Below are 40,583 nucleotides of genomic sequence, written 5' to 3' on the forward strand. Positions count from 1 at the left end.
CGCCGCACGCCGGGCCCGCACCGCACGCGGGGCGCCCGCCGGGCCGGAGCGCGGCCCGGTCCGGCGGGCGCGCGCCGCTCAGCCCGCGTCGGCGTGCAGGCTCATCGGCGCCGCGTACACCTCGGCACCGTCCTCGAACAGCCGGACCTGGTCCACGCCCCCGTCGAGCAGGTCCTTCCACACCTCGCCGATCCAGGACTCCGCGTCCCCCTGGGTCGTGAAGTCCTCCGGCTGCACCGCGGGCTCCATCTCCGTACCGTCGGCCTTCTCGAACCGCCACATCCACGCCATGTCCGCCTCCTGAGGTCCCACCGAGTGCCTGCTGGTCCGCGTACCGCGGCGCGCCGCGGTGCCGCCCTGCTGTCCCCCGTACGAGCGCCGTACGACCGGCGTATTCCCCGCCACGGCGCGGCGTACGTCCCGCGAGCGCGGGGCATACGTCCGGCGGTACGTCCTGCGTACGTGCTGTTCCGCAGCCTAACGGCCGTGTCGAGACGGGCCCCCGCGCGCCCGGTCGGCGCGGGCGGGAGAAAATCGGCGGGTGGAACTGACTCTCCTCGGCACCGGAGCCCCCCGCGGGCTGCCGCGTCCCGGCTGCCCCTGCGCCGCCTGTGCCTGCGCCGTCGGCGACGAGGCGCGGGCGGCCACCGCGCTGCTCGTCGACGGGGCGCTGCTCCTGGACCTGACGCCGGGTCCGGCCTTCGCGGCCGCCCGCGCCGGACACTCGCTCACCGCCGTGCGGCAGGTGCTGCTCTCGCACCCGCACGACGGGCCGGCCATGGAGGTGCCCGCCGGGCTGCCGCAGCCGGGGCGGGTCGCGGACGGCCGGGAGCTGGCGCTGCTGGACGGGCACCGGGTGCGGGCCGTCGCGGTGGACGTGCCGGGCACCGGTTACGAGGTCGGCGGCGCCGAGGGCGAGCGGCTGCTGTACCTGCCGCCGGGTGCCGCGCCGGCCGGGCCGGCCGAGAGCGAGGGGCACGGCCGCGGTGTCCGCCCGTACGACATGGTCCTGCTGGACGTGCTGGGGCGGCCGGACGCGCTGGCGCGGCTGCGCGCGAGCGGCGCCGTGGACGCGGCGACCGACGTGCTGGGCGTCCACCTGGACCACACCGTGCCGCCCGGCCCCGAGCTGCACCGCCGGCTGGCGGCGGCGGGCGCGCGTACCGTGCCGGACGGCACGTCGCTGCTGGTCGGCGAGTACCACGCGGTGCCCGACCTGCCGCGCCGCACGCTGGTGCTGGGCGGCGCGCGCAGCGGCAAGTCGGCGGAGGCCGAGCGGCGGCTGGCCGCCTTCCCCGACGTGCTGTACGTCGCGACCGGCGGCACCCGGGACGGGGACACCGAGTGGGCCGCGCGGGTCTCGGCCCACCGCGAGCGCCGCCCGGCGTCCTGGCGTACGGCGGAGACCTGCGACCTGCTGCCGCTCCTCGAAGGCGGCGCCCGGCCCGAGGAGCGGCCGGACGGCCCCGCCGTGGTCGCCGCGGCCGCCCCGGACGACTCGCCGCTGCTGATCGACTGCCTCGCCCTGTGGCTGACACACGCCATGGACGAGGTCGGCGCGTGGGACGACGAGAAGTGGGCGGCGGGCGGTGAGCGGGAGCTGCGCGCGCGGGTGGACGAGCTGGTCGCGGCGGTGCGCGGCACCCGGCGGCCGGTGGTGGCGGTGAGCAACGAGGTCGGTTCGGGGGTGGTGCCGGCGACCGCGTCCGGCCGCCGGTTCCGCGACGAACTGGGCCGGCTGAACGCGATGTTCGGTGCCGAGTGCGAACACGTCCTGCTGGTCGTCGCCGGGCAGGCGCTTGCGCTGCGCGGATGACACGGGGCGGGGCGCGCCCGTGTCCGCTTGCCCGGGCCCGCGGCGCCGGGTGGTCTTGAGTCCGTGACCGATACGGATGGCCCGGCGGCCGGCGCGGACGTGCCACCAGCCGCCCTGCCCGCCTTTCCCGCCCGTTCCTTCCGCTTCTCCCCCTCCCCCCGCTCCGACGCCGCCGCCCGCTCCGACGCCGCCGCCCGCTTCGACGCCGCCGCCCGCGCGTACGTACGGCAGCACCCGTACGCCACCGTCGTCGCGCTCGGCGAGGCGCTGGACAGCGCCGCCTTCCGGCGCCTGGACAACGGGCGGCTGCACTGGCTGACCGTGCAGCCGCCGGAGGCCGCCGCGGTCCGCCGGATGCTGCTGCCGGACGGGCCCCGGCGGCGCACGGTCGCCTGCCCGGTGACCGGCCCCGGCTGGCTGGACGCGGTGCGGGCGCCGGAGCGCGGGGTGGTGGTGACCGCGCGCGGGCTGCTGATGTTCCTCCGGCCGCCCGAGGTGCGGGCGCTCCTCGCGGCGTGCGCGGAGCGCTTCCCCGGCGGCGCGCTGGTCTTCGACGCGGTGCCCCGCTGGTGTACGGGCCGGGACGGGCCGCGTACGGACGTGCGTACCCCCCTGCGCTGGGGCGTGAACGCCGCCGACCGGCCGAGGATCGCGAGCGCGCACCCGAACATCGTCACCGTCCGCGAGGTGCCGCCGCCCGGCCGCGGGCCGCTCGCCGGGCGCCTGGCGCGCTGGCGCGCGTCCGTACCACTGCTGCACACCCCCGCCCGCACGGTCACCGAGATCCGCTTCGGCTCCCGCCCGGGCATCCCGGACCCCGGCTCCGGCTCCCGCCCGGCCCCTGCGCCCGCTCCGGCCACCGGCCGCGGCGGCGCCCCGGCCGACCCGGAGCGGGCCGCCGGGCACCGTTCCCGGTAATCTGCGCCGAATGAGCGCCCTGAACCTCGATGACTTCGCCCACCTGATCGAGCGCCCGGACGGCGGTGCGCGCCGCGATGCCGAGGAGCGCCGGCAGCGGCTGGCGGTGCCGCCCGGGGCCCTGGGCCGGCTGGACGAGCTGGGCGAGTGGCTGGCCGCCGCGCAGCAGCAGGTGCCGGTACGGCCGGTCGAGCGGCCGCGCGTGGTGCTGTTCGCGGGTGATCACGGGGTGGCGTCGCTGGACGTCTCGGGCCGTCCGGCCGGTACGACGCGCAAGCTCGTCCAGGACGTGCTGGACGGGTCCAGTCCGGCGGCGGTCCTGGCGCGCCGGGCCGGGGTGCCGGTGCGGGTCGTCGACATAGCGGTGGACTGCGATCCCGCGGAGCTGCCGGAGGACGTCACCCGGCACCGGGTACGGCGCGGTTCGGGCCGGATCGACATCGAGGACGCGCTGACGGCCGAGGAGGCCGAGCGGGCCTTTCGGGCGGGTATGGCGGTCGCCGACGAGGAGGCGGACGCCGGTACGGACCTCATCGCGCTCGGCGACCTGAGTGTGGGCGGCACCACCGCCGCGAGCGCCCTGACCGCCGCGCTGTGCGGCACCGACGCGTCGGTGGTCACCGGGCGCGGCGGCGCGGGCATCGACGACCTGGCCTGGATGCGCAAGTGCGCGGCGATCCGCGACGCGCTGCGCCGGGCCCGGCCGGTCCTCGGCGACCAGCTGGAGCTGCTGGCCACGGCCGGCGGCGCCGACCTGGCCGCGATCACCGGGTTCCTGCTGCAGAGCGCGGTCCGGCGCACCCCGGTGATCCTGGACGGGGTGGTCTCGGCGGCCTGCGCGCTGGTGGCGCAGCGGGTGGCGTTCCGGGCGCCGGACTGGTGGCTGGCCGGGCAGGTCAGCGGCGAGCCGGCGCAGTCCAAGGCACTGGACCGGATCGCGCTCAACCCTTTGCTCGATCACGGCGTCACTGCTGGTGAGGGGACGGGATCGCTGCTCGCCATGCCACTGGTGCAGGCGGCCGCGGCCCTGGCGGCAGACCTGCCCGTACGCGACTGAGCGGCGCCGGCCGGCGACGGCCCGCGCCGCTGTGAAGTGGCCGGATTCCAGCGGATCCGGGCATCGACGACGCCCCCATATGATCAAGTTTCATGGGAGAAGTCCGTTTGAGCCCGGATGAGGACCGCACCCGCGGTCGGTGGTCACGACGCGGCGCCGCGTACGCCGTCTGGTATCTGCGCGCCGTCACCTTCATCAATGTCCTCAGCGCCGTGTGGGTGTCGTTCGGCCAGGACATCCGCCGGCACAACGTCGACGAGTTCTTCACCCCGTACCTGCTCACCGCGGGGTTCGCGTCCGGCGTCTTCTCGCTGTTCTTCGCCGTCACCATGCGCCACCGCAAACGCGCCGCCTGGATACTGAACCTGGTGCTGTCCGGGCTCTTCCTGGCGCTGTTCGCGCTCGCGATGGTGGTGGCGCCGGAGTTCCGGCAGCACGGGCAGAACTGGTTCTCCTTCGCCGTGACACTGCTGTTCGTCGTCTCGCTGCTCGTCGGCCGCACCGAGTTCTACGCCAAGGGCGACCGCTCCAACCCCAAGCTGGCCGCGGCCGTCGCGCTCGGCGGCCTGCTGGTGACCTCGCTGCTCGCGGCGTTGCTGGTCACCCTCGCCAACACCGCGCACGACAGCCACCACGCCTCCTTCCTGGACCGCTGGCGCTACGGCGTCATGCGGCTGGTCTCCATCGCCGCCGACGAGGACCGCTTCCCCGGCATCGCCACGCCGAACTGGGTCAACGTCGTCATCAACGTCATGAGCACGGTCCTGCTGCTGCTCGTGCTGTGGGCCGCCTTCCGCTCCGTACGCAGCACCGACCCGATCACCGCCGAGGACGAGGAGCGGCTGCGCGGGCTGCTGGCCCGCCAGGGCGACCGGGACTCGCTGGGCTACTTCGCGCTGCGCCGCGACAAGAGCGTCATCTGGTCCCCCACCGGCAAGGCCGCCGTCACCTACCGCGTGGTCGGCGGGGTCTCGCTCGCCTCCGCCGACCCGATCGGCGACCCGGAGGCCTGGCCCGGCGCCATCGACCGGTGGCTCGCCGAGGCCCGCTCGCACGGCTGGACGCCCGCCGTGATGGGCGCGAGCGAGGAGGGCGGCACGATCTACGCCCGGCACGGCCTGGACGCGCTGGAGCTGGGTGACGAGGCGATCGTGGACACGGAGGAGTTCACGCTGGAGGGGCGCGCGATGCGCACCGTCCGCCAGGCGTACAACCGCGTCAAGCGCGCCGGTTACACCGTCCGCATCCGCCGCCACGAGGACATCCCCGAGGCCGAGATGGACCGGCTGCTGAAGCTGGCCGACGACTGGCGCGACGGCGAGACCGAGCGCGGCTTCTCGATGGCGCTGGGCCGCCTCGGCGACCCCGGCGACGGGCGCTGCGTGATGCTCGAATGCACCGACGCGGACGGGGAGCTGCGCGCGCTGCTCAGCTTCGTACCGTGGGGCCGGAAGGGCCTGTCCCTCGACCTGATGCGCCGCGACCGCGACTCCGACAACGGACTGGTGGAGTTCATGGTGCTGGAGATGGTCCAGCGCGCGAAAGAGGTGGAGATCACCCAGGTCTCGCTGAACTTCGCGATGTTCCGCTCCGTCTTCGAACGCGGCGCGCGGCTCGGCGCGGGCCCGGTGCTGCGCCTGTGGCGTTCGCTGCTCAGCTTCTTCTCCCGGTGGTGGCAGATCGAATCGCTCTATCGCGCCAACGCGAAATACCGGCCCGTCTGGGAGCCCCGGTACATGCTCTTCGAGAAGAGCACCGACCTGCTGCGCATCGGCATCGCGAGCGCCCGCGCCGAGGGGTTCCTGGAGGCGCCCGGCCTGCCGAAGTGGCTCAACCGCAGACACCTGGAGACCAAGCGATGAGCGAGCCGGTCCTGCGCCGCGCCGTGCGTGCCGAGTGGGGCCTGCTGTTCCGGACCGTACGGTCCGGGCTCCGCACGAAAAAGCTGTCGGCGGTCCCCCTGACGATCGCCGCCGTCGCGCTCACCTCCCTCTTCCAGTTCGTCCAGAACCAGTCCTGGGGCTACCAGTTCGTCCAGAACATCGGCTCCGTGCAGGCCGACGAGCACCTGTGGCTCGCGCTGCTGCGGACACCGCTGTCGCTGTTCGTGCCCGCGCTGGACCTGCCGGTGTGGGGCGCGCTGGCGCAGCTCCTGCTCGTCTTCGGCATCTGCGAGATCTGTCTGGGCCGGGCCCGGACCCTGGCCATCGCGTACGCGGCCACGCTCGCCGGGACGATGTACGCGCGGATCGGTATCTGGCTCGGCCCCGACCATCCCGTCGGCCTCCCGCCGACCGACGCGTTCGTGCACGACACCGGCCCCTCGGCGGCCGTGGTCGGCCTGGGGATCTTCGTGTGCTGGGTCTACCGGGCGTGGTTCACCTGTGCGCTGGTGGTGCTGGCGATGGTCTACGAGGTGGTGTTCATCAAGAACAACCTGGCGGGCCGGGAGCACATCGCCGCGGTCGTCGCGGTCCTGGCACTGTGCGGGGTGTGGGAGGTGCTGCACCGGCGCCGCAAGCCGCGGGGCGAACAGCGGGCCAGAGCCGCTGCGTAGCTGTCGGCCGGTCGCCGGCCACTGGTCGCCGGTCACCGGAATGGCGGCCGTCAGGAGGGCAGCCGGGCCTCCGCGGTGCGTTGATGGGCGAGGGGACTGCCGTCCCCTGCGTCACGTACTCGGGGAACCTCCCGAAAGGAACCGCGATGCCCAAGCGTCTCGCTGCCGCCCTCAGCTGTCTCACCCTCGCCCTCGGCGGCGCCGTGGCCATGGCCCCGGCCGCCCAGGCCACGCCACAGGCTTGCTACTACTACGTGCTGGAGCAGCATCCCGGCGCGGACGAAGAGGTGACCGAACGGGCCTGCCGCATCGGAGGCAAGGGCGGCACGGAGAACTTCCACGCCTGCTACGCCGAACTGCGGCGGGACTACGTCCCCGCGGTGGTGGCCGGCGAGGCCTGCCGGCGCGCGCCCCGGCGGTAGCGGTACCCGGCGGGCCCGCCGGCCCGGGCCCGCCGGCCCGCTCAATGGGTCGGCGTCCCGCCGATCACATGGTTCACCCGGCGGCGCAGCCCGCTCCAGCGCCGGTCGTGCCGGAAGGCGCGGACCTTCGCCTTGGCGCGGGCCTTGGGGCGCCGCCGGTAGAACCGTTTCGCCCACGGCGAGTTGGGCCGGGCCAGCCGGACCGCCCCGAACAGCGCGACGAACGGCACGAACACCCCGATCACCGCCATCCGGCCCTTGCCCTTGAAGAGCGCCACCAGCGCGAACAGGAAGTTGATCCCCACGGTCCGCACCACCCGGAAGCGGTTGTGGAACTCTTCGGGCCCCAGCTCGTTCACCCCGAACGGCAGCGCGCCGCCCAGGATCAGCGCCACCAGCGCGGCCGTGACGATCACGATCTCCACGCTCTTGGTGCCCTGCTCGCTCCAGTACACGTCGTCCAGGTGCAGGATCAGCGCGAACTCGTCCAGCACCAGCCCGACACCCATCCCGAACAGCACCGCCGCTATTCCCGACCCGTACCCGTGCCGCCCACCGGCCAGCGCGGTGAACCCGCCGACCACCATCAGCACCACACCCGGCACGACGTGGTGGATGTGCAGGCCGCCCGGCGAGATGTTGCGGAAGGGCCCCTTCCCGGCGCGGATCAGCCGGGTGATCACCCGGGTCACGACGAAGGTCAGCACGAAGGAGACCAGCGCGAGGAGCAGCGGGAACTTTCCCGGCTCGATGATGTTGCGGAACCACCAGTGACCCATGCCACGTACTCCCCATTTGTCGGGTATAGGGGCAATTTAGCGCCGTACGGACCGGGACAGCCGGGTTAGCCTGCCGCGATGAACGACGCCGCCGCCCCGTCCGGCCCCTCGCCTTCCCCCACCCTCGGGGACGCCATGCGCTTCGCCTTCGGCACACTGACCGTGCTGCCCGTACGGCTCCGCCGCTGGGACCGGCCGGCAGCGCGCGGCGGGATGCTGTGCGCACCGGTCGCCGGGCTCGTGATCGGCCTGGCCTCGGCCGCCCTGGGCACCGCTCTCCTCCTCCTCGACAGCGGCCCCCTCCTCGCCGCCGTCGCCACCACCGCCGTCCCCGCCGCCCTCACCCGCGGCCTCCACCTGGACGGCCTCGCCGACACCGCCGACGGCCTGGGCAGCGGCAAGCCCGCCGAGGACGCGCTGCGCATCATGAAGCAGTCCGACATCGGCCCGTTCGGCGTGATCACCCTGCTCTTCACCCTGCTCGCCCAGGTGGCAGCCTTCGCCCACCTCTACGAACGCGGCTGGGCCCACGGCGCGGCAGCCGCCGTCGTCGCAGCCGTCACCGCCCGCTGCGCCCTCACCCTCACCGCCCGCCCCGGCATCCCCCCGGCCCGCCCCGACGGCCTGGGCGCCGCCGTGGCCGGCACCGTCCCCCTCCCCGCGGCAGCCGCCACGGCCGCCGCCGTCATCGCCCTCGCCACCGCCCTCGGCACCCACACCGGCCTGCCGGGCGCCCTCCACAGCGCCTTGGCCGCCCTCCTTGCCCTCGCCACCGGCGAAGCGACCCTACGCCGCTGCCGCTACCGCTTCGGCGGCATCACCGGCGACGTCTTCGGCGCCGTCGCGGAGACGACGGGGCTGGTGGCGGTGGTGGTGCTGGCGGTGGGGTGAGCGGGGCAGAGCAGAGCCCCCGTCGCCACCCATCAGGCTCCGGGGGCCGGCGTCAGGCAGCCGCCCTCAGCAGGACTTCCGCCAAGCGTCCAGGTGGAGTCGCTTCTGGAGGGAGCTGAGGTGGAGTTGCTGTGTCGTGGGGCAGAACTTGTCGGCCTGGAGTTCGTATTCGACGTGGAAGACGGGCTTGTCCGCCTTGATGAAGGGGGTCATCTTGGTGCACTCGTCGTACTGGGCGCACTGTTCGTTGACGGCGAAGTCGAAGTCGTCGACGAGCTGGGGGATCTGGTCGAGGTCGTTCTTGAGGCCGACGGACAGGCCTCGGTCGTGGGCCAGCTTGGCGATCATGCGGTTGAAGGCGAGCTGGTCCCCGGCGGTCAGGTCGAAGCCGGTGTCGTTCTTGTAGCCGTCGACGTTGTCCGGCTCGACCGCGTCGAAGCCCTTGTCACGGCACATGTCGAAGCGCTCGGCCATCAGGGGCCGCAGTACGTCCAGGCGGCGGATGTCGAGCCACTTCTCGCCTTCCCAGCCGTTCTCCTCGCCGATGACGTCCTTGGGGAACCGGCGTGCGTCCGGGCGGAAGTCCTCGTAGGCGCCGACGCTGATGTAGCAGATGACCTTGCGGCCGCGCTGGTGGAGGTCGGCGACCGTGGACGCCTTTTCGCGGAAGCCGTCGATGTCGTAGACGGGGGCGTCCACGGAGAGGTCGAGCTTTCCGGTGAGCTGCCACTGCCAGTCGACGCCCGGCTTCGGGTGCCAGATGGGGCGCGGCTTGCCGCTGGGGGTGCCGGGGCTGCTGGGGCTGCCGGTGCCGGGGCTCGCGCTGGGGCTCGGCTTGTCGTGCGGGCCGGACGGCTTCTGTGAGCAGGCGGTGGTGACGAGCAGGAGCGCGCCGAGGAGGAGCAGGAGTCTCTTGCGGTGGTGCGGGGGGTGCGGGGCGTTCATCGGGGGGTCTCCAAGTAGGGCGGAAGTGCGTCCCAGGGGTGCGGCGCGGTGCCGGGGACGGCGCAGTGCACGGCGGCCCCACGCCGGCGGACCAGCTCGGCGGCAGCCTGCGCGCACGTCTCGGGGAGGCCGTGGATGAGGTGGCAGAACCGTTCGGGCGGGTGGTGGGCGGTCCACGGCGGGATCTCGGCGGTCTCGTACGCGGCCCAGCTGTTCTCGAAGGTGACCAGAAGGTCCGCGAAGTCGAGGTAGCGGGGGTGCGGGTGGACGCCGTGGTTGAGGACGACGGTGGCGGCCCCGGCGGCGCGCGCGGCGACCGTCAGGCGGCTGTAGTGCATGAGGAGTTCGGGTTCGGACGCGGCCTGGTCGAAGAAGGCGCCGTCGGTCCCGTACCAGTCGCGGTGCCGCAACAGGTCCTGCACGACGGCCGCGTGCGGGCGACGGCCGTAAGCGGTGTCGGCGTACCCCAGGAGCCGTACGCCCGCGGCCCGCAGCCGGCCGGCGACCTCGGCGAAGTGCGGATCGGGGGCGGTGCCCGGGCCGTTGGCCGGGTTGAGCACCACGCCGTACAGGTCAGGTGCCGCCGCGACCAACCGCCGCCAGGCGTCGGGGCGTTCGGCCGGGTGCTCGTAGAGCGGTACCAGCAACTGGCGGGAGGGCGGACGGGGCTGCCCCGAGGACGGCCGGGTCATGGTTCGGGGGCTCCTGTCGGAAATGGGACGAGATGCTGAGGATACGAGGGTGGGTGACGGTACGCGGACCCGGCGTCGGATACCGGCCAATACCGGCCAAGGGGAGGGAGGGAGAGGCCTCGGCCCCGAAGCCGCCACCGGCCTCAGCGGTGCGCCGTGACTCGCCCCAGCAGCACCGACCCCACGGCGGCCAGGACGAGTGCGGCGGCGCCGCAGACCGTCAGCTGGGCGACGGCCGGGGACAGCGGACCGCTCGCCAGCATCGCGGTCTGGACGGCCGCGGCCAGGCCGCACACCGCCGCCGCGACCGGCACCGCCCCGAACGCCTGGAGGAGCAGCGCGGTCCACAGCACGACGCCCAGGCACAGCAGCCCCAGGCCGTGCGCCCAGTCCATCGGCGGCCCCTGCCGCCACAGCAGGCTGCCGACGCCGCCGAGCAGGGCGAGTACGGCGAGGTAGCAGGCCAGGCACCGGGCCAGCGCGCCCGAGGTGGCGCGCCGGAACCCAGCGGGGGTGGTGCTGGTGCGCAGCCCGGCGAGGGCCCGGCTGCGGTAGCGGTACAGCAGCCATTCGGCCGGGCCCATGCTGAGTGTGAGGGCCACCGCGGCGGGTGCCGCGACCTCGGCGTGGGCCCCGTACCGCAGGACGTCGCCGAGCGCCGTGAGCAGCACCAGCACGCCGATGGCCAGGCCGAAGATCCCGTACGGCACGGAGGCCACGGCGCGCGGCGCGGGCCCGTCCTGCCGGGGCTCGCGGCGGCAGTGCAGGACGGTGACGGCGGCCAGCGCGACGGCCGCGGCGAGCGACAGGACGAGCAGGGCGGCCCGTACGGCGTCCGGCGGTACGTACACCGCCATCAGTACGGCGCCGAGCGCGACCGGGGCCAGCGCGCACAGCAGCCACCGTTCCCGCCCGAAGACGAGGAGGGTGGTGGCCGCGCCCAGGTAGGCCGCCTGGCCCGCGGCGAAGGCCACCGCACCGGGCGCGTCCGCGTCGGCCACGCCCACGGTCCAGGCGACCGCCGCGCCGGCCAGCGCGCCGAGCGGCGCGCCGACGGCGAGGGCCCGGGCGGCGGCCCGCCGTTCGCCGAGGCCGAGCCAGGAGTAGGCGCGGTGGGCCAGGGCCTGGTTCCAGACCCAGCCGGCCAGGGCGCCGGCGAGCAGCGGCATCGTGCCCGCGGGCAGTCCGCGGGCGTCCGGCGGGCCGGACAGCAGGTGCGAGCCGACGACGTAGGCGAGTCCGGGCAGGGCGAAGACCAGGGCGCGCAGCAGGCAGCCGAGCAGGCTGACCCGCCAGGGGTCGGTGAGCGCGCGGTCCGGTTCGGGGTAGCGGCGCGGCACCCGCTCGTACAGCTCCTCGGCGAGGGCGAAGGAGTTCTCGCGCCCGTAGGTGAGCTTGATCTGGTCGTCGCTCATGCCGTCGGACTCGATGATGGCGGCGATCTCGTCGGGGTGGACGGCGGCGGCGATCAGGTCGCCCATGCGCGCGGCGAGTTCGTCGACCGGGTCGGGTGCGGCCCAGTGCGGGCGCCGGGGCCGCGGTACGTCCGGCAGGTCGTCCGTGCGCTCCGTGCCCCCTTCCCCCGGTACCAGCCACAGGGATCCGCTCACCAGCCGGCCCCGTCGGCGGCGAGCGGGGTGTTCCACGGCCCGCGCAGCTGGAGGGTCCACTCGTCCTGCGGCTGCTCGGCGGTCTGCGGGCCGGCGCCGTCGAGTTCGCGGTAGATGGTGCGGAAGCCGTCGACCGAGCGGCGCAGGGTGAACTGGTCGATGACCCGCTGCCGGGCCCGGCTGCCGAGTTCGGCGCGCTTCTCCCAGCCGCCCTTGAGCAGTTCGAGGGTGGCCTCGGCCATCGCTTCCGGTTCGCGGGGCGGGACGACGAGCCCGGTGTCACCGACCGCCTCGCGCACCCCGCCGACGTCGGTCGAGACGGTCGAACGGCCGCACGACATGGCCTCTATGAGGCTGAACGGGAAGCCTTCGGAGATGCTGGAGAGCATCACGATGCTGCCGGCGGCGTAGGCGCGGGCCACGTCGTCGATGCGTCCCTCCCAGCTGAGCCCGTCGGTCACGCCGAGCGAGGCGGCCAGCTTCTCGCAGCGGGTCCGGTACGCCTCGCCGCCGGCCGGTACGCCGCCGAACAGCCGCAGCCGCAGGTCGGGGACCTCGGCGCGGCACAGCGCGTAGGCCCGGATGAGGGTCTCCAGGTCCTTGATCGGGTCGATCCGCCCGGCCCAGCTCAGCGTCGGCTCGTCCGGCTCCTGTTCGGCGTGCGGGAAGAGCTGGACGTCGACGCCGTTGTAGACGGTGCGGATCTTCTCGGGCGGGGTGCCGCCGCGCTCCTCCCAGCGCTTGTTGTACTTGTTGCACGGTGTGACGAGGTCGGCGGCCCGGTAGCTCTCGACCGTGAGCTGCCGGTAGAAGCCGAGCATCAGCGCCTTGACGGGCCAGCGCTGGGCGTCGCGGCGGTAGCCGAGGTAGCGCTCGCGCAGGTAGATGCCGTGCTCGGTGAGCAGGAACGGTACGCCGTCGAACTTCTTGGCGGCGAGCGCGGGCAGGCAGGCCAGCCCGTTGCTGACCGCGTGCGCGACGCTGTCCTCCGGGATGCGTACGGACAGCGGGCGCAGTGCGTGTTCCAGCAGGTCGGTGGCGGTCAGCGCGTCGTGCACGGTGGGCTCGGCAGCGCGCGTGGCGACGTGCGGCAGGGTCCAGATCCACATCAGGGAGCGCAGCGCGGACTCGGTGCGCAGCGCGGCGCTCAGCCGTCCCTCGCGGGCGAGCGCGGCCAGCGCGTACAGCTCGGTGCCGAAGTCGGTGCAGGACTGCGGGTCCAGCATGGACAGCAGGAAGCGCTCGTAGGTGTCGACGAAGCGGCGCCGTTCGCGTCCCCGCAGGAGCCCGGCGGTGCGGCGGCCCGGCGGCGGGCCCCACATGGGCACCGAGGAGCGCGCGTAGACGTTGTCGGGCAGGTCCCAGGTCACCGGCTCACGGCCGCTGCCGGTGAGCGCGACGACGTTGAAGCGGACCTCGGGCATCCCGCGTACGAGCTGGTCGCACCAGGTGGAGACACCGCCGTGGACGTGCGGGTAGGTGCCCTCGGTGAGCATGGTGACGTGCCGGCCGGGCTGCGGCCCGCCGGCGGGCCGCGGACTTCGGCTGCCGACCTCGTACAGGGTTGCGTTCATGGCGAATCCCCCCGGGATGAGTGCTGGGTGATGCGGTACGGAAGGCGCGGGCGCGGGTGCTGCGGGCACCGTGCGGGCGCGTCGCGCGGGCGCGGCCGGCGGCCGTGCCGGCCTGGTGCGGCGTGCGCGGACGGAACTGCGGGGACGTGCGGGGACGGGTGGTGCTGCGGGGACGTGCGCGGGGGCGGGGTGCGGTGCGCCGGCGCCGGTGCGGGCACAGCCGCGGGACACCGGTGCGGACGCGTCCGTACCTGCGCGTCCGTCCGGGTGTCCGGGTGCGGGTGCGCCGTGGCGCACCGGTGCGTCGGTGCGGGCGCGGTGGTTCCGTACGGGTACATCGGTGCGGGATCTGTGGTGCGAGGAGCGGGCGTGCGACGGGCTGTGCGGCGGTGCACAGCTGCGGCGGGACGGGCGGGGCCGCCGCGCGCCGTCGGGTGCGGTGGCGGGCAGGGGTCGGTGCGGTACAGCGGCTGCGGTGGCGGCGGGACGGGGCGGACGCCGGCCGCCCGGTCCCGGCGCGCCCGGCCGGGTGCGCGGGCCGGGCGGTGCCGGGAACGCGTCAGGCCGTCGTCGGGAGCTTGAGCGTGATGGCCGCTCCGGGCGACTGCGCTGTGGCCCACTCCGATACCCGTCCGGCATACCTCTCGCCGAATTCCACGGTCCCGTCGGCACGTTGCGTTCTGGTTCCGTCGGGCATCGTAGCCGCAGCGGCCACCCCGGCCGGCGACGTGACGGTGACAGTGTCGCCAATTCTGTACGCCGTCACCGAGCCCGCGTCCAGGGCCCGCTGCCAGGCCGCACGCTGCTGCATCTCGCGTCCGATGTCGCGGTGGCGCTGGTTGACGACCGGGGTGCTGTCCTCGAAGAAGCCGCGATAGTCGGCCAGAACTTTGTCCAGAACCGGGTAGGCGATCCGGTCCTCGGCGAGGTTGGACTGGTGGAGGTAGTGCGGCCGCGGATCGTTGGCCAGAGCATGCCCGAGGGCGGTCCGCGCCTCCTGCGGGACGATGTACGAGGCGTAGCCCGTGGAGGTGGGCAGCGGCGCGGGCAGACAGGTCGAGTGGGGGTCGGTCTCGCAGATCCCGCTGCCGCCGTCGGCCTTGCTGGTGTAGATCCAGTTGTACTCGTCGACCTCTTCGGCCGCCTTGCCCACGTTGTAGTACACGTTCATCGGGTAGCGCGGCACGGTCAGCGCCGTACCGACCGGGCGCTGCGCGGACTCCCGTGAGTTGTCGCTCGCCAGCCACGTGACGCCGGTGGCGGCCAGCGCGGGCGCCAGGTCGGGGTTGTCCTGCGGCTGCTGCGGCAGCGTCTTGAGGCCGGAGTGCTCGCCGGTGACCAGCTCCGCGGGGTCCACGTCCAGGCCCTTGGCCACGCCCCAGGCGTGGTTCTTCCCGATCTCCGCGGTGATCTCGCTGCCGCTGGTCCACCGGGTGCGGCCGAACAGGTCCTTGGCGCAGCGCCAGGGCACGACCGAGGTGTCCTGGACGCAGCCGAGGAACGGGTGGGTCCAGGTGTGGTTGACCCAGCGGTACTCGGCCTTGTCGGCGAGCAGCCGGTCGGCCATGGCGTCCACCCCGCCGTGCTCCGCCTTCCACTCCTCGCCGGAACCCGCGTTGTAGACCATGTCGAGCCGGTAGCCGCTGGCGCGCTGCCACTGGGCGGCGTACGCGGCGTCCGCCGCGGTCATCCGGATCTGCTGCGTCTCCGGCACGCCCGGCGGGCAGTCGAAGTCCCCGGGGGTGCAGTTGTTCCCGACGTCCCAGCGGGCGTCCGGGGCGAAGATGTCGTCGACCTGGACGGAGAAGTAGTTGCGGCTCCGACCCAGGTGGACGCCTTGCGTCAGCCAGTCCACGATGCCGCGCGCGAGCAGCCGGAACTGCTGCTGGAAACGGTTCTGCGCGAAGGTGACGACCAGTTCGCGGCGGCCGTCGCGGGCGTACTCGCCGATCAGCGAGCCGCGCGCGGAGCCGCCCGGCACCGCCGCGTCCAGGTACGAGGTGAACGTGGCACCGGCGGGCGGGTCGGCCAGCGGCTGCGCGATGTAGCCGTAGCTCTCGGAGGCCTGCGGGTCGGCGTCCTCGAAGGGAACCGCGCCCTTGAGGTAGCCGAAGGGGCCCGCCTTGCCCGCGGCGGTGGTACGGGTGGCGAAGCCGTCCAGGACCCCGGCGTAGCCGCCGTCGTCGGGGGTGCGCAGGCCGACGTCGGGCCGCGCGTAGGTGTACGCGTCCACCTGGGGGATCTTGTACGTGGTCTCGTACGCCTTCAGAGCCGCCAGCTCGGCGGAGGCGGCGCTGCCGAAGGGGTTGTCGTTCGGCAGGACGACGCCCTGGAACCTGGCACGCGGCCGGCCGTCCACGGTGTCGCCGAGGAACGCCGCGTCGATCACCGGGCGGCCGGGGCTCGTCAGGTCGACGGTGGTGTACGGGACGCCCTGGCTGCGCAGTTCGGCGGTGATCGCGTCGGTGGACTCGCCCCCGTCGCTCACGACCAGGACCCGCAGGTCGATACGCGGCGCGAGGTCCGCCGCCGGAGGCGGCGCGGCCTGCGCGGCGGGGGCACTCACCACCAGCGGCAGCGCCGTGACGCATGCGGCGGCGAGTGCGGTCACCACCCTGGCCGGCCTGACCGGCGTGCCCTTGCTCCCCATGGACGCAGTCCCTTCCCCCCGGAAGTCCCCCTGCTTCCGGAAGCGGTACCGGGCAGGCTCGTGCACATCATGCGAAGGTTCGCGGCCGTCCATCCCCCAGTCGTCACTACTGTGACGCACGTCTCATTCGGCGCAGACGTATGGACACAGGCCCCCGGCGTACGGGTCGACCCACCCCCACCCGGAACCGGTAACTCCCCCGAGCCCAGGCGCCGTTGGGGCCCGTGAGGCAGGTGGTGAAGATGTGACAGGGCAGGCCGATCCGGCAGCAACCGGTCACGAGCGGCGCACCCGAGCGTAGGCTCGGCCGCAGCAGCGCCCTCGGCGCGAAACGGACACCCGGACGGAACAGGATTCTCATCACCGTGACTGCACTGACCCTCAGCACATCCTCCGCCGCGACGTTGCGTGCGGACACCGTTGTCGTCGGCGTGGCCAAGGGCGCCAAGGGCGTCGTACTGGCCCCCGGCGCCGAAGCCGTGGACAAGGCGTTCGACGGCAAGCTCGCCGGCGTACTGGAGACCCTCGGCGCCAGCGGTGCCGAGGGCGAGGTCACCAAGCTGCCGGCCACCGGCCTGAAGTCGGCGGTCGTGCTGGCGGTCGGCCTGGGCGACGCCCCGGCCGGGGACGAGGAGTACGACCCCGAGGTGCTGCGCCGCGCCGCCGGCTCCGCGGCCCGCGCCCTGTCGGGCACCAAGAAGGCCGGTTTCGCGCTGCCCGCCTCGGAGCCCGGTCACGCGGCGGCGGTCGCCGAGGGCGCGCTGCTCGGCGCGTACGCCTTCACCGCGTACCGCAGCAACGGCGACGCGAAGACCGCGCGCGGCGCCAAGAAGGCCGAGGGCAACACCAAGGCCCCGCTGGCCGAGATCGCGATCCTCGGCGGCAAGCCGCGCGACAAGGCCTTCAAGGCCGCCGCCGAGCGCGCCGAGACGCTGGCCGCCGAGGTCAACCGCGCCCGCGACCTGATCAACACCCCCTCCAACGACCTCACCCCGAAGTCCTTCGCCGCGCAGGCCCAGGCCGCCGCGAAGGAGTTCGGCCTCAAGGCCGAGGTGCTGGACGAGAAGGCCCTGACCAAGGGCGGCTACGGCGGCCTGATGGGCGTCGGCCAGGGCTCGGCCAACCCGCCGCGCCTGGTGCGGATCGCCCACACCCACCCGAAGGCCGAAAAGACCCTGGCGCTGGTCGGCAAGGGCATCACCTACGACTCGGGCGGCATCTCCCTGAAGCCGGCCGGCTACAACGAGACCATGAAGTGCGACATGAGCGGCGCCGCCGCGGTGTTCGCCGCGGTCGTGGCCGCCGCCCGGCTGGGCCTGCGGGTCAACGTCACCGGCTGGCTGGCGCTCGCCGAGAACATGCCGTCGGGCAACGCGATGCGCCCCGGCGACGTGCTGACCATGTACAGCGGCAAGACCGTCGAGGTGCTGAACACCGACGCCGAGGGCCGCCTGGTGCTGGCCGACGCGCTGACCCGCGCCTCGGAGGAGCAGCCCGACGCGATCGTGGACGTCGCGACGCTGACCGGCGCGATGGTGCTGGCGCTGGGCAACCGCACCTTCGGGATCATGGCCAACGACGACGCCTTCCGGGCAAGCCTGCACGAGATCGCGGAGGAGGCCGGCGAGCCGTCCTGGCCGATGCCGATGCCGTCCGAGCTGCGCCGGACCATGGACTCCCCGGTCGCCGACCTGAAGAACATCGGCGAGCGGGCCGGCGGCGGCCTGCTGGCCGGCGTCTTCCTCCAGGAGTTCGTGGGCGAGGGCATCACCTGGGCGCACCTGGACATCGCCGGCCCGGCCTTCCACGAGAGCGCCCCGTACGGCTACACCCCCAAGGGTGGTACGGGCTCCGCGGTCCGCACCCTGGTGCGGCTGGCCGAGCGCACCGCGGACGGCGACCTCGGCTGACCCTGTCGCGGTTGCTCCACTTTTGTCGGTACGGCTCCGGGCCCCGCGTCCGGGGCCGTACGCGCGTGTTCCGGCCCCGGTGCTCCGGGGCCGTACGCGCGTGTTCGCCCTCGACGAAATCCGTACACCCGTACGCCTGAGTAACCGCACGCGCAACCCCCAGGAACGGCCATCGTGCCGTCCCACAGCCCGGCCCGCCGTCCCGGTCGCGTTCAACAAGTGCGAAGATGGGTTCTTGGCAGGACAGGGCCCCCCTTACCCAGGGCCGATCCAAGAAGCGGCCGATCAACAGCCGCCGCCCGGTCACCGACGACCGGCTCCGGCGTACCCATGCATGGAGGACGTGACGTGGCGAACGACGCCAGCACCGTTTTCGACCTAGTGATCCTCGGAGGCGGTAGCGGCGGTTACGCCGCTGCCCTGCGCGGGGCGCAGCTGGGCCTGGACGTCGCCCTGATCGAGAAGAACAAGCTCGGCGGCACCTGCCTGCACAACGGCTGCATCCCCACCAAGGCCCTGCTGCACGCCGGCGAGATCGCGGACCAGGCCCGCGAAGCCGCGCAGTTCGGTGTCAAGGCCACCTTCGACGGCATCGACATCGAGGGCGTCCACAAGTACAAGGACGAGGTCATCTCGGGCCTGTACAAGGGGCTGCAGGGCCTGGTCGCCTCCCGCAAGGTGACCTACATCGAGGGTGAGGGCCGGCTGTCCTCCCCCACCTCCGTCGACGTGAACGGGCAGCGCGTCCAGGGCCGCCACGTCCTGCTGGCGACCGGCTCCGTGCCGAAGTCCCTGCCGGGCCTGAACATCGACGGCGACCGCATCATCTCCTCGGACCACGCGCTGAAGCTGGACCGCGTGCCGAAGTCGGCGATCGTGCTGGGCGGCGGCGTCATCGGCGTCGAGTTCGCCTCGGCGTGGAAGTCCTTCGGCACCGACGTGACCATCGTCGAGGGCCTCAAGCACCTCGTCCCGGTCGAGGACGAGAACAGCTCCAAGCTGCTGGAGCGGGCCTTCCGCAAGCGCGGCATCAAGTTCAACCTGGGCACCTTCTTCGACAAGGCCGAGTACACCCAGGACGGCGTCAAGGTCACGCTGGCCGACGGCAAGACCTTCGAGGCCGAGGTGCTGCTGGTCGCCATCGGCCGCGGCCCGGTCTCCCAGGGCCTGGGCTACGAGGAGGCCGGGGTCGCCATGGACCGCGGCTACGTCCTGGTCGACGAGTACATGCAGACCAACGTGCCGACGATCTCGGCCGTCGGTGACCTCGTCCCGACCCTCCAGCTCGCGCACGTCGGCTTCGCCGAGGGCATCCTGGTGGCGGAGCGGCTGGCCGGCCTGAAGACCGTGCCGATCGACTACGACGGCGTGCCGCGCGTGACGTACTGCCACCCCGAGGTCGCTTCGGTGGGGATCACCGAGGCGAAGGCCAAGGAGCTGTACGGTGCCGACAAGGTCGTCGCCCTGAAGTACAACCTCGCGGGCAACGGCAAGAGCAAGATCCTCAAGACCGCGGGCGAGATCAAGCTCGTCCAGGTCAAGGACGGTGCCGTGGTCGGCGTCCACATGGTCGGTGACCGTATGGGCGAGCAGGTCGGCGAGGCCCAGCTGGTCTACAACTGGGAGGCCCTGCCGGCCGAGGTTGCGCAGCTCATCCACGCGCACCCGACGCAGAACGAGGCGCTCGGCGAGGCCCACCTGGCCCTGGCCGGCAAGCCTCTGCACTCCCACGACTGATCCCGGTCCGGGCGCGACCACATCCGCACTTTTCTGTAAGGAGCAAGAGAAACCATGGCGGTTTCCGTAACCCTTCCGGCGCTCGGCGAGAGCGTCACCGAGGGCACCGTCACCCGCTGGCTGAAGGCCGAGGGTGAGCGCGTAGAGGCCGACGAGCCCCTGCTGGAGGTGTCGACCGACAAGGTCGACACCGAGATCCCCGCCCCCGCCGCCGGCGTGCTGGCCTCCATCAAGGTGGCCGAGGACGAGACCGTCGAGGTCGGCGCCGAGCTGGCCATCATCGACGACGGCAGCGGCGCGCCCGCGGCCGAGTCCGCCCCGGCCCAGGCCGAGGCGCCCGCCGAGGCCCCGGCCGCCCAGCCCGAGCCCGCGGCGGCTCCGGCCCAGGAGGCCCCCGCCCAGGAAGCCCCCCAGCAGGAGGCCCCCGCGGCCCCGGCCGGCGGCGCCCAGGGCACGGACGTCGTCCTCCCCGCGCTCGGCGAGAGCGTGACCGAGGGCACCGTCACCCGCTGGCTCAAGGAGGTCGGCGAGGAGGTGGCCGAGGACGAGCCGCTGCTCGAGGTCTCCACCGACAAGGTCGACACCGAGATCCCCGCCCCCACCGCCGGCACTCTGCTGGAGATCCTGGTGGGCGAGGACGAGACCGCCGAGGTCGGCGCCAAGCTCGCCGTCATCGGCCAGAAGGGCGCTGCCCCGGCCCAGGCCGAGGCCCCCGCCGCCCCGGCTCCGGCCCCCGCCCAGGAGGCCCCGAAGCAGGAGGCTCCCCAGCAGGAGGCCCCCGCTCCGGCTCCGCAGGCCCCCTCGGCTCCGGCTCCGCAGGCCGTGACCACCCCCGCCCCGGACCCGGCCCCCGCCGCTCCGGCCCCCGCGCCGGCTCCGGCCGCCGCCCCCGTCACCCCGGCTCCGGCCGCGGGTGAGGCGGACGCCGCGTACGTCACTCCCCTGGTCCGCAAGCTGGCCCAGGAGAACGGCGTGGACCTGGGCTCGGTCAAGGGCACCGGTGTCGGTGGCCGGATCCGCAAGCAGGACGTCATCGCCGCCGCCGAGGCCGCCAAGCAGGCCGCTCCGGCCGCTGCCGCCGCTGCCAAGTCGACGGGTCCGGCCATCGAGGCGTCGCCGCTGCGTGGCCAGACCGTCAAGATGCCGCGGATGCGCAAGGTCATCGGCGACAACATGATGAAGGCCCTGCACGGCCAGGCGCAGCTGACCTCCGTGGTCGAGGTGGACATCACCAAGATCATGCGGATGCGCAACAAGGCCAAGGACGCCTTCGCGCAGCGTGAGGGCGTCAAGCTCTCCCCGATGCCGTTCTTCGTCAAGGCCGCTGTCCAGGCGCTGAAGGCCCACCCGGTCGTCAACGCCCGGATCAACGAGGACGAGGGCACGATCACCTACTTCGACACCGAGAACGTCGGTATCGCGGTGGACGCGGAGAAGGGCCTGATGACCCCGGTCATCAAGGGTGCGGGCGACCTGAACATCGCCGGCATCGCCCGCAAGACCGCGGAGCTGGCCGGCAAGGTCCGCACCAACAAGATCAGCCCGGACGACATGTCGGGCGCGACCTTCACGATCAGCAACACCGGCTCGCGCGGTGCGCTGTTCGACACGGTCATCGTGCCGCCGAACCAGGTCGGCATCCTGGGCATCGGTGCCACCGTCAAGCGCCCGGTGGTCGTCGACCACCCGGAGCTGGGCGAGACCATCGCCGTGCGCCACATGACCTACCTGGCGCTCTCCTACGACCACCGCCTGGTGGACGGTGCCGACGCGGCCCGTTACCTGACGACGGTCAAGCAGATCCTGGAGGCCGGCGAGTTCGAGACCGAGATCGGTCTCTGAGCACGGTAGCCACCGCGCAGGTGTGCAGGGTCGGCCCCGGTTCGTACAAGTTCGTACGAGCCGGGGCCGACCCGTTTTCGTTGCACGGATAATGGCCGTCCTGCGGTGGTCTCCCGTACCGCCTCATGGTGCGGGTTCCCGGCCGCCCGTCTGCCGCACGCTCTGAAGGAGCACGTCATGACCCCGCCCGTCGTCCATTCGCTCCGCGAGCAGATCCGCGAGCACATCCTCGAAGGGATCGTCAGCGGCCGCTGGCAGCCCGGCGAGCGGATCGTGGAACGGCGGATCGCGGTCGAGCTGGAGGTCAGCCAGACGCCCGTACGGGAGGCGCTGCGCGAGCTGGAGTCGCTCCAGCTGATCGAATCGGCTCCGAACAAGGGCGTACGGGTACGGAATCTGACCGCCGACGACCTCAAGGAGAGCTACCCGGTCCGGGCGGGCCTGGAGCAGGTGGCCGCGGAGCTGGCCGCCGGGCGGCTGGCCGAGGACACCGCGGCGCTGGACCGGGAGGTGGCGGCGCTGTGCGAGGCGGACCGGCACGGCGACGGGGAGGCGCAGGTGCGGCACACGGTGGCCTTCCACCGGGAGATCGTGCGGGCCGCCCGTAACGCCGTCCTGCTGCACACCTGGGAGTCGCTGGGCGTCGAGGTGTGGACCACGCTGTCGATCCGCTGGTTCAGCCCGGAGCCGCGCTCGCACGCGCGGGACCACCAGGAGATCGTGGACGCGTTCCGGCGGCGCGATCCGAGGATCGGCGAGCTGCTGAAGACGCATGTGCTCAGCTGCGCGCCCAGGGTCTGACGCGCAGGTCAGGCCCCCTCCCCCCTTCGATTCGGAGCCGCAGGCGACCTGGCACCCCGTGCCCAAAAGGCTGGCACCCCGTGCCGACCTGCGGTTTTTCCTTCAACTTGCGTTGATCGATCATCGATCAGAGGCGTATCGTCATCGGTGGGGCGCGACACCCCTGCCTGCCAAGCACTCATCGCACCTCCCTCCTCCGTCCGGAAAGGGGCCACCCATGCCCGATCCCGTACGCATGCCGTACAGCCAGCTCGACCAGGTCCCGGACCGCGACCCGGAGGAGACGGCCGAGTGGCGCGAGTCCCTGGACGCCGTCACGAAGGCGGCCGGCCCGCACCGCGCCGCCTACCTGATGCGCCGTGCCGTGGAGCACACCGGTGCCCCCGGTCTCGCGCCGCTCGAAACCGACTACGTCAACACCATCCCGACCGCCGCCGAGCCCGAGTTCCCGGGTGACGAGGCGATGGAGGCCCGGATCACGGCCTGGAACCGCTGGAACGCGGCCGCCATGGTCACCCGCGGCTCCCGCCTCGGCCTCGGCGGCCACATCGCCACCTTCGCCTCGGCGGCCTGGCTCTACGAGACCGGCTTCCAGCACTTCTTCCGCGGCAAGGAAGACCCCTCCTCGGGGGGCAGCGGCGACCAGCTCTACATCCAGGGCCACGCCTCCCCCGGCATCTACGCCCGCGCCTTCCTCGAAGGCCGCCTCACCGAGGACCAGCTCGACCGCTTCCGCCAGGAGGCGGCCGGTGACGGCCTGCCCTCGTACCCGCACCCGCGGCGCCTGCCCTGGCTGTGGGAGTTCCCCACCGTCTCCATGGGCCTGGGCCCGCTCTCCGCGATCTACCAGGCGCGCTTCAACCGCTACCTGGAGCACCGCGGCATCAAGGACACCTCGAACTCCCACGTGTGGGCGTTCCTCGGTGACGGCGAGATGGACGAGCCCGAGTCGACCGCCGCCCTGGCGCTGGCCGGCCGCGAGGGCCTGGACAACCTGACCTTCGTCATCAACTGCAACCTCCAGCGCCTGGACGGCCCGGTCCGCCCCAACTACAAGATCGTGCAGGAGCTGGAGGCCCAGTTCCGCGCCGCGGGCTGGAACGTCATCAAGTCCCTGTGGGGCCGGGCCTGGGACGAGGTCTTCGCCCTGGACACCGACGGGGCCCTGCTGCGCCGTCTGCGCGAGACCCCGGACGCGCAGTTCCAGACGTACGCCACCCGCGACGCCGCCTACCTGCGCGAGCACTTCTTCGGCTCGGACCCGTCGCTGGGCCGTATCGCCCAGGGCCTGTCCGACGCCAAGCTGCTGGAGCTGTTCCAGACCTCCCGCGCCGGCCACGAGCCGCGCAAGGTCTACGCCGCGTACAAGGCCGCCGTCGAGCACAAGGGCGCGCCCACCGTCATCCTGGCGCAGACCGTCAAGGGCTACACCCTCGGCGAGGGCTTCGAGTCCCGTAACGCCAACCACCAGATGAAGAAGCTCACCGGCGAGCAGTTCCGCGCCATGCGCGACCTCCTGGAGCTGCCCATCCCGGACAGCGCCCTGGACGCGGACGTGGTGCCCTACGCCCGCCCGGACGAGAACTCCCCGGAGATGGAGTACCTGCGTCAGCGGCGCGCCGCCCTCGGCGGTCCGGCCCCGGCCCGCAAGGTCGTCGCCAAGCCGCTGCCGATGCCCGCCGACAAGGCGTTCGACGCCCTGAAGAAGGGCTCGGGCTCGCAGGAGATCGCCACCACCATGGCGTTCGTCCGCCTGGTCAAGGACCTGATGCGGGACAAGGAGACCGGCAAGCGCTGGGTGCCGGTCGTGCCCGACGAGGCCCGTACCTTCGGCATGGAGTCGCTGTTCCCGTCCGCCGGGCTCTACTCCCCCGTCGGCCAGACCTACGACCCGGTCGACCGCGACCAGCTCCTGTACTACAAGGAAGCCAAGGACGGCCAGATCCTCAACGAGGGCATCACGGAGGCCGGTTCGCTGGCCGACTTCACCGCGGCGGCGACCTCGTACGCCACCCACGGCGAGCCGATGATCCCGTTCTACATCTTCTACTCGATGTTCGGCTGGCAGCGCACCGCCGACCAGTTCTGGGCGCTCGCCGACCAGCTGGGCCGCGGCTTCGTCATCGGCGCCACGGCCGGCCGTACGACGATGACCGGCGAGGGCCTCCAGCACGCGGACGGCCACTCGCACCTGATCGCCTCCACCAACCCGGCGGCGCTCTCCTACGACCCGGCGTTCGCGTACGAGGTCGCGGTGATCGTCAAGGAGGGCCTGCGCCGGATGTACGGCCCGGACGCCGAGGACGTCTTCTACTACCTGACGGTCTACAACGAGACCAAGGTGCAGCCCGCCATGCCGGAGGGCGTCGAGGAAGGCATCCTCAAGGGCCTCTACCGCTTCAAGGAGGCCGGGCCCGCCGCCGCCGACGCGCCGCGCCTCCAGCTGCTGGCCTCCGGCACCGCCATCCACTGGATCCTGGAGGCCCAGGAGATCCTGGCCCGCGACTGGGGCGTGGCGGCCGACATCTGGTCCGCGCCGTCCTGGACGGAGCTGCGCCGCGACGCGCTGGAGTGCGACGCCGCGCGCCTGGAGGGCGAGGACCGTGTCCCGTACGTGACCCGTGCGCTGGCCGGTGCCCCCGGTCCGGTCGTCGCGGTCAGCGACTGGATGCGGGCCGTGCCCGACCAGATCGCCCCGTGGGTCGAGCAGGACTGGACCTCCGTCGGCACCGACGGCTTCGGCCTCTCCGACACCCGCGAGGCGGCCCGCCGCCACTTCGGCGTCGACGCCCAGTCGGTCGTCGTGCAGGCGCTGGCCGCGCTGGCCCGCCGCGGCGACGTGAAGGCGGAGACGGTCAAGGAGGCCAAGGAGCGGTACGGGCTGTAAGGCCCTTGAGGCGCGGCGGGCGGTCCGTCCGCCGCGTCCGCCCCCCGCGCCGGCTCCGGCCGGCGCCCCCCGCTCCCGTGCGGAGACCACCACACCGCGCCCGGGGTCTCCGCACGGGATCTTCCTCGCGCACAGGAACAACCGACGTGCGCCGGGCCGCACCTCCGCGCGGCATGATGCACCCATGCGCGCTGCCCGGCTGATCAGAATGGTGCTGCTCCTCCAGTCCCGCCCGTCGATGACGGCCGCCGAACTGGCACGGGAGCTGGAGGTGTCGGAACGTACCGTCGCCCGCGACGTGCTCTCCCTCTCCGAGGCCGGCGTGCCCGTCTACGCGGACCGCGGGCGAGCCGGCGGCTACCGTCTCATCGGCGGCTACCGGACCCGGCTGACCGGGCTCGGCCGCAGCGAGGCGGAAGCCCTCTTCCTGTCCGGCGTGCCCGCCGCACTGCGCGACATGGGGCTCGCCGACGCCGCGTCCGCCGCGCGCTTGAAAGTCTCCGCGGCCCTGCTGCCCGAGCTGCGGGACGCCGCGGACGGTGCCGCCCAGCGCTTCCACCTCGACGCGCCCGCCTGGTACCGCGAACCGGCCACCCCGGACCTGCTGCCCGCCGTCGCGGACGCGGTCTGGGACGACCGGCGGATCACCGCGCGCTACCGCCGCACGGACACCGAGGTGGAGCGGGAGCTGGAGCCGTACGGCCTGGTCCTCAAGGCAGGCGTCTGGTACCTCGCGGCACGGGCCGGTACGGACACGCGCGTCTACCGCATCGACCGCTTCACGTCCGTCACCCCCCTCGACAGCCGCTTCACCCGCACCCCCGACTTCGACCTGCCCGCCTTCTGGGCGGAACGCGCCGCCCAGTTCGCCCGCTCGATCCTGCGGGACGAGGTGACCGTACGGCTGACGCCCGCGGGCGCCCGGCAGCTGCGGCACGTGACCGACCGGGCCGGTGCCGAGGAGGCGCTCGCGGCGGCGGGCGAACCCGACGAACAGGGGCGGATCACCGTCGCCCTGCCCGTCGAGTCCCTGGACGTCGCCTTCAGCCAGCTGCTCGGCCTCGGACCGGAGGCGGAGGTGCTGGCACCGCCGGAGCTACGGAAACGGTTCGCCGCGGCGGCGGCGCGGCTGTACGCGCTGTACGGGGAGCCGGCCGCGCCCTGACCCGCGTGCCGCTCACCGGTACCCGGTCGTGTCCGCCGGCTTCCCCTCCTGTTCCACCTCGGTGATGTAGCGCCAGGCGTCCGGCGCCGACCCGTCCACGTCCGTGAAGCCGTACTCCTTCGCCAGGCCGCCACTGGAGAGCGTCTGCCCGTTGAACCGGGCCACGTCCGGGTCGCCGGCCAGCGCGGCCAGCGCCCGCCCGACGAAGACCGGTGTCTCGGAGATCGCGAAGTGCGGGTTCTGCTCGCAGCCCGCGCGCCAGTTCTCCTCGGTGACCTTGAAGTGGGTGTCCAGCATGGCCTCCGACCGCAGCCAGCCCGGCGTCAGGCACACCGCCGTACACCCGTACTCCGGCAGCTCCTGAGCCAGGCCCTTCGCCATCCGGATCGGCCCGCTCTTGGCCAGGTCGTAGTAGAACGGCTCACGGTAGCGGCGGTTGAACTCCTCCGTACCGTCCGTCACCTCCACCACCAGCCCGCCGGGCCGGCGGATCAGCAGCGGCAGCGCGCAACTGCTGGTGATGATGTGGCTCTCCACCCCGAGCCGCAGCACCCGCAGCCCCTTCTCCAGGTCGTGCTCCCACATCTTCTTGCCCCACTCGACATGCACGTCACCGCCCCACAGGTCGTTGACGAGGAGGTCCAGCCGCCCCTGTTCGCGGTCGATGCGCCCGACCAGCGCCCGTACCGCCGCCGGGTCCAGATGGTCCGTCGGTACGGCGATACCGGCGCCGCTGCCGGCGGGGGACGCCGCGCCGGCCGCCGTCACCAGCTCCGCGGTCTCCTCGATCGTCTCGGTCGCCCGGCCGACCTCGCTGACGTGGTCCCGGGTCGTACGGCCGGTGACGTAGACCGTGGCGCCGGCCCGGCCCAGCTCCACCGCCATCGCCCGGCCCGCGCCCCTGGTGGCGCCGGCGACCAGCGCGACCTTTCCGGTGAGCGGTCCCTGCGGGCTGCCTGCCCCGGCCATGGTGAGTTCTCCTTCTGTCATGCCACGACCCTCCCGCCGAAACCCGACACCTTGTGTCCACTTTTCCGTGCGGCAGGGCGCGGATAACGACAGCGTCGCATCTGGGGTACTCCGCGTGCGGCGCCGTGCGGCAGCGACGATGCTGGACCCGTGATGGACGAGACGGAGTTCTGGCAGCTGATCGACAGTTCCCGTGAGGCCGCCGAGGGCGACCCGGAGGAGCAGGCGGACGCGCTCGTCGAACGACTGGTGGCCCTCGACCCCGACTCGGTGGTGGACTTCGCCCGGCACTTCGAGTCCCGGGACAACCGCGCCTACACCTGGGACCTGTGGGCCGCGGCCTGCATCCTGCTCGGCGGCGCGAGCGACGACGCCTTCGACTGCTTCCGCAGCTGGCTGATCGGCCAGGGCCGGGAGGTCTTCGAAGGCGCCCTGCACGACCCCGACCACCTCGCCGACCTGCTGGACGCGTTCGACGACGAGGTGGACGGCGACGCGGAGGAGCTCGGCTACGCGGCGGACGAGGCGTACGAACAGCTCACCGGCGCCGAGATGCCCGACCTCGGCCTGCCGCCGCAGCCCCGCGAACCGCTCGGCACCTACCTCGACCTCGACGACGACCGCGTACTGGCGGAACGCTTCCCCCGGCTGTGGGACCGCTTCGGCACCTGACGGCGCCACAGAAAATCTCTTGCCTTCCCGGCCGCCACCGGCGAACCTAGGGGCCCTAGGAAAAACCTAGGGCCCCTAGGGACATGCACCTCCCTGGCGGCTCACCAGGAACACGGGAAGTGGGCGCATGGCACGGGCCGGGCTGACGGCGGAGCGGGTGACGCGCGCGGGCGCCGAGCTGGCGGACGAGATCGGATTCGACCAGGTCACCATGGCGCAGGTCGCGCGACGGCTCGGCGTGAAGGACGCGAGCCTGTACACGCACGTACGCGGCCTGGACGACCTGCGCGGGCGGATCGCGCTGCTGGCGGCGGACGAGAAGACCATCCGTATCGCGGAAGCCACCGCCGGACTCGCGGGCAGGGCTGCCCTGGTCGCGTTCGCCGACGCCTGGCGGGAGTACGCGAGCCGCCACCCCGGCCGCTACACGGCGACGCAGACACCGCTGGACATCGACCCGGAACTGGCCGCGAACGCGCCCGGCCCGCGGCGCGCGGTCGAGCTGACCTACGGCATGCTGCGCGGCTACGGCCTGACCGAACCCGACCTGACCGACGCGGTCCGCCTGCTGCGCAGCACCTTCCACGGCTTCGCCGCCCTGGAAGCCGCCGGCGGGTTCCAGCACGGACGTCCGCCGCGGGACTCGTGGGTCCGCGTCCTCGACGCCCTCCACACCGCCCTGGAGCACTGGCCCACGTCCCCAGAAGGAGACCCCTCATGAACGGCCCGACCACCGGCAGCCTGCGCGTCGACGGCGCGACCCTGCACTACGAAGTACGCGGCCGGGGCCCGCTCCTGCTGCTGATACCCGGCGGAGCGGGCGGCGCGGCCTCCTTCGACGGCGTCGCCGACGACCTGGCCGCCTCGTACACCGTGGCGGCCTACGACCCGCGCGGCATGTCCCGCAGCACACTGGACGACCCCGGGGCCGAGCAGCACGTGGCCGAGCACGCCGACGACGCGTTCCGGATGCTGGAGCTGCTGTCGCCCGGCGAGCCCGCCCGGGTGCTCGGCATCAGCTCCGGCGCGATCACCGCCCTGCACCTGCTCACCACCCGCCCCGAACGCCTCACCCGCGTCGTGGCACACGAGCCTCCGGTGGTGGAGGTCCTGCCGGACGCCCCCGAACACCGCGCGCTCGTCGCACGCGTCGAGGAGACGTTCCGTACCCAGGGGCTCATGCCGGCGATGACCGTGTTCGCCGCGGGCCTGAAGAAGGACGGCGGCACCACCGCGCCGCAACCCGAGATGAAGCTCCCGCCGCAGGCCGCCGCGCGCGCCGAGCAGACGATGGCCAACCTGCCGTACTTCGTCGGCCGTATCGTCCCCCGCTTCATGTCCTACGCCCCGGACCTCGACCGGCTCGCAGCGCTCTCGGACCGCCTCGTCCTCGCCGGCGGCCAGGACTCCCAGGGAGAGCTGTCCTACCGGCCGGCCGCACACCTCGCCGACCGCCTCGGCAAGGAACTCCTGCACTTCCCCGGCGGCCACACCGGCCTGACCACGCACCCGGCCGAGTTCGGCGAAGTCCTCCTGAAAGCACTGCTCCAGCAGCGCACCGGCCCCGCCCCGGCGGCTCAGACCAGCGCCTTCCCCATCAGCACGTCATCCACGTACTCGCCCTCCAGCAGGAACTCCCCGGGCAGAACGCCCTCCACCGCGAAGCCCGCCGACTCGTAGAGCCTGCGCGCCGGGGTGTTGTGCCCGAGGACCCGCAGGGTGATCCGGCGGGCCCCCTCGTCCGCCGCCTGCGCGCAGGCCGCGTCCAGCAGCGTGCGGGCGATGCCCCGGCCACGCGCCCAGATGTCCACGGCCAGACCCTGGATCTGCCGGACGTGGGCGTTGCAGGGCAGCCCGGTCGGCGGCACCAGCCGCAGATAGCCCGCCAGCCGCCCCCCGACCTCCGCCACGAGCAGGTCCTCGGGACGGTGCCGGTCGTCGAAGAACCGGCCGTACGGGGCCTGCGGCCGGGGCGTCACGGCGTGCAGCGTCGACCACGTACGGCGGTCCATGACCGCGAGCGGTTCCTCGTCGGCAAAAACAGCGGTACGGACGAACGATTCGGACATGCGTGCCACTGTGCCATGCGTGCGCCTCCGGGACAGGCAGTATGGCTGTCATGCGGATCGCGATCACCGGCTCGGCCGGTCTCATCGGAACGGCACTGCTGCGCTCCCTGCGCGGGGACGGCGCCACCCGCCCACCGGGCGCCGGGAAGCAGCACGACATCGTCCGGCTCGTCCGGCACGCACCGCGCGCCTCCGACGAGGTGCGCTGGGATCCCCAACGCCAGACCGTGGACGCCGCCGGGCTCGCCGGCTGCGACGCCGTCGTCCACCTCGCGGGCGCGGGCGTCGGCGACCACCGCTGGACCGACGCGTACAAGCGCGAGATCCGGGACAGCCGCGTCCTCGGTACGGCGGCGCTCGCCGAGGCCCTCGCCTCCCTGGACACCCCGCCGCGGGTCTTCGTGTGCAGCAGCGCCGTCGGCTACTACGGCGACACCGGCGACCGGCGGACCGACGAGTCGGCACCGCCCGGCGACGACTTCCTGGCCCGCGTCTGCGCCGACTGGGAGGACGCCGCCGCCCCGGCCGTCGAAGCCGGCATCCGTACGGTCTTCCCCCGCACCGGGCTGGTCGTGGGCCGCCAGGGCGGCGCCTGGGGACGGCTGTTCCCCCTGTTCAAGCTGGGCCTGGGCGGGCGGCTCGGCACCGGCCGCCAGTACTGGAGCTACATCTCCCTGCACGACCACGTCGCCGCCCTCCGGCACCTCATCGACACCGAGGAACTGAGCGGCCCGGTCAACCTCACCGCACCCGAGCCGGTCACCAACCGCGAGGTCACCGCAGCGATGGGCCGCGTCCTGCACCGCCCCACCCCCTTCGCCGTCCCCGCCCCCGCCCTCCGGCTGGCCCTGGGCGAGTTCGCCGACAACGTCCTGGCCAGCCAACGCATCATCCCCCGACGCCTCCTGGACTCCGGCTTCACGTTCACCCACACCACTCCGGACAGCGCCATCCGGGCGGCGTTGGAGGACTGACCACTCCCGTCGGGCGCCCACGCCTTGTCTCTTTTTTCCTCCCCACCGGGGCGGGGCCCGCCACGAGCCTGAGGGGCCGGGGGCTGCGGGGCGGGTTCCAGGACGTAAAAGCGAAGCAGTCCAGGAACCCGCCCCGCAGCCCTCGGCCCCGCCCCCACCACCCACCGATCGCGGGCCCCACCCCACACCCCCCTCCCGCCGAAGGCGCCGCGCACCCACCTCCCGACCAAGCAACGGCCCCAGCCGAAAAGCACCCGCACCCCGGCGACAAAGCCCACCCGACCCACCCCCTCGCGGCACTCCGTGCCGCATCGTGCCGCATCGTGCGCCCATGCGCGGTCTACGCGCGATCGCGCCCCCGCCGCCGTGCTTCTTAAGGTTCCAACCTCACGAACTCGGCATCCCGCGCGCCGGTCCGGGGCAGGAGCCCCGTCGACGCCGGCACCGGGACCGACCTCGGGAGGGCACGTGCTGCGCACCGCATCGACCGTGGACGTCGTCATCGTCGGGGCCGGCCTCGCCGGTCTCGCCGCCGCCCACCATCTGACCAGCGCGGGAGCCACGGTCACCGTGCTGGAGGCCGCCCCACGCACCGGCGGCCGGACCACCACCGACCACCTGGACGGCTTCCGGCTGGACCGCACCGGCCAACTGCTCGTCACCTCGTACCCCGAACTGCGCACCACCCCCGGCCTCAACGGCTTGGTCCTGCGTCACTTCGCCCCCGGCCTCTGTCTGCACAACGGCCGCCGGACACAGCGTGTCGGTGCCCCCCGGAGCACAAGGGGCGCACTTTCGGCCGCGCGCGCCCTTGCACGCTCCGAACGGCGCGCCGACCGCTCCGTCGCCCAGGCGCTGGCCGCCCGCCCGGCCTTCCCGCCGTACATCCCCGACGGGTTCCTGCGCCCCCTCCTGTCCGCCCTCCTGTGCGATCCCGGGCTCACCGGCTCCAGCCGCGTCGCCGCCCAGGCCCTGCGCTCGTTCGCCCGCGGCCGGCTGTGCCTGCCCGCCGGCGGGGCCTCGGCCCTGCCCGAACTCCTCGCCGCCTCCCTTCCCCCCGGCACCGTACGCACCTCCGTACGCGCCGTCTCCGTCTCGACCACCAGCGTCGGCACCGCCGCCCACGGGCAGTTCCCCTGCCGCTCGGTGCTCGTGGCCACCGGAGCGCGCGACGCGGCAGAGCTGCTCCCGGGGCTGCGGATCCCCGATTTCCACCCGGTCACCATCGTGCACCACACCACTGACAGTCCCCCGGTCCGCGAACCGGTGTTCTTCCTGCCCGCCGACGGCCCGGTCGCGCACACCTACGTCGCCAGCGAGACCGACCCCTCCCGGGCTCCCGCGGGCCGCGCCCTGGTCACCACGACCGTGCTGGGCGCCCCGGCGACGCTGCCCGCCCGGGCGCTGGACAAGACGGTCCGGCCCCAACTCGACCGGATCTACGGCACGTCCACCGACGCCTGGGAACTGCTGGCCGCCCACCACGACCCGGAGGCGGTCCCAGCCCTGCCCGTACCGCACGGCCCGGACCGTTCCGTGCGGCTGCTGGCCGGGCTGTACGTGTGCGGCGACCACCGGGACACCGGCACCGTCCAGGGCGCCCTGCGCTCCGGCCGGCGGGCCGCCCGCGCCGCGCTCGACGACCTCCGGCTGCCCCCGTTCCACGAGCCCTGCGAACTCTCCGCCGCCGCCTGAACCACCCGCATTCCGGGCCGGACCCCGCCAGGCGGTGAGTCCGGCCCGGCCGGCGTGCCCGGCCCGGCCGGCGTGCCCGGACCAGCGCTGCCGGCGCACCCGGCAGCCCCGCCCCGCCCCCTCACCCCTTCATGGCCGCCACCCGGTCGCGGTACCCCCGTACCGCCGCCGCGTCCCGGTACGGCTCCAGCCGGCGCTCGAACTCGCGGACGTACTCGTGCGCCCGTACGGAGCGCATCTCGGAGGCCTGGAGCGCCGCCTCCGCGCCCAGCGCGCACGCCTGCTCCAGCTCGCCCAGGCCGAGCCGCGCCGTCGCCAGCACCACCCGGCAGAACAGCCGGCTGCGGGCGAAGCCGGCACCGCGCAGCTGGAGCGAGCGCTCCGCGTGCTGTGCCGCCGCCCGGAACTGCTGGAGGTCCCGGTGGCAGTGCGCCAGCTCGTCGGCGAGCTGCGCCTCGTCGAAGAAGCGCGCCCAGTAGGGCGCCTCGTCGCCGGGGCGCGCCGTCTCCAGCGCCCGTTCCGCCCGCGCGAGCGAGGCCGTGCACGCCCGTACCTCGGTCAGTACGCCGTGCCCGCGCGCCTCCGCCGAGTGCAGCAGGGCCTGGACGACGGGGGGCGCGTTGCTGCCGACCCCCTGCTGGGCGACCCGTGCCAGCTGCACGGCCTCCCGGCCGTGGCCCAGGTAGACGGCCTGCCGGCTCATGGTCACCAGGACGTACGCGCCGTACGCGCGGTCCCCGGCCGCCTGCGCCAACCGCAGCGCCTGGACGAAGTAGCGCTGCGCCAGGCCGTGCGCGGCGATGTCGTACGACGTCCAGCCGGCCAGCCGCGTCAGGTCGGCGGCCGCCGCGAACAGCCGCCGCCCGGCCGCCTCGCCGTACGTGCCGCGGAGCATCGGCTCGACCTCGTGCTCCAGGTAGCGCACCAGGGCCTGCCGGGCGTGCCCGCCGCCGTACGCGTGGTCCAGCGCCCGGAACAGCTCGCCGACCGACCGGAGCGCCTTGATGTCACCGGCGGACACCCGGTAGGCGTGCGCCCGGTCGGGGCGCTCGGGGCGGTCCGTACGCCCGGCGCGTTCGGCGGCCCCCGCGCGCTCCGCCCGTTCGGGATGCCCGGCGCGGTCGTGCCCCGGCCGCTCGTGACCGGCGCGCTCATGGGCGGCCCGGTCCATCTGCCGCTGCCGGGGCACCGACACCTGCATCCGGCCCGGCGGGGTCAGCCGGCCGGCGGGCTCGGCCGCGTCACCGTGCGCGACCCGCTCGTCGGCCCGCCCGATCAGCCAGTCCCGGCTGGGCACCACCAGCCCGGCCGGCGTGAAGGCGATCTTCCGCAGCTCCGCGTGGCTGCCGGAGTCCTTGCGCCACAGACCGCTGACGATGTCCACCGCCTCGCTCGGCGTGGACGCGAACTCCAGCCCGGCGTACACCGGCGCGCAGGCGTCCAGGCCGAGGTCCTGGGCCGACAGGCGGCGTCCCAGTCTGCGCGTGAAGACCTCGGCGATCAGGGCGGGCGTGGTACCTCTGGGCTGCTGCCCGCGCAGCCAGCGCGTCACCGACGTCTTGTCGTACCGGAGGTCGAGCCCGTGCTCCAGGCCGAGCTGGTCGACCCGACGGGCCAGCCCGGCGTTGGAGAATCCCGCCTCCGCGATGAGCGCGGCGAGCTGTCGGTTGGGCGTGCGCTGTGGAGGTCGTTCCGTCATCAGCTTTACCGGTCTCCTGCCTTCCGGGCCGAGCTGCCCGGGTTCGGCTGACCCTGTCCGGCGCTGCTCCCTGCCCTCGTGGAACGGCGTGAATGTAACGGCCTCGGGCGGCATTCTCGCCGCCTTCGCCACGCGTTCATCCGATCGTGTGAGCAGGGCTCGTACTGTCCTCCACGCGTCCGCGGACGGCTGCGCCCCCGCCCCGTAACGGCGGCCCCCGGAGTGCCCCCAGGGCTCCCGGGGCACTCCCGTGCGCCCGCGCGTCAGGCCCCTGCCCCGGGCGCCTGCGGACGCCGCACGCCCCCGCCGTACAGTTGGCGTGGGCGCGAAGGACTCAACAAAGTTCGAAGAGGAGCTACCGTGACTGCGATCTCTCGGGGGGACACCCCCACACCCGAGGGGCTGCGCTTTGTCCAGCTGGGCTTCGGCGCCGACGCCGTCGATTACGAGACGGCCTGGCAGGAGCAGCGCAGGGTGCACGCCGCCCGGTTCGCCGACGAGGTCCCGGACACCTGCCTGCTGCTGGAGCACCCGCCCGTCTACACGGCGGGCCGGCGCACGGACGACAGCGAGCGCCCCCTGGACGGCACCCCGGTCATCGACGTCGACCGCGGCGGCAAGATCACCTGGCACGGTCCGGGCCAGCTGGTCGGCTACCCGATCCAGAAGCTCCCGCGCCCGGTCGACGTCGTCGCCCACGTACGGCGTCTCGAAGAGGCCATCATCCGCACCTGCACCGAGTTCGGCGTGGAGACCACCCGGGTCGAGGGCCGCAGCGGCGTCTGGGTGCTGGGCGACCCGATCGCGGAGCGCCCGTCCCTGGGCGGCCTCTCCCTCGACTTCGACCCGCGTACGGCCGACGAGGAGTTCGACCCCCGGCTGAACGGCCCGGAGTACGCCCCGTCCAACGCCGGCCAGCGCCGCGAGGACCGCAAGCTGGCCGCGATCGGCATCCGCGTGGCCAAGGGCGTCACCATGCACGGCTTCGCGATCAACGTGAACCCGGACAACACCTCGTTCGACAAGATCGTCCCCTGCGGCATCCGGGACGCCGGTGTGACCTCCCTCGCCAACGAACTCGGCCGGGACATCACCATCGCCGACGTCCTGCCCGTCGTCGAGAAGCACCTGCGCGACGTGCTGGAGAACGCCGTGCTCCTCCCCCGGGCGGTCTGAGCCGGTCCGCCGGCCGCCGGAGTCCTGGGCGCGGCCGCCGGAAGCCGACCGCCAGGAATGCCCCCCTGTCATACGGGGTTGGCCTCCACGTAAAGACGTGCGAATTGACGGGCGTACCCTGGTGTACGCCGAAGAAACGAAGTCGTAGGGAGCCGGACGTGTCCGCTGTCGCACCCGACGGGCAGGAAATGCCAAGGCCTGACGGCCGGCGATTGCTGCGCCTTGAGGTCCGGAACAGCCAGACCCCCATCGAGCGCAAGCCCGAGTGGATCAAGACCCGGGCGAAAATGGGCCCCGAGTACAACCACCTGCAGGGCCTGGTCAAGAAGGAGGGCCTGCACACGGTCTGCCAGGAGGCGGGCTGTCCCAACATCTATGAATGCTGGGAGGACCGCGAGGCGACCTTCCTCATCGGTGGTGACCAGTGCACCCGCCGCTGCGACTTCTGCCAGATCGACACCGGCAAGCCGCAGGAACTGGACCGCGACGAGCCGCGCCGGGTGGCCGAATCGGTCCAGACCATGGGGCTGAAGTACGCCACCATCACCGGCGTCGCGCGCGACGACCTGGAGGACGGCGGCGCCTGGCTGTACGCGGAGACCGTCCGCCAGATCCACGCCGCGATGCCCGGCACCGGCGTCGAACTGCTCATCCCCGACTTCAACGCGGTCCCCGAGCAGCTCGCCGAGGTCTTCTCCTCGCGCCCCGAGGTGCTCGCGCACAACGTCGAGACGGTGCCGCGGATCTTCAAGCGGATCCGCCCCGGCTTCCGCTACGAGCGGTCCCTCGAAGTGATCACCAAGGCCCGCGAGGCCGGTCTGGTCACCAAGTCCAACCTGATCCTGGGCATGGGCGAGGAGCGCGCGGAGATCAGCCAGGCGCTGCAGGACCTGTACGACGCGGGCTGCGAGCTGATCACGATCACGCAGTACCTGCGCCCGTCGGTGCGGCACCACCCCATCGAGCGCTGGGTCAAGCCCGCCGAGTTCGTGGAGCTGAAGGAGGAGGCCGAGGAGATCGGCTACGCCGGTGTCATGTCCGGCCCGCTGGTCCGCTCCTCCTACCGCGCCGGCCGCCTGTACCAGCAGGCGATCGAGCGCCGTCAGGTCGAGGAGTCGGCGCAGGCCGTCTGAGCCTCACAGGGCCGTCCTGCCCCGCACAGGGCCGTACGACCCATGGACCGGAATGTGAAACGTGGCACAGAGTGTCATGACGCGGCCCGTACCTCCCCAGGCAGGGGCGGTGCGGGCCGCGTCAACGTTTCATCGGTGTTTGACCGGCGGGTCATCAGTTGGTAACACCGATCTGTAACGATGGCTTCACAGACCGCATCCACCATTCCTCCAGAAGGGGAACCCGCCATGCAGGCCGCGCCCGCTCGCGCCACCGCTGTTCTCCCCATCCCGTCGGTCACCGATGCACTGCGTGCAGTGGAGTCCGTGCTGATGCGCGGTGGCCAGCGCACCGCCCGCCGGAACGCGTGGACGTCGGTGCTGGAGGACCGCCGCCGTGCCCGGGACCGGCGCGAGGCCCAGCACGTACTGGAGGCCGCGGCGACCGAGGGCCCGAACGCCACGTAAACTGCGCCCCATGGCGAGGAAGGCAAAAGCAGACAGCGCTGAGGGCGCTGCGAACCCCGGGCGACTGAAGCAGATCGCCCAGACCTACAAGATGACCCGTCGGGTCGACCCCAAGGTCGGTCTTGTCGTCGCCGGCGTGGGCATCGTCGTTTTCGGCGTTCTCCTCGTCCTCGGCTTCCTGATCGGCCACCCCGTCTACCTGGGCATCCTGGGATTCGTCCTGGCCTTCCTCGCGATGGCGATCATCTTCGGCCGCCGTGCCGAGCGGGCCGCCTTCGGACAGATGGAAGGCCAGCCCGGCGCGGCCGCGGCCGTACTGGACAACGTGGGCCGCGGCTGGACGGTCACCCCGGCCGTGGCGATGAACCGCCAGCAGGACGTCGTGCACCGCGCCGTCGGCAAGGCAGGCATCGTCCTCGTCGGCGAGGGCAACCCGAACCGCGTACGCACCCTGCTGGCCGCCGAGAAGAAGCGGATGGCCCGCATCGTCGCCGACGCCCCGGTCCACGACTTCGTGGTCGGCGACGGCGAGGGCCAGGTCCCGCTCAAGAAGATCCGTACCACCCTCCTGAAGCTCCCCCGCACCCTGCCCGGCCCCCAGGTCACCGCCACCAACGACCGCCTCCGCGCGCTCGGCGACCTGATGAGCAACATGCCGGTCCCGAAGGGCCCCATGCCCAAGGGCATGCGGATGCCGAAGGGCGGCGGCGGCAAGATGCGCTGACCCGCATCCCACGGAGGCGGCCCCCGCCTCCCTTCACCGGAACGGTCGAGGGGCCCAGGACCTTGTGGTCCTGGGCCCCTCGGGCGTGTGGGGGTGTGAGGGTGTGGGGTGTGAGGGTGTGGGGCTAGGCGGTATACGAGCGTACGGGCGGCCACGAGCCGCACGGGCGACAGAGGCGATACGGGCGACAGGCGCGATACCAGGCCGCACAGGCGGTACGATCCGCACAAGCCGTACAAGCCGTACGAGCGGCACGCCAGCCGCCCGAGGATACGCGCCGTACGCCGGCGAGCAGCACGCCCCGCACGCATGCGCCACGCGCCTCTGCACGCGGCGCGCACTCACCCCCGCGCGCCCTGCACGTACTCCGCACGCCCCCCGCACTCACCCCCGCGCGCCCTGTACATGTCCTGCCGCGTCCCGCTCGCGTCCCTCAGATCCGAACCTGTACCGCGCGGGCGAGGCGGTCGTGGAGGCCGCGGCCGTCGCGGTCCCAGATCACCGCCGGGATGACCACGACCAGCAGAAGCGTGCGCAGGACCACCCGCAGCAGGGGCAGCCGTCCGCCGCCCTCCGCGACGACCCGCAGGCCCAGCAGCCGCTTGCCCGGCGTGAAGCCCACCGTGCCGACCGTCAGCACGCTGAGCACCGCGAAGACGGCCAGCGCCCAGTTGCTCGTCTGGTCGGCGCGGCCGTGGCTGAGCAGCCCGTACGCGACGAGCGAGCACAGCGCCCAGTCGATGAAGAGGGCGGCGAAGCGCCGGCCAGGACGCGCGATCGAGCCCGGCCCCTCCTCGGGCAGCCCGAGGCGCTGCCCGCGGTAGCCGAACTCGACGCCCATGTCCTCGGCTGCCGCGCGGGGCCCGGAGATCCACGATCCGATTGCTTGCCTGTTGTCCACCCGTCCACGGTACTGCGACCGCATACGTTCGCCCGCTCGCGGGGCATGGTCGAGGGCCCCCGGGGGCCGCGCCGAAGCTGCCCCGCGCCCTCCCCTTCGGATCACCGCATCCACCCACCCCGCACCCGCGCCTCCGCCCGGAATGATCAATTCCACCCCCCCGTCCCGCCCGCCTTCCGTCCCCCTCCCCCCTGCATGCCGCCCCCCGAAATGGGCCGCGCGGCGGTTAACCTCGGCGAAACAAATGGGTCATGCTTGGGAAATCCCGCCTGCCTATGGTCGGGCAAGCGCGCCACCGCACATGACGCGCTCCGAGTAGCAATCCCGCGCCGCCGACCGCCGGTGACCGGGCTAGGAGGAGTTGGATGTTCCAGAACGCCGATGAGGCCAAGAAGTTCATCGCGGACGAAGACGTCAAGTTCGTCGACGTCCGGTTCTGCGACCTGCCCGGTGTGATGCAGCACTTCACGGTTCCGGCGGAGGCGTTCGACCCGACCGAGGAGCTGGCCTTCGACGGCTCCTCGATCCGTGGCTTCCAGGCCATCCACGAGTCCGACATGGCGCTGCGCGCCGACCTCTCCACCGCCCGCGTGGACCCGTTCCGCCGCGACAAGACGCTGAACGTCAACTTCTTCATCCACGACCCGATCACCGGCGAGCAGTACAGCCGTGACCCGCGCAACGTGGCGAAGAAGGCCGAGGCGTACCTCGCCTCCACCGGCATCGCCGACACCGCGTTCTTCGGTCCGGAGGCGGAGTTCTACGTCTTCGACAACGTCCGCTTCGAGACGTCGGCGAACCAGTCCTTCTACCACATCGACTCCGAGGCCGGCGCCTGGAACACCGGTTCCGAGGTCAACAACCGCGGCTACAAGGTCCGCTACAAGGGCGGCTACTTCCCGGCTCCCCCGGTCGACCACTTCGCCGACCTGCGCGCCGAGATCTCCCTGGAGCTGGACGCGGCCGGCCTGAAGGTCGAGCGCCAGCACCACGAGGTCGGCACCGCCGGCCAGGCGGAGATCAACTACAAGTTCAACACCCTGCTGGCCGCCGCCGACGACCTGATGCTGTTCAAGTACATCGTCAAGAACGTCGCCTGGCGCAACGGCAAGACCGCCACCTTCATGCCCAAGCCGATCTTCGGCGACAACGGCTCCGGCATGCACGTCCACCAGTCCCTGTGGTCCGGCGGCGAGCCCCTCTTCTACGACGAGCAGGGCTACGCGGGCCTCTCGGACACCGCCCGCTACTACATCGGCGGCATCCTCAAGCACGCCCCCTCGCTCCTCGCCTTCACCAACCCGACGGTGAACTCCTACCACCGCCTGGTCCCCGGCTTCGAGGCCCCGGTCAACCTGGTCTACTCGCAGCGCAACCGCTCCGCCGCGATGCGCATCCCGATCACGGGCTCCAACCCCAAGGCCAAGCGCGTCGAGTTCCGCGCCCCGGACCCGTCCTCGAACCCCTACCTCGCCTTCTCCGCCCTCCTCCTCGCGGGCCTGGACGGCGTCAAGAACAAGATCGAGCCGGCCGAGCCGATCGACAAGGACCTCTACGAGCTCGCCCCCGAGGAGCACGCGGGCGTCCCCCAGGTCCCCACCTCCCTCCCGGCCGTCCTCGACGCCCTGGAAGCCGACAACGAGTACCTCCAGCAGGGCGGCGTCTTCACCTCCGACCTCATCGAAACCTGGATCGACTACAAGCGCACCAACGAAATCGCCCCGATCCAGCTCCGCCCGCACCCGCACGAGTTCGAGCTGTACTTCGACCTCTAAACCAGAGGCGCGCACTGCCATGTACGGTTCGCGGCGGACAAGACCCTGGCCCGGCCGTCCGGCGAGGAGCTGGGTCAGCCGGTCGAGGGGTACGAG

Annotated in this window: 34 protein-coding genes; 23 read left to right on the forward strand and 11 right to left on the reverse strand. The window is 73.0% G+C overall.

Annotated elements, in window-relative coordinates:
- Nucleotides 1–78: 78 nt before the first annotated feature.
- On the reverse strand, nucleotides 79–291 hold the full coding sequence (locus tag AB0L45_RS37805) for a hypothetical protein (protein WP_365848311.1): 213 nt from the start codon (nucleotides 289–291) through the stop codon (nucleotides 79–81).
- A 250-nt stretch (nucleotides 292–541) separates the two neighbouring features.
- On the opposite strand from AB0L45_RS37805, the gene AB0L45_RS37810 reads away from it, so the two are divergent.
- From AB0L45_RS37810 to AB0L45_RS37835, 6 genes are all read left to right on the forward strand, one after another.
- Nucleotides 542–1,816, forward strand: a complete 1,275-nt coding sequence (locus AB0L45_RS37810; RefSeq protein ID WP_365848312.1) for a bifunctional adenosylcobinamide kinase/adenosylcobinamide-phosphate guanylyltransferase — start codon at nucleotides 542–544, stop codon at nucleotides 1,814–1,816.
- A 63-nt stretch (nucleotides 1,817–1,879) separates the two neighbouring features.
- Nucleotides 1,880–2,734: a class I SAM-dependent methyltransferase gene (locus AB0L45_RS37815; RefSeq protein WP_365848313.1), complete on the forward strand. Its 855-nt coding sequence runs from the start codon at nucleotides 1,880–1,882 to the stop codon at nucleotides 2,732–2,734.
- A gap of 10 nt (nucleotides 2,735–2,744) precedes the next feature.
- Complete coding sequence (gene cobT / locus AB0L45_RS37820; RefSeq protein ID WP_365848314.1) at nucleotides 2,745–3,791, forward strand: nicotinate-nucleotide--dimethylbenzimidazole phosphoribosyltransferase; 1,047 nt, start codon at nucleotides 2,745–2,747, stop codon at nucleotides 3,789–3,791.
- Between the two features lie 92 nt (nucleotides 3,792–3,883).
- On the forward strand, nucleotides 3,884–5,653 hold the full coding sequence (locus AB0L45_RS37825) for a phosphatidylglycerol lysyltransferase domain-containing protein (protein ID WP_365848315.1): 1,770 nt from the start codon (nucleotides 3,884–3,886) through the stop codon (nucleotides 5,651–5,653).
- Nucleotides 5,650–6,348, forward strand: a complete 699-nt coding sequence (locus tag AB0L45_RS37830) for a hypothetical protein (RefSeq protein ID WP_365848316.1) — start codon at nucleotides 5,650–5,652, stop codon at nucleotides 6,346–6,348. Before AB0L45_RS37825 ends, AB0L45_RS37830 begins: the two co-directional genes overlap by 4 nt.
- Nucleotides 6,349–6,494: 146 nt before the next feature.
- Complete coding sequence (locus tag AB0L45_RS37835) at nucleotides 6,495–6,770, forward strand: hypothetical protein (protein WP_365848317.1); 276 nt, start codon at nucleotides 6,495–6,497, stop codon at nucleotides 6,768–6,770.
- A 41-nt stretch (nucleotides 6,771–6,811) separates the two neighbouring features.
- Here the strand turns inward: AB0L45_RS37835 and AB0L45_RS37840 are convergent, their stop codons facing one another.
- A complete protein-coding gene (locus tag AB0L45_RS37840) occupies nucleotides 6,812–7,549 on the reverse strand; it encodes a hypothetical protein (RefSeq protein ID WP_365848318.1) in 738 nt (245 codons plus the stop codon).
- A gap of 78 nt (nucleotides 7,550–7,627) precedes the next feature.
- On the opposite strand from AB0L45_RS37840, the gene AB0L45_RS37845 reads away from it, so the two are divergent.
- A complete protein-coding gene (locus AB0L45_RS37845) occupies nucleotides 7,628–8,440 on the forward strand; it encodes an adenosylcobinamide-GDP ribazoletransferase (protein ID WP_365848319.1) in 813 nt (270 codons plus the stop codon).
- Between the two features lie 66 nt (nucleotides 8,441–8,506).
- Here the strand turns inward: AB0L45_RS37845 and AB0L45_RS37850 are convergent, their stop codons facing one another.
- From AB0L45_RS37850 to AB0L45_RS37870, 5 genes are all read right to left on the reverse strand, one after another.
- Nucleotides 8,507–9,385 (reverse strand): endo alpha-1,4 polygalactosaminidase, encoded by an 879-nt coding sequence (locus AB0L45_RS37850; protein ID WP_365848320.1) that lies wholly within the window; start codon nucleotides 9,383–9,385, stop codon nucleotides 8,507–8,509.
- The gene (locus AB0L45_RS37855) at nucleotides 9,382–10,077 is read right to left on the reverse strand and encodes a spherulation-specific family 4 protein (RefSeq protein ID WP_365848321.1); all 696 of its coding nucleotides are present in this window, start codon (nucleotides 10,075–10,077) and stop codon (nucleotides 9,382–9,384) included. The genes AB0L45_RS37850 and AB0L45_RS37855 overlap by 4 nt, the downstream gene beginning before the upstream one ends.
- Nucleotides 10,078–10,220: 143 nt before the next feature.
- The gene (locus AB0L45_RS37860) at nucleotides 10,221–11,687 is read right to left on the reverse strand and encodes a hypothetical protein (RefSeq protein WP_365848322.1); all 1,467 of its coding nucleotides are present in this window, start codon (nucleotides 11,685–11,687) and stop codon (nucleotides 10,221–10,223) included.
- Nucleotides 11,684–13,183, reverse strand: a complete 1,500-nt coding sequence (gene pelF / locus AB0L45_RS37865; protein ID WP_365848343.1) for a GT4 family glycosyltransferase PelF — start codon at nucleotides 13,181–13,183, stop codon at nucleotides 11,684–11,686. The genes AB0L45_RS37860 and pelF overlap by 4 nt, the downstream gene beginning before the upstream one ends.
- A 637-nt stretch (nucleotides 13,184–13,820) precedes the next feature.
- Entirely contained in the window at nucleotides 13,821–15,911 is a 2,091-nt protein-coding gene (locus tag AB0L45_RS37870) for a hypothetical protein (protein WP_365848323.1), read from the reverse strand.
- A 365-nt stretch (nucleotides 15,912–16,276) separates the two neighbouring features.
- Between AB0L45_RS37870 and AB0L45_RS37875 the strand changes: the two genes are divergently transcribed.
- The 6 genes from AB0L45_RS37875 (at nucleotide 16,277) to AB0L45_RS37900 (ending at nucleotide 26,253) form a co-directional block, all read left to right on the forward strand.
- Nucleotides 16,277–17,821 (forward strand): leucyl aminopeptidase, encoded by a 1,545-nt coding sequence (locus tag AB0L45_RS37875; protein WP_365848324.1) that lies wholly within the window; start codon nucleotides 16,277–16,279, stop codon nucleotides 17,819–17,821.
- Between the two features lie 348 nt (nucleotides 17,822–18,169).
- The gene (lpdA, locus tag AB0L45_RS37880) at nucleotides 18,170–19,558 is read left to right on the forward strand and encodes a dihydrolipoyl dehydrogenase (RefSeq protein WP_365848325.1); all 1,389 of its coding nucleotides are present in this window, start codon (nucleotides 18,170–18,172) and stop codon (nucleotides 19,556–19,558) included.
- Between the two features lie 54 nt (nucleotides 19,559–19,612).
- Nucleotides 19,613–21,400 (forward strand): 2-oxoglutarate dehydrogenase, E2 component, dihydrolipoamide succinyltransferase, encoded by a 1,788-nt coding sequence (gene sucB, locus AB0L45_RS37885; protein ID WP_365848326.1) that lies wholly within the window; start codon nucleotides 19,613–19,615, stop codon nucleotides 21,398–21,400.
- A gap of 177 nt (nucleotides 21,401–21,577) precedes the next feature.
- The gene (locus AB0L45_RS37890; RefSeq protein WP_365848327.1) at nucleotides 21,578–22,201 is read left to right on the forward strand and encodes a GntR family transcriptional regulator; all 624 of its coding nucleotides are present in this window, start codon (nucleotides 21,578–21,580) and stop codon (nucleotides 22,199–22,201) included.
- 217 nt (nucleotides 22,202–22,418) lie between these two features.
- Nucleotides 22,419–25,088 carry a pyruvate dehydrogenase (acetyl-transferring), homodimeric type gene (gene aceE / locus AB0L45_RS37895; protein WP_365848328.1) on the forward strand — a complete coding sequence of 890 codons (2,670 nt, stop codon included), beginning with the start codon at nucleotides 22,419–22,421 and terminating at the stop codon, nucleotides 25,086–25,088.
- Between the two features lie 184 nt (nucleotides 25,089–25,272).
- Nucleotides 25,273–26,253, forward strand: coding sequence for a WYL domain-containing protein (locus AB0L45_RS37900; protein ID WP_365848329.1), 981 nt, complete (start codon nucleotides 25,273–25,275; stop codon nucleotides 26,251–26,253).
- A gap of 12 nt (nucleotides 26,254–26,265) precedes the next feature.
- On the opposite strand, the gene AB0L45_RS37905 is transcribed toward AB0L45_RS37900, so the two are convergent.
- On the reverse strand, nucleotides 26,266–27,243 hold the full coding sequence (locus tag AB0L45_RS37905; RefSeq protein ID WP_365848330.1) for an SDR family oxidoreductase: 978 nt from the start codon (nucleotides 27,241–27,243) through the stop codon (nucleotides 26,266–26,268).
- Nucleotides 27,244–27,375: 132 nt separating this feature from the next.
- On the opposite strand from AB0L45_RS37905, the gene AB0L45_RS37910 reads away from it, so the two are divergent.
- The 3 genes from AB0L45_RS37910 to AB0L45_RS37920 all read left to right on the forward strand — a co-directional run bounded on the left by AB0L45_RS37910 (nucleotide 27,376) and on the right by AB0L45_RS37920 (nucleotide 29,574).
- Nucleotides 27,376–27,894, forward strand: a complete 519-nt coding sequence (locus AB0L45_RS37910; protein WP_365848344.1) for a DUF4240 domain-containing protein — start codon at nucleotides 27,376–27,378, stop codon at nucleotides 27,892–27,894.
- A gap of 127 nt (nucleotides 27,895–28,021) precedes the next feature.
- Nucleotides 28,022–28,615: a WHG domain-containing protein gene (locus AB0L45_RS37915; protein ID WP_365848332.1), complete on the forward strand. Its 594-nt coding sequence runs from the start codon at nucleotides 28,022–28,024 to the stop codon at nucleotides 28,613–28,615.
- The gene (locus AB0L45_RS37920; protein ID WP_365848333.1) at nucleotides 28,612–29,574 is read left to right on the forward strand and encodes an alpha/beta hydrolase; all 963 of its coding nucleotides are present in this window, start codon (nucleotides 28,612–28,614) and stop codon (nucleotides 29,572–29,574) included. The genes AB0L45_RS37915 and AB0L45_RS37920 overlap by 4 nt, the downstream gene beginning before the upstream one ends.
- On the opposite strand, the gene AB0L45_RS37925 is transcribed toward AB0L45_RS37920, so the two are convergent.
- The gene (locus AB0L45_RS37925) at nucleotides 29,472–29,963 is read right to left on the reverse strand and encodes a GNAT family N-acetyltransferase (RefSeq protein WP_365848334.1); all 492 of its coding nucleotides are present in this window, start codon (nucleotides 29,961–29,963) and stop codon (nucleotides 29,472–29,474) included. The genes AB0L45_RS37920 and AB0L45_RS37925 overlap by 103 nt on opposite strands.
- Nucleotides 29,964–30,004: 41 nt before the next feature.
- Between AB0L45_RS37925 and AB0L45_RS37930 the strand changes: the two genes are divergently transcribed.
- Both AB0L45_RS37930 and AB0L45_RS37935 read left to right on the forward strand, forming a co-directional pair.
- On the forward strand, nucleotides 30,005–30,937 hold the full coding sequence (locus tag AB0L45_RS37930) for a TIGR01777 family oxidoreductase (RefSeq protein WP_365848335.1): 933 nt from the start codon (nucleotides 30,005–30,007) through the stop codon (nucleotides 30,935–30,937).
- Between the two features lie 468 nt (nucleotides 30,938–31,405).
- Nucleotides 31,406–32,632 (forward strand): FAD-dependent oxidoreductase, encoded by a 1,227-nt coding sequence (locus AB0L45_RS37935; protein WP_365848336.1) that lies wholly within the window; start codon nucleotides 31,406–31,408, stop codon nucleotides 32,630–32,632.
- A 121-nt stretch (nucleotides 32,633–32,753) separates the two neighbouring features.
- Here AB0L45_RS37935 and AB0L45_RS37940 read toward each other — a convergent pair whose 3' ends face one another.
- Entirely contained in the window at nucleotides 32,754–34,331 is a 1,578-nt protein-coding gene (locus AB0L45_RS37940; protein ID WP_365848337.1) for a regulator, read from the reverse strand.
- A 360-nt stretch (nucleotides 34,332–34,691) separates the two neighbouring features.
- Here AB0L45_RS37940 and lipB point away from each other — a divergent pair, with 360 nt between their 5' ends.
- The 4 genes from lipB (at nucleotide 34,692) to AB0L45_RS37960 (ending at nucleotide 37,811) form a co-directional block, all read left to right on the forward strand.
- Complete coding sequence (lipB, locus tag AB0L45_RS37945; protein WP_365848338.1) at nucleotides 34,692–35,507, forward strand: lipoyl(octanoyl) transferase LipB; 816 nt, start codon at nucleotides 34,692–34,694, stop codon at nucleotides 35,505–35,507.
- Nucleotides 35,508–35,695: 188 nt separating this feature from the next.
- Nucleotides 35,696–36,640 (forward strand): lipoyl synthase, encoded by a 945-nt coding sequence (lipA, locus tag AB0L45_RS37950; protein ID WP_365848345.1) that lies wholly within the window; start codon nucleotides 35,696–35,698, stop codon nucleotides 36,638–36,640.
- 228 nt (nucleotides 36,641–36,868) lie between these two features.
- Nucleotides 36,869–37,087, forward strand: a complete 219-nt coding sequence (locus AB0L45_RS37955; protein WP_365848339.1) for a hypothetical protein — start codon at nucleotides 36,869–36,871, stop codon at nucleotides 37,085–37,087.
- Nucleotides 37,088–37,097: 10 nt separating this feature from the next.
- Nucleotides 37,098–37,811: a DUF4191 domain-containing protein gene (locus AB0L45_RS37960; RefSeq protein ID WP_365848340.1), complete on the forward strand. Its 714-nt coding sequence runs from the start codon at nucleotides 37,098–37,100 to the stop codon at nucleotides 37,809–37,811.
- A 433-nt stretch (nucleotides 37,812–38,244) separates the two neighbouring features.
- Here AB0L45_RS37960 and AB0L45_RS37965 read toward each other — a convergent pair whose 3' ends face one another.
- Nucleotides 38,245–38,712 carry an RDD family protein gene (locus AB0L45_RS37965; RefSeq protein WP_365848341.1) on the reverse strand — a complete coding sequence of 156 codons (468 nt, stop codon included), beginning with the start codon at nucleotides 38,710–38,712 and terminating at the stop codon, nucleotides 38,245–38,247.
- Nucleotides 38,713–39,077: 365 nt separating this feature from the next.
- On the opposite strand from AB0L45_RS37965, the gene glnA reads away from it, so the two are divergent.
- Nucleotides 39,078–40,487: a type I glutamate--ammonia ligase gene (gene glnA / locus AB0L45_RS37970; RefSeq protein WP_365848342.1), complete on the forward strand. Its 1,410-nt coding sequence runs from the start codon at nucleotides 39,078–39,080 to the stop codon at nucleotides 40,485–40,487.
- Nucleotides 40,488–40,583: the final 96 nt, after the last annotated feature.

It is taken from the genome of Streptomyces sp. NPDC052496, assembly GCF_040679095.1.
Taxonomy (GTDB): domain Bacteria; phylum Actinomycetota; class Actinomycetes; order Streptomycetales; family Streptomycetaceae; genus Streptomyces.

Bases quoted from the DNA above. Each gene is read 5' to 3' on its own strand.
- AB0L45_RS37805 (WP_365848311.1), bottom strand. From the start codon at position 291: ATGGCGTGGATGTGGCGGTTCGAGAAGGCCGACGGTACGGAGATGGAG.
- cobT (WP_365848314.1), top strand. From the start codon at position 2,745: ATGAGCGCCCTGAACCTCGATGACTTCGCCCACCTGATCGAGCGCCCG.
- AB0L45_RS37825 (WP_365848315.1), top strand. From the start codon at position 3,884: ATGGGAGAAGTCCGTTTGAGCCCGGATGAGGACCGCACCCGCGGTCGG.
- AB0L45_RS37830 (WP_365848316.1), top strand. From the start codon at position 5,650: ATGAGCGAGCCGGTCCTGCGCCGCGCCGTGCGTGCCGAGTGGGGCCTG.
- AB0L45_RS37835 (WP_365848317.1), top strand. From the start codon at position 6,495: ATGCCCAAGCGTCTCGCTGCCGCCCTCAGCTGTCTCACCCTCGCCCTC.
- AB0L45_RS37840 (WP_365848318.1), bottom strand. From the start codon at position 7,549: ATGGGTCACTGGTGGTTCCGCAACATCATCGAGCCGGGAAAGTTCCCG.
- AB0L45_RS37845 (WP_365848319.1), top strand. From the start codon at position 7,628: ATGAACGACGCCGCCGCCCCGTCCGGCCCCTCGCCTTCCCCCACCCTC.
- AB0L45_RS37850 (WP_365848320.1), bottom strand. From the start codon at position 9,385: ATGAACGCCCCGCACCCCCCGCACCACCGCAAGAGACTCCTGCTCCTC.
- AB0L45_RS37855 (WP_365848321.1), bottom strand. From the start codon at position 10,077: ATGACCCGGCCGTCCTCGGGGCAGCCCCGTCCGCCCTCCCGCCAGTTG.
- pelF (WP_365848343.1), bottom strand. From the start codon at position 13,183: ATGCTCACCGAGGGCACCTACCCGCACGTCCACGGCGGTGTCTCCACC.
- AB0L45_RS37870 (WP_365848323.1), bottom strand. From the start codon at position 15,911: ATGGGGAGCAAGGGCACGCCGGTCAGGCCGGCCAGGGTGGTGACCGCA.
- sucB (WP_365848326.1), top strand. From the start codon at position 19,613: ATGGCGGTTTCCGTAACCCTTCCGGCGCTCGGCGAGAGCGTCACCGAG.
- AB0L45_RS37890 (WP_365848327.1), top strand. From the start codon at position 21,578: ATGACCCCGCCCGTCGTCCATTCGCTCCGCGAGCAGATCCGCGAGCAC.
- aceE (WP_365848328.1), top strand. From the start codon at position 22,419: ATGCCCGATCCCGTACGCATGCCGTACAGCCAGCTCGACCAGGTCCCG.
- AB0L45_RS37900 (WP_365848329.1), top strand. From the start codon at position 25,273: ATGCGCGCTGCCCGGCTGATCAGAATGGTGCTGCTCCTCCAGTCCCGC.
- AB0L45_RS37905 (WP_365848330.1), bottom strand. From the start codon at position 27,243: ATGACAGAAGGAGAACTCACCATGGCCGGGGCAGGCAGCCCGCAGGGA.
- AB0L45_RS37910 (WP_365848344.1), top strand. From the start codon at position 27,376: ATGGACGAGACGGAGTTCTGGCAGCTGATCGACAGTTCCCGTGAGGCC.
- AB0L45_RS37915 (WP_365848332.1), top strand. From the start codon at position 28,022: ATGGCACGGGCCGGGCTGACGGCGGAGCGGGTGACGCGCGCGGGCGCC.
- AB0L45_RS37920 (WP_365848333.1), top strand. From the start codon at position 28,612: ATGAACGGCCCGACCACCGGCAGCCTGCGCGTCGACGGCGCGACCCTG.
- AB0L45_RS37925 (WP_365848334.1), bottom strand. From the start codon at position 29,963: ATGTCCGAATCGTTCGTCCGTACCGCTGTTTTTGCCGACGAGGAACCG.
- AB0L45_RS37930 (WP_365848335.1), top strand. From the start codon at position 30,005: ATGGCTGTCATGCGGATCGCGATCACCGGCTCGGCCGGTCTCATCGGA.
- AB0L45_RS37940 (WP_365848337.1), bottom strand. From the start codon at position 34,331: ATGACGGAACGACCTCCACAGCGCACGCCCAACCGACAGCTCGCCGCG.
- lipA (WP_365848345.1), top strand. From the start codon at position 35,696: ATGCCAAGGCCTGACGGCCGGCGATTGCTGCGCCTTGAGGTCCGGAAC.
- AB0L45_RS37955 (WP_365848339.1), top strand. From the start codon at position 36,869: ATGCAGGCCGCGCCCGCTCGCGCCACCGCTGTTCTCCCCATCCCGTCG.
- AB0L45_RS37960 (WP_365848340.1), top strand. From the start codon at position 37,098: ATGGCGAGGAAGGCAAAAGCAGACAGCGCTGAGGGCGCTGCGAACCCC.
- glnA (WP_365848342.1), top strand. From the start codon at position 39,078: ATGTTCCAGAACGCCGATGAGGCCAAGAAGTTCATCGCGGACGAAGAC.